The following is a 57,671-nucleotide window of genomic DNA, read 5'->3' as shown; positions in this document are numbered from 1 at the left end:
ATGCATATATCCAACTTCCGCCCCGTAAAACGTGTTGGCGATGTGGTTGATATTTTTGCACGCGTATCGGAGAAGGTGCCTTCTAAGCTCTTGCTCGTGGGCGAAGGGCCAGAGCTTTCCAAGATCCAGTGCCGGATCAGGCAGCTTGGTCTTGAGGATCGCGTTCATTTCCTTGGCAAGCAGGAGGATGTCGCACAGGTCATCTCGATGGCGGATGTGCTGCTGCTTCCTTCGGAGAAGGAAAGCTTCGGCTTAGTTGCGCTTGAGGCGATGGCCTGCGGCGTTCCGACTGTCGGATCGGATGCAGGGGGCATTCCCGAGCTGATTACGCACGGTGAGACAGGATTTTTGTCGCCAATAGGCGATGTAGAGGACATGGCGAAAAACGTTGAGCGGCTCCTTACAAATGAGAAGCTGCACGAGCAGTTTAAACAAGCCTGCATATTCAGAGCTAGAAATGAGTTCTGCAATGACGTAATAACGACGCAATATGAGCAAATTTATTATCGGGTGCTTGGCATCGAGGCAGACTTGCCGATTGCCGTCTGCAGCGATTAAGAGGTAGCTGCTGCCAAGAAAGGTGAGTATGATGCGGCTTTCGTTTCCTGAACCGATTTTATCCGCATTGCCCATCGTTCAGCGGCTTCGAGAACATCATTTCGAAGCCGTCTTTGTGGGCGGCGCAGTGCGGGATTCATTATTAGGCTTGCCAATCAAAGATGTCGATATTGCAACTTCAGCCCGTCCGGAGCAGGTGCTAGAGCTTTTTGAGCGCTGCATACCGACGGGTTTGCAGCATGGCACGATTACGGTCATCCATGAAGACGTCACCTATGAGGTTACGACGTTTAGACAGGAATCCGCTTATGAAGCCCATCGTAAACCGGAGAGCGTGCTCTATATAACGGAACTTGACGGAGATCTGCTTAGGCGGGATTTCACGATGAACGCCATGGCGCTTGCCGAGGACGGCGAGCTATATGATCCATATGGCGGCATGCATGATTTGCTAAATAAGACGATTCGCTCTGTAGGCGACCCTGAAGCGCGCTTTCAAGAGGATGCGCTGCGGATGATGAGAGCTGTCCGTTTCATTGGCGTTTATCAGTTGGTCCCTGCATTTCGCACTTGGAGAGCGATTATCCGTCATCGGGAATTGCTTGAATTTATCGCAATGGAACGTGTACAGGTAGAGCTAGACAAAATGCTTGCCGGCGCAGATCCGCAGAGAGCGCTTCGGTATGTTGCGGCAAGCGAATTGCTGTTTCATTTGAAGGAGCCTTTTCCGGACGAAGCGGCTATGTCGATGAAAGAAGCTTACCAGAGCGGCAAAGCAAGAAATCTCTTTAGCTTGCTGCATGAGGTGGAGTCAATCGATGGACGCTGGGCCGCGATTGCTATTGCGCTTAGGATTTCAAGTGATGCTGCTAAGCAAGCGCTTCAAGTTCTTCGATTTTCCAATTCGCGCAGCAAGTTTATTTTAACGATAATAGAAATCCATAAATGTATGGAAATAAGGTCGAAGCAAGCCGATATAAATGAGCTGCATGCGTTCTGGCTGGATATCATCATCCGATTTGGAAAGCTTGAAGCTGGCGAGTGGCTCATGGTCATGCGTAAGGTTCATGCAGCGCCGGAGATCTTCTCAAGCGACCTTCTAAACCGTTTGAACGGTTGGCTTGAAGATATTCCTGTCACTTCGCTAAAACAGCTTAAAATAAGCGGTAGAGATTTAACGAGCCATATGCAAAAAGATGCGGGACCTTGGGTAAAAGAGTTTCTTGGACGGTTGCTCCAAATGGTAGCATTGGGAGAGTTGGAAAATCAAAAGGAAACGCTTCTTAAGCAAGCATCACAGTGGAAATAAGCAGGAGGACTGGGAACTCAGTCCTTCTTCGCTTTTAGTTTAGGAGGGATTGGAATGAATCATGAGCCCTTGCTTCGCTTGTTTGAGGACAGGCCAGGTGAATACATATCGGGAGAAAGCATGAGCCAAGAGCTCGGCGTTAGCCGGACTGCTATCTGGAAGCAAATCCGCAAGCTGGAAGCAGCAGGCTATCATTTTGAAGCGTCTAGAAGGCTCGGCTACCGGCTGCTTAGCGTTCCGGACAACCTTGCTGTCGAAGAGCTGACAAGCCGCTTGAATACAAGATCTTTTGGCAAGACGATTCATTATTTTGAAACGGTGGAATCTACGCAAAATCTCGCTCGCACAGCAGCAGAAGAAGGCGCTGCGGAAGGAACGTTATTTCTAGCGGAGCAGCAGGTCAGCGGACGCGGCCGGATGGGGCGCAACTGGGTATCGCCTCGCGGCAAGGGCGTTTGGATGAGTATGGTGATGCGACCATCCGTGCCGATTCATTTTGCGCCGCAGCTTACGTTATTGACGGCTGTCGCGTTATGCAGAAGCTTGAAGCGGGTTACTTCTTTGCCTATCGGCATCAAATGGCCAAATGACCTGCTCATCGGAGGGAAAAAAATAAGCGGAATATTGCTTGAATCAGCTGCTGAGGATGAACGTCTGCGTTATGTTATTGCAGGCATCGGCATTAGCGTAAATTTAGAGGAGTCCGACTATCCCGTGGAATTGCTGGAGAAGGCAACTTCCCTTCGCATCAGCGCGGAGCGAAAATGGGTGCGGGAGGATATTATCGCCGAGTTTCTGAAGGAATGGGAACAGCTTTATTTCCTTTACCAAGAGCAAGGGTTTAGTCCGATCATTACGCTCTGGGAAGCGTTGTCGGTATCGCTTGGCAAGACTGCAAGGCTTATGACGCCTCAAGGTGATATTACTGGTATTCCTATCGGGCTTGATGAGAGCGGGGCGATCCGAATTCAGCTTGCGGACGGAACGGTGAAGCCTGTTTTCTCCGCAGAAATGGGCGAACCTCTATAGCGCGTTTCAAGCCGTTTACGGATTGCAGAAAGTTTGGTAAACTAGTGTTATCGGGCGGTATTCTAACGGAAGCTGCACTGATGACGAACAAAAAATATGTAAATGGTTGGGAATGCACACTCTGCTCTGAGCCGTAGGGACCGAGACAGAAGGAAGCACAACAAGCAAACGTTTCCTTTTCAGTTTGGGGACCTTTTTAGCAGCGGCTAAAAGGTTTTTTTGTGTTTATCCTATCATTGAAAAGGGGATGAAGCTGATGAGGAAACGACTGACGATTACGAATATGAAGAAGATGAAGCAGGACCGCAATGCGATTTCCGTATTGACAGCTTATGATTATCCTTCAGCCAAGCTTGCTGAAGAAGCTGGAATTGATGTTATACTGGTCGGCGATTCACTCGGGAATGTCGTGCTGGGTTATGACACGACGATACCCGTAACGATCGACGATATCGTTTATCATACAAGAGCGGTTGCTAGGGGTGCCCAGCATACGTTCATCGTTGCCGATATGCCGTTTATGACCTATGGCATCGGCCGCGAATCCACGCTGCGCAATGCAGCGAAGATTATGCAAGAAGGCGGCGCCCAAGCGGTAAAGCTTGAAGGCGGCGAAGAGATCGCTTCTGAAGTTGCGGCGCTTGTGAAAGCAGGCATACCGGTAATGGGGCATATCGGGCTTACCCCGCAATCGGTTCATCAGCTTGGCGGCTATAAGGTGCAAGGCAAGCTGGATTCGGAAGCTCAGCAGTTGATCAAAGACGCGAAGGCATTGGAGGAAGCAGGCGCTTTCAGTATTGTTATCGAGCTTGTGCCCGAGTCGCTTGCCACGATGATCAGCGATGTTCTTACGATACCGATTATCGGCATCGGCGCAGGCCGCGGCTGTGATGGGCAGGTGCTCGTTTACCATGATATTTTGCAATATTCATCACCTTACTTTGAGAAAAAATTCGTGAAAACCTATGCGGATATCGGAACGACGATTAGAAATGCCATTCAATCTTATGTCGACGAAGTAAAAACGGGCGTTTTCCCTGCAGAGGAGCATGTTTTCTCCGCTCAGCCGGCAGCAGCTATTCCTTCGTTGTACGGCAGTGCGGATTCGAATGCGCCAAAGGATGAACAAGCGGATAAAAGCGAGCCAAAAAAGGAGGTTCCTCTGCCATGATCATCTGCCGGACGAAAGCGGAGTTCAAAGAGCAGTTGTCGAACCTCCGCCAAGCAAATAAAAAAGTTGGACTTGTTCCGACGATGGGTTATTTGCATGAGGGCCATGCCTCGCTGCTGCGCCAAGCGCGCTCAGAATGTGAGGTTGCCGTTCTTAGCATCTTCGTAAATCCGCTGCAATTCGGGCCAAACGAAGATTTGGATCGTTATCCGCGCGATGAGAAGCGGGACTTGGCGCTGGCTGAAGAATGCGGAACCGATATCGTCTTTATTCCTTCCGTTGAGGAAATGTATCCGAGCAAGCCGCTTACGATGGTTATCGTCAATCAGGTTACCGATCGTTTATGCGGCGCATCGAGACCCGGCCATTTTGATGGCGTTGGAACGGTTGTCAGTAAATTGTTTCATCTGGTCGCGCCGGACCGCGCTTATTTCGGCATGAAGGATGCGCAGCAGGTGGCGGTTATTGAGCAAATGGTCCATGATCTTAACTTCCCTGTGCAAATTGTTCCATGCCCAATCGTACGCGAGCCGGATGGGCTTGCACTTAGCTCTAGAAACGTATATCTTAACGCCGAGCAGCGCGGACAGGCCGTCATTTTATCAAAAACGCTCCAGCAAGCCTCTGAATGGGCGGAGGAGCCGGAAATGACCGTTGAGCGCCTTCAAGCGAAGGTTAAAGTCGAGCTGAGCAAAGCAAGCGAAGCGGTGATCGATTATGTAGAATTGCTGCATTACCCATCCTTGCAGGCACCGGAAGCGATAGCTCTAATTCAATCCATTAAACAACCGTTAATATTGGCGCTTGCCGTAAAATTTGGTACTACGCGTCTTATCGATAATCAATTAATACAAGCAGCGGAGGTGAATGAGCATGTTCAGAACGATGATGAAGTCAAAGCTGCACCGGGCAACCGTCACGGAAGCGAACCTGAACTATGTAGGTAGCATTACCATTGACGAGAACTTGATGGATGCGGCAAACATTTGGGAGAACGAAAAGGTTCAAATCGTAAACAACAACAATGGAGCGCGCTTTGAAACCTATGTCATTACAGGCGAGCGAGGCTCAGGCGTCATTTGCTTAAATGGTGCAGCGGCAAGGCAAGTACAGCCAGGCGATCAGGTTATTATTATTTCATACGCAATGATGACGGACGAAGAGGCAAAGCAGCACAAACCAATCGTTACGATCCTAGATGCCAACAATCGCCCGCTGCAAATGTTGAATGAAGAGCTTCACGCGACTATCCTGTAACTTGCGAATCGGATACGTTAATCCCTGCGTTATGTAACGAATGGGACACCGTATGAAAAGCGCCGTTAAAACAAAAAATGAACATAACACTCCTTAATTCTTTGGCGAAGGCGGGATGCGGTATGTTCCAGCATATGTTTTCATCCATGAACGACATGCTTGATCAAATTATTGAACAGTATGAGGGTGCAGGCGCACAGGAAAAGCAGCAATTCGAAGAACAAATGAATGAATTAAAAAAAGTTAGCGATACGTTTATTGCGCAGTGGCTTGAATTCGAGGAGAAGTTTGCTGAGTTCAAGGATCAGCAAGGCGAGTTAGCCACAGCTGCAAAGCCTCAACTGGTCGCACCCGTGCATGGCGAGGCTGCAGCATCTGCAATACCATGCAATTCAGCTGATTTAGAAATACCAGACGAGCTTGCGTCGATTATTTCCAAAGGTCAAGGCTATTATAAGTTATTTATGTTTTCGCAAGCAGCGGTACAATTTCAAACGGCTATTATACAATCGCCGGAATGTAACTTGGCTAGACTGTTTTTGGGCATGACTCATATGCATCTCCAAAATTGGAATGAAGCGCAGCGGCATTTTCAACTGTTGATTGCGTTGACGGACTTTCCCAAATGGCTCGCTATGGGCTATAATGCGCTAGGGTGCATTCAAGCGGTGCGCATGAATTTGGCGCAAGCGGAGCTGTTATTCAAAAAGGCTTACGAGGTCTGCCCAAGCTTCAAGGATCCGCTCAACAATTTGAAGTCATGCCAGGAAACACCCAAGCAATTATCGTTATATTTCGGAAGCACGGAGCTGTGCTGTTTGTGAGAGGATCGGGGAATGAATGAAATTTGCAGTATTGGACTTAGAAACGACGGGACATGGCCATGAGGATGACATTTTGCAAGTTGGTCTGGTCATCGTTTCCGATGAGCTTGAAATCATCGATACGTTTAGCTCCTTTGTTCGGCCTAACATCCCAATACCGGCCTTCATTACACAATTAACCGGCATTGATGAATCGGTCGTTGCGGATGCTCCAAGGCTAAACGAGGTAATCGCGAAGCTTGTCCCCTTATTGGACGACGCGGTACTTGTCGCACACAATGTCGGCTTTGACGCAGGGTTTTTGAACCAAGCGCTGGTACGCTGCGGTTTGCGTTCTTTTGCCGGGCGCAGGCTCGATACCATTGAATTGCTTCGCATATTATATCCTACAATTAATACGTATCAGCTTGGAGCCGTTTCTGAGCTCTTCGGTATACAGCATGATCAGCATCATCGTGCCGACAGCGATGCGCGGGCAACCGCGCAATTGCTGATCGAATCGATTACAAAGCTACGCAAATTGCCGCTGCTCACTTTGCAGCGGCTGTCTGCGCTTGTGGATGATGGCAGCGATTTGAGCTGGTTTATTAAGCATACGCAGCAGCAGATGGAGTATCGAACCGTTTTTGAATCAAATGAATACGACTACTTTAATCAATTCGCGATGAAGGTACGCGAATGGAGCGACGAGCAGCCTGCACGCGCAGGGAGCAGCGACGCTTTGCCGCTGACGGATGTTTCTTTCGACAATTATTTAGCTGAGGTCAGGCAACGTTTTGAACAAAAGTTCGAAAATTATGAAGAGCGTGAAGCGCAGGTAGCGATGTTTCAAGAGGTATACAGTGCGCTTAATCAAAATCAGCATTTGCTTATTGAAGCTGGGACAGGTACGGGGAAGTCATTAGGTTATTTGATTCCGGCTCTATACTATGGCATTCAGAACGGCAAAAAGGTTGTCGTTAGCACGCATACGATTAATTTGCAAGAGCAGCTCAGGCAGCGTGATATCCCGCTGCTCGAAGAGATTTTACCTTTCGAATTTAGAGCTTCTATCTTCAAAGGGAGAGGCAATTACTTGTGCCTTCGCAAATTCGAAGGGAAAGTAAATACGAAGGATTTGGTATCGCCGATTGAGGATACGGTAACTGCCGCGCAGATGGTTGTTTGGTTAGGCGAAACGGAAACAGGAGATCAAGAGGAGCTGAATTTTGGCAACAAAGGCGCTGACTTTTGGTCAACTGTAGCGAGCGATACGGATTCCTGCCTAAACCGGGCATGCCCATGGTTCAAAAGATGCTTCTATCACCGGGCAAAACACGAATCCAATATTGCCGACGTTACGATTACGAACCATTCGATGCTGTTTACGGACGTCCAAGCGGACCATCGTTTGCTTCCAACCTATACTCATCTTATTATTGATGAAGCGCATCATGTCGAAGAGGTGGCAGGAAAACATCTTGGCATGCAAATCAACTATTTCTCTTTGACGCAGGCTGTGCTTCGCTTATTTAAGGACAGCCGGTCAGGCTTATTGCCAGCGCTCCGCCAAAAGCTGATGTATGAGGATGATGCTCATCAAGCTTCATGGCTGGAGACGATTGATACGGTCATTCCTATTTTTCAAGAGATCAAGGAGCATTGGGATAAGCTGTTCGAGATGCTTTACAGCTTCACGACGACTTCTTCAGACGGTCCAACCGAGAACGGGCAAACCGTATGCCGTCTTAAGAAAAACGAGCTTCCTGCAAGCTGGGAGGATGGCGTAACGGTTGAAGGAAACCTGCATACGGAGCTGAACCGCGTTACACGAACCGTTGACAAGATGGTTACGGATATTAAGGACCGCGTCGACGATCCTAGCGTGCAGGCGATCATAACCGATTTGAACGGTGCGGTCCGTGATTTATCACGGCTGAAGGATGAGCTGCGGACGTTTATTAAGCTCGATTTGGCGGATTCGGTATTCTGGATCGAAGCAAGCAGCACTTATCGTTACCGGTCTGTGCACCTGTACGGCGTGCCTGTTGATGTAAGCGCTCAGCTGCAAAAATATTTCTTTGATGTAAAAGAAAGCATCGTGTTAACGTCAGCAACGCTATCCGTCCAGAAATCTTTCCAATACGCGGCTGAGCAGCTAGGTCTTACGGGTTATGAAGAGCAAGGGCGGCTAAAAACCGTTCAGCTTCCTTCGCCTTTTAATTATAGGGAGCAGGCGCTTGTCGTTATCCCGCGTAATTTCCCGGTATTAAGAGGCGCTGCAGTGGATGATTCTTATCTGGAGATGCTTGTAAAATCACTCGGTGACGCGGCGAAGGAAACACAGGGCAGGATGCTCGTCCTTTTCACATCCTACCGCATGTTGAAGCAAGTTTATGAGCCGCTCAAAGAGATGCTAAGCGCTTCCGGCATTCAAGTGCTGGGCCAAGGGATCGACAGCGGCAACCGAACGAAGCTTACGAGAAGATTCCGCCAAACGCCTGAATCTGTATTGCTTGGCACAAGCAGCTTCTGGGAGGGTGTAGACATCCCTGGCGAGGCTTTGATTTGCTTGGCAATCGTCAGACTGCCTTTTCAGCCGCCAAACCATCCATTGGCAGAAGCTAAAGCTGAAATGCTGCAGCGCCAAAAGCAAAATCCGTTTATGAAGCTGTCCATACCCCAAGCGGTAATCCGTTTTAAACAGGGCTTTGGCAGGCTTGTAAGAACGTCGCAAGACAAGGGCATTGTCATCATTTACGATACGAGAGTCATTGACACGTATTATGGAAAACATTTCTTGTATTCTTTGCCAGGTCCAAAAATCGAAACGATGCATACGGACCAAATGATTGTTCGAATGCGCGAATGGTTATCGGATGAGAAGCCAGGAGTACTGCAGGTTAGTCAAGTAGCGTCAAGTGCAGAGGAGGATAAGCGATGAAGCAAACAAAAATATCGGAGGCTGTCGTCAGGAGGCTTCCGATTTATCTCCAAGTATTGAATGAGATGCATAATCGCGAAATTCAGACCGTTTCTTCACAGGATTTGGGCGTGAAGCTTGATCTTAACCCTGCTCAGATCCGAAAGGATCTTGCCTATTTCGGCGATTTTGGGCGCAAGGGTGTCGGTTATGACGTTGTTTATCTAATCGAGAAGATAAGGCAGATTTTGAAGGTTGATCAGACAATCAAAGTTGCACTGGTGGGAGCCGGTAATTTGGGGCATGCCTTATGCAATTACAATAAATATTCAAAGGATAATATGCAGATTACGGCCGTATTCGACGTGCATCCAAGCAAGATCGGAACGAGCATCAACAATTTGATCGTGCTGCCTATGAGCGAGCTGGTCAAAACCGTTGCGGAGCAGAAGATAAGAATAGGCATCATTACGGTACCTGCCTTCGAAGCGCAAAACGTTGCAAATCAGTTCGTCGAAGCGGGTGTGGAGGGCATTCTTAATTTTGCGCCTGCCATCCTGCGGGTACCCGATGAAATTCGGATACACAATGCGGATTTTACGAAGGAATTGCTTAGCTTAGCCTACTATTTGGTTAGAGAAGGAGAGTCAAAGGATGAGTCAGATTTGGATTGAAAATGGTTTGTTTGTTACGATGGATGACGCAAATCCAACGTTTAAAGGACATATGGTCGTTACGAACGACCGAATTACTTACATAGGTACGGCGGCGCCGGAGCAGCTCTCAGAGGACGTTCAAAAAATCGACGGAAGCAAGCTGGCATTTATGCCGGGACTTATTAATACGCATGGTCATGCAGCGATGAGCTTGCTTCGGGGATACTCCGATGATCAAAATCTGCAAGTATGGCTGGAGCAGAAAATGTGGCCGATGGAAGGCAAATATGTCGACCAAGATACACGTGCCGGCAGCGCGCTTGCCATCGTAGAAATGCTGCGCTCAGGCACGACAGCATTCGTGGACATGTACGACCGGATGGATCAAGTGGCTCAAATGGTTGATCAAAGCGGCATTCGCGGCGTTTTGACAAGAGGCGTAATTGGCCTATGCCCGCCGGATGTGCAAGAGTCTAAGCTTGCTGAAGCTATTGCTTTCGCCCGTGATTGGAACGGCAAAGCGGATGGACGCATTACGACGATGATTTCACCGCATGCGCCATATACTTGCCCGCCGGAATATATCGAACGCTTCGTCCAAGCCGCACATGATTATGATCTGCCGCTGCATACGCATATGTCCGAAACCATTGCAGAGGTTGAGCAAAATGTTAAAGATTATGGACTTCGTCCGGTCGAGCATTTGGATCGCCTTGGTTTCTTCTCGCGCCCATCGCTCGTTGCGCATGCGGTTCATTTAAATGATGCCGAAATCGAGCTTCTAGCTGCAAAAGGAGTAGCGGTATCGCATAATCCGGTCAGCAATCTTAAGCTGGCGAGCGGCATCGCGCGCGTACCAGACTTGATTCGCGCAGGTGTTACCGTTTCACTTGGAACAGACAGCGTTGCAAGCAATAACAATTTGGATTTGTTCGAGGAAATTCGTATGGCAGCGCTGCTGCATAAAGGCGTTTCCGGCGATCCTACCGCAATTCCTGCTTACGAGGCATTAAAGCTGGGTACGGTTTATGGCGCTAAGTCCATCTGGCAGCAGGATCAAATCGGCAGCCTTAAGGTAGGAATGAAAGCCGATTTCATCGCTATTGATATTGAACAGCCGCATTTCTATCCGAAAACAGATATGATCTCGCATTTGGTTTATTCCGGATCTGGACGCGATGTTGCGCATGTGTGGATCGACGGTCGCCAAGTTCTCAAAAACGGCGAATGCACGTTGCTGGATGAGGAGAAAATCCGTTACGAGGCGCAAGCGAGCTTCGACCGCTTGCTGCAAGCCTAATGCGAGTACAATCAAGGAAACGTCCGCCGTTTATGACGCTGAAGCGATGGATCATTTTAATCGCCTTATGTCTCGTGCTGCTTATAACTGCTTTCTTCATTTATTTCCGCGAGATACAGAGCCCGCATTGGGCTGCAATAAAGGACGCCAAGGAGCAAGCGACCAAGGCGGCTGACCTTACATCTATCGAAACGGTCTACCATCACATCTGGAGCAAAGAGAGCTGGATCGTAACAGGCGTCAATCAAGCGGATGAAAAGGTATTCGTCTTTATGACCGGAGACAAGCTGCCCGAAATTGTGAAAGCCTCTGATGGCATCTCTGAGCAAGCGCTAAAGAACTCATTTAAAAATGAGAAGCCTGCTGCGCAGATCAAACGGATTCAACCCGGATTGCTGGATGACAAAAAGGTTTGGGAAGTTTATTACGATAACGGCCAAAAGCCTCAGCACTCGCTATATGATTTCTATAGCTTTGATACAGGGACATTGGTCGAAACATATACTTTACCAGCAAAAACGGGGCCATAAGGCTCCGTTTCCTTTTATTGATGGACGATTCCCGCAGGTAAACATGATATACTTTCGTATAGCGGAGTTGATATACGAAATATCAATATACAGCTGCGGGAGGGATTTTGATTATGATAAAACCACGAATAATACCTGTAATCATTACCGCTGCAATTACGGCATCCGTTTTGTTCGGAGGCTGGGCGATTTATAATCAAGTGGCTGTGGCAGCGCCACTAGACAAAGTAGTAAACGAAGTTCACGGGGTCGTATCTTCGGACAAACCAGTCATGAACCGCGACGAAGTAAAGATTAAGTTGGAATTGGCGCCTGACGCCAATATTAGAGATATATACGGCAGCATTGCAACGAATGGCAAAGACGTGTTTGGCAATCGCAGGCTCGATCTTGAAATCAAAGGCAAATCGAATAAACAGCTTGATGATCTTTGGTATTCTTCGATGTTCAAAGTTGCAGAAGCAATGGAGACAAAAACGTATTCGAGCATTCCGGCTGCTATGGATGATGCAGCTAAATCTATGAAGGACACAACGGTAACGACAGAAATGGACGATACCAACGTTTATATTACGATTAAAAATACGGAAGCCGTCAAATATGTGGTGCTTCCACGTACGCCAGCCCAATTGGAGGCATGGTAATATGAGAAAATACGGAGCAGATATCGCGATTGGATTTGTACCTGTTCTTATTGCTTTCTTTATTTTTATTGGTCAAAACGTCGTTCCGATGCTGCTGCTCGGCGTTCTTGGCTTTGCAGTCGTCTTTGCAGCACGCGGCAGAGGCAAGCTAACCGCCGTATCCAGCCAGAAGCGCCGCGCCGAAGACAAATCGACACCATTGACCTTTGAACAAATTGGAGGCCAGGAGCGGGCAAAGCAGGAGCTTGTAGAGGCGCTTGATTTTCTTGTGCATCAAGAGCAAATCGTGAAGCTTGGCATCCGGCCGCTAAAAGGCATTCTGCTTTCGGGTCCTCCCGGAACGGGGAAAACTTTGCTTGCCAAAGCGGCGGCGCAGTATACCGATTCGATCTATTTAGCAGCATCAGGCAGTGAGTTCGTAGAGATGTATGTAGGCGTAGGGGCGGGGCGCGTTCGCGATCTGTTCAAGGAAGCCCGCACGAAGGCGAATAAAGCGAAAAAAAGCAGCGCCGTCATCTTTATCGATGAGATTGAAGTCATCGGCGGCAAAAGAGACGGCGGCCAACAGCGGGAATATGATCAAACGTTAAATCAGCTGTTGACGGAGATGGATGGCATTTACGCAAATGAATCGCCTCGCATATTGTTAATAGCGGCTACCAACCGTAAAGAAATGCTCGACAGCGCGCTGCTGCGCCCAGGCCGCTTTGACCGGCATATTGGGGTCGATCTCCCGGATAAGAAGGGCAGACTGCATATTTTGAACATCCATGCCAATAATAAGCCAATTGATGAGAATGTGGACCTAGATCGCATTGCCAGAGAGTCATTTGGTTTCTCGGGCGCTCAGCTTGAGAGTGTGATGAACGAAGCAGCGATTTATGCCATGCGTGAAAGCAGCGAAAAAATAGGCGAAAACCATCTATCGATGGCTATTGATAAAGTCATGATGGGCGAGAAAACGGATCGTGAAGCTACGAAGGAAGAACGCGAGCGCATCGCGCTGCACGAGCTAGGACATGCCATTATGGCTGAGGTTGTTCGGCCGGGCAGCGTCTCGCAGGTCGCATTATCGCCGCGCGGACAAGCGCTTGGTTATGTTCGTCACAATCCGCAGCAGGATCAGTACCTTTATACGAAGCAGTTTCTAAATGGCCAAATTATGATTGCGCTAGGCGGGGCGGCCGCAGAGGAAATGTTCTACGGCGGCCGCAGCACAGGCTCGCGAGGCGACTTTGAACAGTCGATGAGCATCGTGAAAACGCTGGTCGAATCCGGCTTGACTGACCTTGGCATCATCGATGCCTCGATGATCACCAAGGAAGCTTATGCGAAAATCAACCGCGAGATTTTAGATGAGCTGATGCTGCAGACAAAAGCGACGCTGGAGTCGAAGCGCGATGTATTTACGCAATCGCTGGAGACGCTGCTGCGCGATGAAACATTGAGCGGTGATGAGTTTAGAAGCCTCTTTTCGGCAAGCTCAGCAGCATAAAGCGTTTACAATATTACAATTTGAAGGCGGAGTGTCTGTCCGCCTTCTCTTTTTGATGAAAACCGTTATAATAAGGTTGAACTATATTTGCAGAGAATGCTTCTCAATAGGTTGCACGAGGCAAACTCACCATATTAAAGGAGCTATTACATTGCACATAAAAACAGTTGGCGTGGTTGGGGTAGGAACAATGGGGCAAGGCATTGCAGAGATGCTTGCTTCGAAAGGGTTAGACGTCATTATCATTGAACGCTCAGATGAGCGTCTTGCATATGGTAAACAAATGATCGAGATAAGTCTGGATAAGCAAATCGAGAAGTGGGCGCTCACGAAGTCAGAGAAGAAGCTGATTATGAATAGAATTGAGCCGACAACCAGCTTCGAGAAATTGGCGGAGTGCGAGCTGATTATAGAAACGATTACAGAGGACCTGGACGATAAAAAAGCGGTTTTCGAGCAGATCGACAGCATTTGCAGTCCAACAGCTATTCTTGCCAGCAATACGTCCACGCTAAGCTTGACGGAGCTTGCCAGCGTAACGAAGCACCCTGAACGTGTCATCGGCATGCACTTTATTTATCCGGTATTCAAAATTGATCTGGTTGAGATCGTTCGTGGTTTAAAAACTTCGGAAGAAACATTTGTACGCACGAAACATTTTGTAGAAGAGGTCATTAACAAAAAAGGAATCATGGTATTTGAATCTCCTGGTTTCGTTACGACGCGCCTTATTTGCTTGTTTATTAACGAAGCGCTCCATGTACTGGAGGAAGGCGTAGCTTCAGCCGAGGATATTGACAATGCTATGCGCATCGGCTATTCGTTCCAGCATGGTCCTTTTGAAATGTGCGACCGCTTCGGCCTTGATTCTGTTCTGGCAGCGCTTGACCGGATGTTCCGCGAGTATGGCGAGCTTAAATACCGTCCATCCATCGTGCTGAAAAAAATGGTCCGTGCCGGGCATCTTGGCGTCAAATCAGGCGTCGGCTTCTTCAAATACGATAAGGATGGGGATCGGATCTAATGAAAGTACTAGTCATCAATGCAGGAAGCTCCTCGTTAAAATATCAGCTATACGACATGCGGGATGAATCGGTGCTTGCAAGCGGCCGAGTAGAGCGCATCGGGATGGATTCTTCCATCGTCACACATGAACCGGTCGATAAACCTGAGGTTCGCAACGTAAGCGAAATTTTAGACCATGTTACAGCGGTAAAGCGCGTAGTGGATATGCTGACGCATCCTGAATTTGGCGCTATTAGCCATTTGAACGAAATCGATGCCGTCGGCCACCGCGTCGTTCACGGCGGAGAAGTTTTCAGCAGCTCGGTGCTCGTTACGCAAGACGTGAAGCTTGAAATTCGCAGGCTGTTTGATCTTGCGCCGCTTCATAACCCTGCTCATATGATGGGGATTACGGCGGTAGAGACGAATTTGCCCGATGTTCCGCAAGCTGTCGTATTTGATACGGCGTTCCATCAGACCATGCCAAATACCTCTTATTTATATCCAATCCCAACGGTGTTATACCGCCGTCACAAAATTCGGAGATACGGCTTTCACGGCACTTCGCATTCCTATGTAAGCGCGCAGGCGGCTGACTATTTGAAGAAACCGCTGGAATCGCTCAAAATGATTACTTGCCACATTGGCAACGGTGCAAGCTGCGCGGCTATTTTGGACGGAAAATCGTTTGATACGAGCATGGGCATGACTCCTTTGGAGGGTCTTATGATGGGCACGAGAAGCGGCGATATCGATCCCGCGATTGTACCGTTTGTTATGAATAAAGAAGAATTGACATTAAATGAAGTTAATTCTATGCTTAACAAACATAGCGGCATGCTCGCGATTTCCGGTATTAGCAGCGACATGCGCGAGGTTACCGAGGCGATGCTCGAAGGTGACAAAAACGCGAAGCTTGCTTTCGACATGTATGCTTATCGGGTGAAAAAGTATATCGGCGCGTACGCTGCGGCGATGAACGGCGTAGATACGATCGTATTTACCGCCGGCGTTGGCGAAAATTCAGTTGCTTTGCGCAAAGCGATTTGCGATGGAATCTCATTCCTTGGCATCGAGCTGGATGACAGCCGTAACGGTGAGCGCCGCAAGGATGCACGTGAAATTACGGCGGACAGCTCGCGTGTTAAAGTACTCGTCGTTCCTACGAATGAAGAGCTGTTGATCGCGAGAGATACGTACAACCTAGTTAAGCAAGCAGCTAAAACGTCATAAAAGCTTAGTATAGGGGGCAGCTGGCAGTGAACAACGAGATATGGAAGGCGTATTCGCATGGAATGGCCGCTGCAGTGCAAGAGGGCGGCGTACATGTATCGGCGATGCTCCTTCGCACTTACCGCCAGCTTGATTTGTCGGACTCAGAAGCGATGCTGCTGCTGCAAATCATGGTTTACATGGAAGCGGATTTGAATGATTTTCCGACACCGGAAGAGCTGGCAGAGCGGATGGGGCTGACAGGCCGTGAGGTTGGCCAAATGCTGGGGCGGCTTATGAAGGACGATTTTCTGACGATTGACGAGTATGTGGATATCGGGACTGGCATGCAGTCAGAGCGCTACAACTGGACGGGCTGGCTGCTTAAAGCTGCAGCTCTGACAGCGGAGCAGAAGCGGGAGACGAAAAAGGCTGAACGGCAGCCTGCTAAGCCCAAAGCGGTGTCATCCTCGGATTTGTTCAGCGTATTCGAGCAAGAGTTCGGACGCTTGCTGTCGCCGATCGAATGTGAGACGATTTCCGGCTGGCTTGACCATGACCGTTATACGGATGAAATTATCCGCTTTGCGCTTAAGGAAGCCGTATTCGCAGGCAAGCTGAGCTTGCGCTACATCGACCGGATCCTCATCGAATGGAGCCGCAATCGGGTTACGAATGCAGAAGAAGCGCGCGCTCATGCGCAAAAGTTTCGTGGAGGAAGAGGCTAAGCCATATGGCTTAGCTTTTTTTGTTTCAATCTCACCAATCTTCTCTAATGATTTTGTTTCGATATGCTGAGCCCCTGAATGCTTAAGGTTTGCTTGCGTAAAGCAGTCCTGTAACTGGATCGAGGCGATCAGTAACCGTTAAATAGCCTCTGCCCTCAAGCCAGCTTGCGAGTTCTGAGGCGGAGGATGGCGTCCATTTTGCCGGTAGATAGGTAAGCGTGGCGTTAAGTTGGTTATCATCTGGATGAACCATTAGACCCGTAAGCACAAGCCGTCCGCCATTTACGAGTACCCGGTCCATCTCTTCCAGAGCGAGCAGCTGCTGGGAAGGTGTCAAATGATGCATGGCGAAGCTGCAGCCGATGAAAGAATAGCTTTGGGCAGCTAACGGAAGGGCGAGCAGGTTGCCTTGTTTGGCATCGATTTGCGGCAGCCTTTCTCTTAAGATGGCAAGCATTTCTGCGGATTGCTCAATAAGGGTTAATCGTGCTCCTGTAGAAGCTAATAAAACCGATAAATTTCCGCTGCCTGCACCGAGTTCCAAGCCAAGCTCATCCACACGCGGATCAAGCCATTCGGCGGTTTTTAAGAGAGCTTGGTTATATTGCTCCACTGAAAGTACGCCTTCAAGCGTCACGATTGGAGCTTTATAGCCATAGCTGAGCGCCATTTTATCATAATTCCACTGGTCGGTCCATGACGCCCGCTCGACGCGGTTCTGCTTCATCTCTTCCGCCGCACTTTCAGCTTGAGTTAGCTCTGCGCGGCCGTTTCGCTGCCAAGCCAAGATCGTCTCGTCAAGTGCCTGAAGCGATTTCGTAGCCGTTATCCATTGCTCATATAAAAGCGCTCGCGCACCGTCAACTTTGCGAATAAAAGCATCAGGTGCATGCAGAACGGCCAGTGCATCTTGAATTGCCGATACCGTCATGCCCAGCTCCCGCAAGGAAATGATCCAGCGCAGCCGAATAAGATCCTCATCGGAGTATGAGCGATAATTATTTTCCGCAGCTTTATAAGGACTAATCAGCCCTTTTTCTTCGTAAAATCGCAGCGTGCGCGGTGTTACGCCGAGCTGCTTTGCAGCTTCATGCACCTTCAATTCAATCAACTCCCTCATGCCATTATGAACATTTCCGTTACGTTAAAGTCAATAAGAAATATTATCGCTATTTGTTTGAGAGGGGAGAAGAGAAAGGGATAGCAAGTCATTTACAATTTCCAGATTTTGAAGTATGCTTTTGATTAACATGAATGTCAACGAAAAAGAGGGATACAGCATGTCGCCACGGACAAAAGAACAAAATGAAGAAATTCGCAAACAGCGGACAAAAGAGATTTTGCAAGCAGCTATTCTCGTGTACGCGGAAAAAGGTTATGCGGCTGCCGAGATTGGCGAAATAGCGGAACGGGCCGGTCTGGCGCGCGGACTGGTTTATCATTATTTTAAAAACAAGCAGGCGTTGTTTCGTGAGCTTTATGAGGATCGGATGGACAAAAGCGAACAGTTCACGAAGTCCCATTTTGAAAAAGAAGGGGCACCTCTAGACCTGTTCAGTGAGTACGCCCGCATCGTTTGCACGCAAGTATTGGATGATGCAGCTGTGTCACGCTTTTTTATGCGAATCAGCATTGACGTTCATTATTTGTATACGGCGGAGACGTTTTCTCCATTTGAATGGGTGAAGAGCTTTATAAGTCCTATGACGCATGCGATTGAGAAGGGTATCAGCCAGCAGATGATTTTGCCGGGAGACGCTAGCCTTATGGCTATGCAGTTCTGGGGAGCGGTATCGCAAGGCATGAATTATTTGGACAAAGAGCAGCAGGAGCTTATTTCACGGGGCATTTCAGAGAAAGAGATGAAGCAGCGGCTAACGACTGTCTTAGAGCAAGTAATTGAATCTGCATTAGCAGTAATTCGAGTCGGTTAATTTTTTTTGCCCTTTTAATTGACATTCATGTTAGTCAAAAAACAAGGGAGCGATTGAATGACATTAGTAGCGATTAGAAAACAGACATTTGTTTCACTGGATGATGAAAGATTAGGATGGGCATGCATGGAACCCACATTTTCTCGAATTCGCGGAAAAGAGACCTCGATCAAAACGGCAGCCATCTCACAGCTCACGCAAGGACAGCAGGCGTTATGCATGTTCAGAGTGATGTACGACCATGCAAAAAACTCGAGCAGCGAGTATTACGCTTGGATCTCCTATTTGCTGGATAAGCCGTCGTATTGGAACGGGGTGACGGGCGGATTACGTTTCTTTGGCGATGCGCCTATGCTTGAATTGCTTAAAGACACCGAGAAAGTGCTTAAAGCGAGAAATGACAAGCTGGGTTTGCAATGGAGTGACGCCGCGTTTAACGATTTGGGTCATGATGATGTTCTTCTAAGTACTGTAAATCTTCTCTTTGAACGGTTTCTGTTAATTGCTCCTAATTCGTTGAAGCTAATCAGCACTTATATTCGATCCAATCCGCAGCAATTTGTTGAAATCGAAAACGAATAACCGTTATAAAAAAACAGGTGTCCCAACAGCATTTCTGCTATTGAGACACCTGTTTGCATACAAAATTTATCGATTGCCGCGCTGCAGCAGCTCCAGTCGGTATACATATTCAAAAATAAACTCGAACGCTTCAAGGTGACGCTTTGCTTCGAAAGCATTGGCGCCCCAAGCATAAATGCCGTGCTTGCGCAGTAAAATGCCTGGAATGTTCGGAATGATGCGATCCGTTACCTCGGGAACGATAGAAGGGATGTGAGCGAAGTTGGAGACGATAGGAATATCGATATGCGCTTCCTCATCCCAGATGTTAAAGCCTTTGATAAGCTCAACCCCATCAACCGGCACCGACTTGCGATCCCAGAAGTACTCAGAGATGACGCTGTTGAAGACCGTATGAACGTGGAAAATCGCGCCTGCGCCAGTCAGCTTGTAGATTTCGCAGTGAATAAGGGTTTCTGCCGAAGGCTTTAGGCGAGTGGTCTCGCATGGTTTGCCGTCTTGGTCAACGAACAAATAATCCTCCGGCGTATGAACGGTTTTATCTTTGCCGCTTGCCGTAACCGCGAATTGAAAATCATCGGGCTTGAAATCCCCTACACGAATCGATAGGTTGCCGCTTGTGCCCGGAAACCAGCCGCGCGAAGCGAATAGCTCCTTTACGTCACGCAGCTCGGATAGAGCGCGTTGTTTATCTTCTAATGCGATTTGTTGAAAGCTCATTGCGAAGTCGTCCTTTCAGCATTCATATAATGGATGATATCGTGGAAAGTTTCGTATTCATGATGCGCAAGCCCAAGCTCTTTGCATTTCACAGTTAGATGGGAACGTGAGAACACGACATCTGCAAGCTTTGCGCCTTCAAAATCGGTTACGCTGTCGCCGATAATAATCCGTTCGTATTGATCGGCAGGAAAGCGGCGCATAATGGTCGTTTTGCACATGCCGCAATCGTTGGTACAATGCCCATCGCATGGATTCGGCCACAATATTTCAATGGATTCGCCGCTAAAGTCGCTTCCGTTGCAATAAATGTGATCACTTGGAATACCGAATTGCTCGAGAATCGGATAAACAAAAAAGTCGATGCCGCCGCTCGTTACGTAAAACTCAATCTGCTGCTCTTTGCAATAAGCGAGAAAATCAGTAAACCCGTCCCGAATGCGGGCATTGGAAATACTGAATGCTACAACTTCCTCTTGCATGGAAGCAGGGAGAAGGCGGAACAATTGCCCGACTCCATCCTTAATCGTAAGCTCCTGCGAAATCGTTTGTTCAGCAATCTTCTCCCAGCCCTCTGGGTTAAAATGTTTGATAATAGCGATAATATTGTCATTTACCGTTATCGTTCCGTCAAAATCGCAGAATACGATGCGTTTCTTAGCTGTTATTTTCTCCGTCATTATTCTTTGATCCCCCAAGCGTTTATAGCGGCCTGCAATGCTTCATTGCCAGGCTGCGCAGCAGCATCGCGAAGCGGCACTTGATTTAATGTAGCAGCAATAGCTTGACGGAACGCTTGTCCGCCAGCCGCTGTGCCCATCGGATGGCCGTGGATGCCGCCGCCTGCATTAACGACAACATCCGTACCGAAGTCTTTGAGAATAAGCGGAACGAGTCCGGGATGAATACCGGCAGACGGAACCGGGAAGCTTGTCCGCAAGCCATGCAGCTGCTCAAGCAAAGCATCCTTAACCGCCAAGTTTTCTTCCTTCGGCATGACTACTGAGCCGTACGGGGAAGGAAAAAGAACGAGATCGGCGCCAGCAAGGCGCATAAGCTTGCCAAGAAGCAGCGAAGCGCTGATTCCGTAGTGCGGCGACGGATACATAGCGCCTGCCATGGCTGGATGAGCGGCTATAGGCACATTTATCGATTTGTCGCTGCTTAGCTCGTGAAGCACATCATAGCCATACGCGAGCACGTTAAACAATAATGCGTTTGCGCCTGCGTTTATCGCTTTGCGTGCATTCGCGGCAAGCTGAGAGGTAGGTCCAGTTAAATTCACAGCGTACAGCAGCTTCTGGCCGGTTTCCGCTTCAGCGCGACGAGCGGCGTCCATGCAAGCCTCAACGCGTTTCTCAAGCGGCGTAAGCGGATTTTCAAACAAGATTTCATCGTCTTTGATCAGATCAACGCCGCCAAGCGCTTGTTTATAGAACTGATCCTGCAAGTTAGCAAGGTCATATCCAACAACCGATTTGAAAATGCTCATTAAAAGCGGTCGCTCCGCAACGCCAAGCAGTTCGCGAACGCCGTTTAAGCCAAATTTTGGCCCAGGGAAAGCCGAAGCAAAATGTTCGGATACATCCAGGTCAAGCAGCTTGATTTTGCCATCCATCGAAAGCTTGCCGAACACTGTAACGAGAAGGGCAGGCAGATCGCGGCTAAAGTTTATGTCCGGATATGCAATCTTAATGTCGGCGTAACGTTCGCCAGGCATAGCATTTGCGGGCTCATTGACGGTCACGGACAGCACTTTCCCCAGATGCTTCTCCATGTCTGCTTTTTGCGCTTCAGGAAGCTCCGTCCAGCTGCCAACCGTCAACCCGACTGCTATCGAAAGCGCCTTTTTGTTAAAATCGGCTTTATCGTCATAGGAACGATAGGTTGCGATACATACTCCGTTCATTCCGTAATGCTCCTCTCGATTTCTGCGCCGAGCTCTCCCGCACGTTCGGCAGAGCGCTTGACACCCTTATTGACCGTTTCCAAAAACTGATTCTCGCGCATCAGCTCAATGGCAGCATGCGTTGTGCCGTTAGGCGAAGTTACCTTGCGACGAAGCTCTGCCGGCTCTTCGCCCGTATAACGAATCATTTCCGCAGCGCCGAGCACGGTTTGCACGACAAGCTCTTTGGCCGAAGCCTCGGAAATGCCAAGCTCAATGGCGGATGCAATCATCGATTCCATGAAGAAATACACATAAGCAGGCCCGCTGCCGGATACGCCGGTCACGGCTTGCTGCAAGGACTCATCAACGACGGCATTGATGCCGACGGAGCTGAAGATCGCCTCCGTGATGGTTCGCTGCTGCGGAGTCACGTTATCCGAATAGCTGATGCCCGTAGCGCCAAGGCCTATCGTGCTGGAGGTATTTGGCATTGCCCGGACGACAGCGCCTTTTCCGCCAAGCAGCTTCTCGATCGCGTTAATGGATAGTCCGGCAATAACTGAAATAATAAGCTGCTTCGGTGAAACCAATGGTTGGATGGACGCGATAGCTGCGGCAGCATCCTTAGGCTTCATCGCCAAAAAGATAATGTCGGCTTCACGCAAGTAGGCTTCATTGCTTGAGCCTTGAACGATCGTTTGCACGCCGTAACGCTCATTCAGCTCGTTAAGGCGTTCTTCATTTTGCCGATTAAGCATCGAAATTCGGTTTGGCTCAACGAGCTTCTTGTTAATTAAACCTCGCGCGATCGCTTCGGCCATTGAACCAGCTCCGTAGAAACAGATCTGTAGGCTGGCAATTCCAGCTTGTGTTAGCAGGGTCATTGTTGTTTACCTCCGTAATATCATAATAAATTTGATTTAGCTTGCCTTTGAATCAGCTGCATTAGCCGCGTACTTGACCGGTACCGTAAATCCGGTATTTGGTCGAAGTTAGAGCCGGCAGGCCCATTGGTCCGCGTGCATGGAGCTTTTGCGTGCTTATGCCGATTTCTGCGCCAAAACCGAACTCGAAGCCGTCGGTGAAGCGGGTGGAGGCATTATGATAAACGGCAGCCGCATCAATTTCTTGGATAAACCGCTCAGCATGGTGAGCATTTTCCGTTACGATGCATTCCGAATGTTTCGTTCCAAAACGGCGAATATGCGCAAGCGCGGCGTCAAGATTCGGAACGATACGTATATTCATAATATAGTCATTATATTCTGTGCCATAATCCTCATCCGTAGCAAGCTTAGTGCCAGGAATAAGCGAAACGGTTCTCTCGCAGCCGCGAAGCTCTACGCCGGCTTGAACAAAGCGATCGGAAAGCTTTGCGAGGTGCTGCTCGGCAAACGATTCCTCTACAAGCAAGGTTTCCATTGAATTGCAGACGGAAGGACGCTGCACCTTTGCATTAAATGCAATGTCTACGGCCATGTCGTAATCGGCGGTAGCATCCACAAAAGTATGGCAGATGCCAGCACCGGTTTCGATGACGGGCACGGTAGCGTTTTCGACTACGTTGCGGATTAGTGATGCTCCGCCCCTTGGAATAACAACGTCAAGCAGGCCGTTAAGCTTCAGCATCTCGTTCACCGAGGCGCGGTCCGAGTCTTCTATAAGCTGAATGGCATCTGCAGGCATTGCCGTTGCGGCAAGCGCATTTTTTAGAACCTCTACGATTTTGCGGTTTGATTCGATTGCTGCAGAGCCGCCGCGAAGGACGACGCTATTGCCGGTTTTCAAGCAAAGACCTGCCGCATCTACAGTAACGTTAGGACGCGCTTCGTAGATCATGCCAATGACGCCGAGCGGAACTCTAACTTTCTCTACCTTTAATCCGTTTGGACGGTCAAAATGCTCAAGAAGCTCACCGACAGGATCCGGTAGATCCACGATTTGTCTAAGTCCCTCGGCAATCGCTGCTACACGGTCGCCATTAAGCGCTAGGCGGTCGAGCAGGGAAGGGCTAGTGCCTTGCTCGCGACCGCGCTGCAAATCAAGCTCATTTGCGGAAATAATGGCAGCTTGCTCGGCGAGCAGGGCGTCTGCCATATGTATAAGTGCTGTGTTTTTTTGCTCTGTTGTCAATCGGTTCATAATGGCTGATGCATCTTGCGCCAATGTTGCTTTCTGTCTTACTTCGCTGGCCATAATAGGAAGCCTCCTTATTATTTCAATGTAATCCACTCGTCGCGATGAATAAATTCGATGCGGGAAACGTCAACTCTGCGTTTTACTTCCTCAGTGGTCATGCCGGCAACCGCTTGGATTTGCCATGCGGCGTAATTGACGACGCCTCGACCGAGCGTGTCGCCTTGGCTGTTCGTCACTTCAACGACGTCGCCGGGGAGGAACTCGCCTTGCACTTCTGTTACGCCTGCTGGCAAAAGGCTCTTGCCCCCTTCGAGCAGGGCGTTAACAGCACCTTCGTCGATCGTAACTTTGCCTTGCGGCATCGAATGAAAGCCGAGCCATTGTTTCTTCATAGGCAGGCTGTTCAGCTTCGTATCGAAATAAGTGCCGCGGCCGTTGCCTTCTACCGCAAGCGCCAAATCGCCTTCTTGCTGTACCTTTCCAATAAAAGCATGGACACCGCCCCGCATGGCAATGCGTGCCGCTTCGATCTTGGAGCGCATGCCGCCTGTGCCGACAGAGGAGCCTGCGCCGCCTGCAACCTTCATAATATCCTCGGAGATTTGATCTACGCGCTCAATTTTGACTGCCTGCGGATTTTTGCGCGGATCCTCGGTATACAAGCCATCCATATCGGTGATGATGACAAGCTGAGCAGCCTTCGTCATGGCCGCTACAAGCGCAGATAAGCTGTCGTTATCTCCGAATTTGGGAACCAGCTCGTCGGTCGCTACCGTATCATTTTCGTTGATGATCGGGATAATGCCAAGCCGGAGCAGCTCTTCAATCGTCATCAGAGCATTTTGAATGCGGCGGCGATTGGAGAAGTCCGCACGTGTCAGCAAAATTTGCGCGGCTACGATGCCGTATCCGCTGAATGCTTCCTGATAAGCCTGCATGAGCAGCGCTTGGCCAACTGCTGCCGCAGCTTGCTTCTCGTGTACGATCTTAGGTTTAGTCGCGTAGCCGATTTGGCGAAAGCCGGCTGCAACCGCGCCGGAGGTTACGAGCATCACGCTGCTGCCTCTTTGGTGAAGCACAGCAAGTTCCGATGCAAAATACTGAATGCGTTCGCGATTTAAGCCGCCTTCTTCGGACGTAAGCGAACTGCTGCCAATTTTTACGACAATACGTTCTGTCATCATTAATCCCATCCTATGCTTGTTTCGTGACAACAAAAAAGACTTTCGTCCATAAAGGACGAAAGTCTTAGCTTCCGCGGTACCACCTTTGTTGATGACCTCTACAGGTAGGATCATCCAGCTTAAGCCTATAACAGAAGGCGCTGTCCGGTTCATCACCGGCCGCTCGGAGGTAGGTTCAGCAAGCGGCCTTCGGTAAATTCTTGCAGCCCATGGAATTTACTCTCTGATCGCGACCTTTCTTGCTTAATTGTCCCGTCATCACGTTTCATGTTCAATTCCTACAAGCATATCACGATCCAATGCCGCTGTAAAGAAAGGCAAATGGCGGGATTGCTCTAAAATAAATTCAGCTTTCCGATCCGCTCAACCGCTTCTTCCAAGCGCGCTTCATCAGTCAGCAAGCCAAGACGGACAAAGCCTTCGCCATGCGTACCGAATCCAACGCCCGGTGCAACCACAACGTCAGCCTCTTGCAGAAGCAGGTCGGCAAACGATTCGGAAGTATAACCTTCGGCAACAGGGAGCCAGCAGAAAAAAGATCCGCCGGGACGAGCCGCTTTCCAGCCAATGCGCTCTAGCGCCGTGAATAAAGCGTCGCGGCGGCGTTCATACATCGCTCTCAGCTCGGATACACATTGCTGTGGACCGGTCAGAGCGAGTGCGGCAGCTTCTTGAATGCCGCCAAACAAGCTGCAATAGTAATGATCCTGGATCAAATTAATGAGTTTGACGATTTGCGCATTGCCAATCGCAAATCCAACTCGCCAACCAGCCATGTTATAGGTTTTGGAGAGCGTATAGAACTCCACGCCTACTTCCTTGGCGCCAGGCGTTTGAAGGAAGCTTATCGGTTTATTGCCATCAAAGCCGATTGCGCCGTAAGCAAAATCGCTTGCGACTACAATGCCATGCTTCTCGGCGTACTCCACCGTTTTGGCATAAAATTCAGCATTCGCGACTGCACCTGTAGGATTGTTCGGATAGTTCATGAACATAAGCTTTGCTCGCGCTGCAAGCTCTGGGCTTATGGCATCGTAATCCGGCAAATAGCTGTTTTGCTCCGTTAATGGCATAAAGGCCATCTCGGCTCCCGCAAGCGCAACGCCTGACCAGTAATCAGGATAACCTGGATCTGGGACGAGGCACACATCGCCGGGATTAAGCAGACACTGGCTAATTTCGACAAGGCCTGTTTTTCCGCCAAAAAGTATAGCGACTTCAGTCGTTGGATCAATATCTACGTTGTAATCTTCTTTATATCGCTTCGCAACAGCTTCCTTGAGAAAAGGGTAGCCGCTGAACGGCGGATACTTATGGTAAAGCGGATTAGCAGCAGCTTCCTGCAGCTTTGCAACAATATGGGGAGGGGTCGGCTGATCCGGATTGCCTTGTCCCAAATTGATGACATCGCGTCCCTTAGCCGCTTGGGCATTCGCCTTGGCGACAAGCTTGGCAAAAAATTGCGTCGGAAGTCCGTTCATCCGATCTGCAGGTTGAATAAGGTGTTGACCGATTTGTGTTTCCATTCCCTCACACTCCACATGAAAAATCGCTATCTATTTAGACAATAGCATAAATGTAGCACGAAAGTGGGGAGAAGAGAAGCATTTGGCTTAGATAGCGGGAACGCCGACCTTTTGAATAAACGGCTTGATGTCCGCCTTAAATAAGAACAAATACGGTCTGCGCTTCTCATCAAATACGAGCAGCAGCGGCGGTTTATCCTTGCAGTAAAATAAAAACAGATCATCTGAAGTAACTTTTACATCTCCCGTTTTGATCGTTACAGCTTTCTCAAGCGGCACTCTATACACGTAGCTGCACGTTTCGTCGCTTGTCATTTGGGGAGCAAGCCCCGTTATGGAACCGATCCATGAAGCAGCAAAGGATTGATAAGCTGCGTCGTTCGGGATCGTTTTGATAACTTTGCCGGCAGCAACATCAAATACCTGAACCGGCTTAAGGCCAACCTCAGAGCTTGGAGCGACATGGGCAGGATGGGCGGCAGCGATTTGTGCAAACATGAAAAGCGAGCAGCATGCCAGAAGCATCGCGGCTATTCGTTTTGGAAGCATAACAGACATTCTCCTTCTCTATCGTAAAGTGGTAAAGAGCTCTTAGTTACGGTTCCCATCTTGACACAGAACCATGACAAGGTATCATTAGGGAAAAAAAGCAATATGGGGAGGAATGGCGGATGAGCGATCAATTGCGGCTTGCACTGCTGCAAATGCATATAGAAGCGGGATATCCGGAAGCAAACTTTGCGAAGCTGTCGAGCATGCTTGAGGAAGCGGTAAGCGGGGAAGTTAAGCCGGATGTAATAATGTTCCCTGAGATGTGGAATACGGGTTATGCGTTAACCGAAATTCAAACGATCGCTGACCATGAAGGGGAAAGGACAAAAACCTTTTTATCAGCATTTAGCAAAAAACATAATGTCCACATCATCGGAGGTTCGATTGCGGAGCTGAAGGACGATAAAGTGCTCAATACGATTTATGTTTTCGATCGTGAGGGGAACGTCGTAGCCGACTATTCCAAAATTCATCTTTTCCGGCTTATGGATGAAGAGAAGTATTTGGCTGCTGGGGATAAGCTTGGCAAGCTGGAAATCGAAGGCGCAGGGGCAGGGATGATGATTTGTTACGACATTCGTTTTCCAGAGCTCGCGCGGAAGCTGGCGCTTGGCGGTGCCAAGCTGCTGTTCGTACCGGCAGAATGGCCGCATCCGCGGCTTCATCACTGGCGGACGCTGCTCACCGCGCGAGCAATCGAAAATCAAATGTTCGTCATTGCCTGCAATCGAATGGGCAAAAGCGGAGAAGCCCATTTCTTCGGCCATTCCCTCGTGCTGGACCCATGGGGAGAGACGATTGCGGAAGCAGGAGAAGAGGAAACGATTCTTTATGCGGATATTGATTTGTCATTGGTTGATTCCGTCCGTTCGAAAATACCGGTATTTGAAGATCGCAGACCTACTATATATAACGCCTAATTATTGATAGCTGCTGATCGTCTTGTTTAATGTACGAATAAAGGCGTCAGCAGCCTTCGATAAATAGCGTCCTTTCCGACTAGCGACCACCAGCGTCCTAGTCGGTTTTGGGTTTAGGGGCAAATAAGTGGGGGCAAATTCAGTCCCTTTGATCCGCGTTAGCATTTGTGGGACAAAGGCGATTCCCATTCCGCCGGCAACCAGCGATTGAATGGTTTCGATGTTGCTGCTCTCGAATACGATCCGTGGCGAGAAACCCGATTGCTCGCAAATATCAACCGTAATTTGGCGGAAGCCTTGGCCGCGCTTCAGTCCGATAAAGGGCTCATCCTGCAGCTCCGAAATGCCGATTGGATTCTCGCGGCGGGCAAGCGGATGCGCAGGAGGCACCGCCAAACATATTTCTTCTTCCAAAAAAGGCTCATAAGATAGCGAGCTGTCGATAAGCGGCAGGGACAATAAACTTAAATCGGTGCCTCCGCTGGCAGTGAGCTGCTCCAGCTTAGCCGTCGTATCCTCGACCAAAACAACCTCGATTTGCGGATACTGCGCGCCGAAGACCGGAAGCACCATCGGCAGAATATGCGAGCCTGTAATGGGCAGCGTGCCTACGACTAGACGTCCCCGGCGCATTTGCGCCATATCGTCCATCTCTTGCTTAAGCTGTTCAACCGCATCTAAAATAGCTTGCGATTTGTCGACGAACACCTGGCCGGCCTGAGTCAGCTCGACGGAATTGGTTGTCCGGCGAAAGAGCAGCACGCCGATTTCTTGCTCTAGTTTGGAGAGCTGCTGACTTAGAGAAGGCTGCGCGATATGAAGCTTCTCCGCTGCGCGCGAAAAGTTTTTTTCTAGTGCGATTTGTATGACGTAGTTCAATTGTCTTAATTCCATATCCATTTCCTTTCTATTCGGACCGGGATCAATGAAACTTCCATTATAGTTATTACCTATAGCCGTTATAGATATTATATCTTGGATCAATGAAGAAAGAAATGCTATAGTAGGTTCAGTTAAGAAAAGCAGAAGATTTAATGAAACGATGGGGTGAATATAATGACGAAAAAGACAATGTTTGAGAAGATTTGGGATAATCACGTCATTCATCAAGAAGAAGGAAAGCCAAGCGTTATTTATATCGATTTGCAGCTCGTTCACGAAGTAACGTCGCCGCAAGCGTTTGAAGGCCTGCGCCTATCTGGACGCAAAGTACGCCGCCCGGACCTTACTTTCGCTACGATGGATCATAACGTACCAACGAAGGACCGCTTCAACATTACAGATCCGATCTCGAAGCAGCAGATCGACACGCTTACGCAAAACTGTAAAGATTTTGGCGTAACGTTGTTTGATCTTGACAGCATCGACCAAGGCGTCGTGCACGTTATGGGCCCTGAGCTCGGGCTTACACACCCGGGCAAAACGATCGTTTGCGGCGACAGCCATACTTCTACTCACGGTGCTTTCGGCGCTTTGGCGTTCGGTATCGGTACGAGCGAGGTTGAGCACGTAATGGCTACGCAATGCTTGCAGCAATCGAAAGCGAAAACGCTTGAGGTTCGCTTCAACGGCACTCGCAAGCCAGGCGTAACGGCGAAGGACTTGATTCTTGGCGTTATCGCGCAATACGGCACGGATTTTGCAACAGGCTACGTCATTGAGTTTACTGGCGAGGCTATCACTAGCTTGACGATGGAAGAGCGTATGACCGTTTGCAACATGTCCATCGAAGCGGGCGCTCGCGCAGGCCTGATCGCACCAGACGAAACTACTTTTGAATATCTTCGCGGCCGTCAATATGCGCCTGCAAACTATGACGAAGCGGTTGAAGCTTGGAAACAGCTAACAACTGACGAAGGCGCAGAGTACGACACAGTCGTTCACTTTGACGTTGATGCGTTGATCCCGCAAGTAACTTGGGGTACTAGCCCGGGTATGGGAACTAACATTACAGCTAAAGTTCCTTTCCCTGCTGATCTTCCAACAGAGAATGAGCGCAAAGCTGCTGAAGCTGCTCTTGAGTACATGGATTTGAAACCAGGTACGCCTATGAACGAAATCGCAATCGATTATGTGTTTATCGGTTCATGCACGAACGGCCGTATTGAAGATTTGCGAGCAGCCGCTGAAATCGCTAGAGGCTACAAAGTAAGCGACCGCGTAACGGCAATCGTCGTTCCAGGCTCAGGCCGCGTAAAAATTCAAGCCGAGAAAGAGGGCTTGGACAAAATTTTCTCAGAAGCTGGTTTTGAATGGCGTGACGCTGGATGCTCCATGTGCCTTGCGATGAACCCGGACGTATTGAAACCGGGCGAGCGCTGCGCATCGACTTCCAACCGTAACTTCGAAGGCCGCCAAGGCCGAGGCGGACGTACTCACCTTGTTTCGCCTGCTATGGCAGTTGCTGCAGCGATTAAAGGCCATTTCACAGACGTACGCGATTGGGAAATTAAATCCGAAGTGTTGAACTAATTGAACGCGAGAGAGGGGTACCACCGATATGGAACCGTTTAAACAACTTACAGGCATCGTCGCCCCGGTCGACCGGGTCAATGTCGACACTGATGCAATCATACCTAAACAATTCTTGAAGCGCATTGAGCGCAGCGGCTTTGGCCAATTCCTATTTTTTGAATGGCGCTTTCACGAGAACGGTGATGTGAACGCTGAGTTCGAACCGAACAAACCACGCTACGAGGGCGCTTCTGTCCTTGTATCCCGTGCAAACTTCGGCTGCGGATCATCCCGTGAGCACGCGCCTTGGGCCATTCTTGACTACGGCTACAAAGTAATTATCGCTCCGTCTTATGCGGACATTTTCTACAATAACTGTTTTAAAAACGGCATCCTGCCAATCAAGCTCAGCGAAGAGCAAGTGGAAGAGATCTTCCAGCGCACAGCGAAGCACGAAGGCTACAAGCTTAACGTTGATTTGGAAAACAAGCAGCTCTCCGATGAGCATGGCTTAACGATCGCATTTGACCTTGATGAGCACCGTCGTCAATTTTTGCTGCAAGGGCTTGATGATATCGGCTTGACTCTTCAGCATGAAGACAAAATTACAGCATACGAGCAAAAGCACGCCGCTCGTCTTGGCTAATTTATTGAAGCAAAGAGGACGATTCGACCGTTATGGGGGAATCGTCCTCTTTTTTCCTTTATACGCAACTTTTTCTGACAAGCTGCGTCTAATATTTAGTCTGTAAAAGTCGAATGCACTCATTCGATGCGGGCAATTTCAGTCATCGAGGTGGGAAATGAAGAAATTTGTATCCATGTTGTTGTTAATGTCGGTCTTTTTTGCGATGTTCGCCACTGTTGGACAAGCTGCATCGGCAGCAGAGGTCGTCCCAAAGCTTTTTTTGAATGGTCAGCTGTTAAAAACTGATGTCAATCCGCAAATCATCAACAATTCGACTGTTGTGCCAGTGCGGACGGTATCAGAGGGCTTAGGCTACCAAATCGATTGGGATAATGCGACCAAAACAGCGACGGTCAATCATGGCACTGATGTCATCAAGATTAAATTAAATGACAAAATGGCGATGGTAAATGACCAAGTGGTACAAATGGATACCACAGCAGCAATCATCAAAGGTACGACGTTAGTTCCACTTCGATTTATAGGCGAGCAGTTTGGCCTTAATTTTGAGTGGAAGGCCACCGAGAAGGAAGTACATATGTACGAGCAGTCGAAGGATCCCTCAGTTCCGACTGTGCCAGACCAAACAACGAAAGGCTGGATCACGCAGGTCTATTATGACGGCAACAGCAGCTTGACGGTCAATTATGAAGGCGCCGTCAAAGCGAACAAGCCGTTGCTGCTCGAAAATCCGAAACGTGTCGTATTTGATTTTCCGAATACCGCATATTCTACGGACTTGACCACCCAGCTTCTTAGCGGCCAAATCGAGGTTAATGTAACAGACAGCACTTATTTGCAAAAGATCCGTTATTCCTTGTTTTCAAAAACGCCAGAAACAGCACGTTTGGTTATTGAAATCGCGGATAATACGGGTTATGTGCTGACGGAGGACCTGGGCAAGATCCAGCTGAGCTTTATGGCGCTTGCAGATGTTCCTGCCGATCCAAACGCTCCAGTTGATCCGCCAATTATTATCGACCCTGTAAACCCGCCGGCATCGAATGACGTGTTTGACGTCGTAATCGATCCTGGGCACGGCGGCTCAGACCCTGGCGCAAAAAGCGTCCTGAACAAATGGGAAAAAGAATTTAATCTTAATGTTGGATTGAAAATGAAAACGCTGCTTGAAAAAGAAAAAAAAATAAGGGTTCATTTTACGAGAACGGGCGATACCTATCCATCCTTAGACGATCGCATTAAGTTTGCAGAGAACCTTAAGGCCGATTTGTTTTTGTCCATTCATGCCAATAGCGGAGGAAGTACAGCATCCGGTGCCGAAACCTACTATTACCGGGACAACAGCAAAGCGTTTGCAAATATCATGCACAAGCATTTGATTGCGGGAACAGGCATTAAAGACCGCGGAGTCAAAAAAGAAGCTTATAAAGTGATCAAGCAAACGACGATGCCAGCCGTATTAGTTGAAGCAGGCTTTCTATCAAACACCTCCGATGCAAAAATCCTTTTTGACGACGCAGCACAGAGCCGTATCGCTGCAGAGCTAGTAGCAGGGATTAAGGAATACTTGAAAGTAAAATAGAAAGCAGGTGTTCAGTGTAATGAAAACATTCAAAGCACGCGGGCTGCTTGCTGTCATCATTTTATCTGCTGCGATTGTAGGCTGTGGTGTACAGGAAAAGCCAGAAAACAACCCAGGTAGTACGATTGCTCCAACGGCGTCGCCTTCTCCAGAGCCTACACCGGTATTAAACGAGCGAGACACTACGATTTATTTAACCGATGACGAGCTAACTGAAACAGTCGAGCATACCGTTAAGTTAACGTATGAAACGGATGCTGATTTAGTAAAAGCCGCACTTGCCGAATTGCAGAAAGATGCTGGCGAGAACGTATTGGTTTTATGGAAACCAATTGAAATCAAATCCGTAGAACTAGCAGATGGACTTGTTACGCTCGATATTCATTTGCCGGATGAGGCACGCCTCGGCGCGCCTGGCGAACAGCTGGTGCTGGAAACTCTTCAAAAAACATTGTTCCAATTTGATTTTGTACAAGCCATTCAGCTGTTAGTTGATGGCGAGAAGATCGAAACGCTAATGGGACATCTTGAACTAGAGCATCCCATGAAGAGGGAAACAGCAAGCAATCAATAAGCTTTAAAGGCTCAAAAGCAGATTATTCTGCTGCTTATAGGTATTTCAGAAACGGCTCCGCCCTTGCAAAAGGATAGCGAAGTCGTTTCTGCATGAATCATCATAAACATTCAGGAGGAATATGATCTATGACATTGCAATTTGCAGGTAAAAAGATTTTGGTTGGAGCGCTGGCTTTATCGCTGGTAGCTGGCAGCGGTGTAATTATTCCTTCACAGATTAGTGCTGCGGCTGCACTAACTACTCCTTTTAAAGATGTTAGCAGCGGCCACTGGGCTGAAAAACATATAGCAAAGCTTGCTTTGCAGGGCATTATTGAAGGAAATACAACGACAAGCGGCGCCTTTATGTTCCGTCCTAGTGAAAACGTCAGTCAGCAGGAAGCTGTGCTTATGGCACTGCGCTTTGCAGGACTTGATAAGAAAGCGGATCAAAATGCCATTATCGGGTTCCCGACATCATTTGCTGTAAGCAATTTCTTTAAGGCGTACGTAACTCTAGCATTCCAAGAAGGCCTACTCGATCAAAAAGAAGAGTTCGAGCTCGCTGCGAAGGACACCAAAGTAGCATGGGGCACAAAACCGGCTACTCGCGAATGGGTAACGAAGCTGCTCGTTCGAGCGATCGAACAGGAAGAAGAAGCGGCACGTTTGCAAAACACAGTATCAACGTTTTCGGATGCTTCGCAAATTAGCACGATCTACAATGGTTATGTAAATGCGGCCTTGAAGCTTGATTTGGTAAAAGGGGTTACTACCGTTAAATTTGATCCAAAAGCAAATGTAAACCGTGCGAGTCTTGCCACGATGTTCAGCCGTGCAGAAAAGCTGTATCCGGTAGCTTACGAGGGCCAAGTGAATGGAATCGCATCACGCATTACGGATTCTTCGCTTACGCTGTACAGCGACAAGAAGGAAACAAGCTATACGATCGATGCGGACACGCTATTCTACCATTATGATAAAGAAACGCCGATTACGAAGCAGCAATTGCTAGAGTACGGTGATGTAACGGTCATCGCCAAAGACGGCAAAGCGAAATATGTGGAAGTGAAGGGCGACAAGCAGTACACCAAAACGATTTCAGGCACGCTTGACCGCTTGATTGCGGCTGAGAAAAAAATATATGTTTGGATTGACAATAAGCCGGTAGAGATCTTCTATAATGACTCGGTTGCCGTAGTTGATACGGAAGGCAATCCGCTCTCATTAAGCGCTATTAAACGTGACAGCCAAATCAGCATCGTGCAGGATTCTTTCCGCGAAACGCCGCAGGCAATTAAGATTGTTGCGTCACCACAAGCAACGACTACAAAAGCAAGTGGTACTTTCTATGGGACGGATGGCGAGCTCATCACAATTAAGACAGATAACGCTCTTGTATCCAAGTTTATGGCTGAAACGGTTACCGTAGAGATTGATGGAGTGGTTGGAGCAACGGTTCAAGACCTGATTAAGGAAGCTGATGAAGTAGAGCTTACTTTTGATGATAAGGATCAGGTAACTAAAGTTAAAGTTGCGAAGCGCAGTGTCAAAATGATAGCAGGAGCGCAAGTAGCAAGTTTTATTTACGATAAAAAGCTATTAACGGTCATTGATGCTACCGGTGGCAATGCACAAGCATTATATTTTACAGATAAAACAAAAATTGATTACAATGGCACTGCGATCACATTGGCATCTGCGAGCAGCATGTTGACGCAAAACCGTAAAATCATTATTAGTTATACTGGCAACTCGATAATATCGCTTCAATTCGTAACAAAATATGTAGGTACTTTGGTCACGTTGAATGCTAGCTCAAACTTGATGACAATCAAATTGGATGGCGGAGCAGTCATTTCGGTACCTTACAACACAGCAACTGTGGAAAGTTCAGCTATTAGCAATGCAGGTTACAGTGATTTGAGAGTGGGAGATACACTATCTCTGGAATTAGGCAGCACTCAGGATCGAGTGTCTGTTATTAAGGTGCACACAAATACACAGTATGAGGTTTTATCTATCGATACGGTGTACAAGAGACTTCGTATTAAAAATGCCGCAACACCAGCTTTTGATTTGTCGGTCCTTAGTACTGACTTATTGAATGAAGTAGGGGCTAAGCTTACCGTGGATCAAGTCGCACCCGGGTCTATGATCACTGTAAGTTATATCGGAAAACAAGCTATATCTGCAAGAGTAGTTCCTGTAACTTTCGGTAAGATACAATCGATTACGCCTAATAGCGTGACGATTGTAGATCTTGCTGGTCAAACCTTAGCTTTTAATGGAGATGCAGGCTTCCAAATCATCAAAGGAACGTCACAAGGCAATGCGACAAGTTTGCTTGCTGTAGGCGATTATGTTGAGATTCAAAAGCCTGATGGCGTCAAAACACAAATTACAGCAGCGATAGGCGAGAGCCGCACATTCACAAGCTACAATTCGTCTACAGCACAAATTTGGACGGAAATTACTTCGACTACGGATAATCGGAATTATTTTAATGTAATGAGTAACACCAAATACTTCTTGAATGGAAATGCTGTTGCAATTACTGCCTTTAAAGCAGGCGATAAGATTACTATTTACAGCTTTAGGAACAATGTTGTTGCCATCGTCAAGTAACGAAATCCTTAAAAATGTGGCGATAATAGCGCTAGATATTTATTTTTTGTGAAAAAACTGCCCATATGGGCAGTTTTTTTATAGAATGTGCTTGATTACGGTTGCGAAGCGTGACAAATTTCGCTACACTTTGAACGATAGTGTTTGATTAGGGGAGAGGACGATGACCGCGAAACAAAAAATGCGTCATGTGCTGGACATTATTGCGGACATGTTTCCAGATGCGCACTGCGAGCTTAATCACAGCAATCCGTTCGAACTTACGATAGCCGTGCTGCTGTCGGCGCAATGCACGGATGAAACGGTCAATAAAGTGACGGTGTCTTTATTTGAAAAATATAAGGGTCCCGAGGATTATTTGAGCGTACCGCTGGAGGAGCTTGAGCAGGACATTCGCCGCATCGGCTTGTTTCGCAGCAAAGCTTCCAATATACAAAAGCTATGCCGCATCGTCATAGATAAATATGGCGGGGAAGTGCCCGAAAGCCATGAGGGCTTGACCGAGCTTCCAGGCGTAGGCCGAAAGACGGCTAACGTCGTCATGTCCAATGCTTTTGGCGTTCCAGCTATTGCCGTTGACACGCATGTGGATCGAGTATCGAAGAGGCTGGGATTCGCAAAGGAAGCGGACTCGGTGCTAGAGGTTGAGAAGAAGCTGATGAAGCTCGTACCGCGCGAGGAGTGGACCTTAACACACCACAGGCTGATCTTCTTTGGCCGCTATCATTGCAAAGCGCAAAGCCCGCAGTGCCCGATTTGTCCGCTGCTTGATTTGTGCAAAGAAGGAAAACAACGTATGAAGCCAGGTTTTAAAACAAAAAATAAGAGTATAAAACCTAAAATAGCCAATGAAGGATGATGAAAATGAACTGTATTTCCGTTTACACAAACAATTTTGAGCTTTTTTCCGATATTTACGAGCAGGTGCTTGAGTCTCCGCCAGAGGAGAACGAAGACCTAGTCGTTGAAGGAATTACAGTAAGCGGCTCCGGCGACGTGCCTGAGCAATACATCGAGCGTATGCGCGTAAAACCTGAGGTTGTCGTGATGAGAGACAAAGAGCGCAACATTATGATTTTGCAGCACGGCAATGTATTTGAAATTTGTTTGCCGTCTGAAGAAGAGCAAGCCGTTTAAGGAGAAGCAAATGACAGAAATAACGGTGCATAGCATAGCGGGAGCTATATCCGAGGCAGCAAGCCTTATGGAAGCGGCAGGAGATACATTACATGCCAAGCAAGCACAGGAGCTAAACAGTAAGCTGACCGATGGTCGGCTTACTGTCGCTTTTTGTGGACATTTTTCGGCTGGCAAGTCAACTTTAATCAATCGGTTATGCGGCACGAAGCTGCTGCCGTCAAGCCCGATTCCGACCAGCGCAAACGTCGTATCGATTCGCGGCGGCGATCGTGCGTATGCGGCAGTAGAAACGCTTCGCGGCGGCGTGGCAACAAAAGCGGAAGTTCCAATCGATCAGCTTGATCGCTATTGCGTGGACGGTGAACAGTTTACGTCTGTATCTATCGTTTATCCGAGCGAGGTGCTAGGCGATCATACGGTTTTGCTTGATACCCCAGGTATCGACTCCACCGATGACGCGCATCGGATGGCAACGGAATCGGCGCTGCATCTTGCTGACGTCGTGTTTTATGTAATGGATTATAATCATGTGCAATCCGAAATCAATTTCTCTTTTGCCAAGCAGTTGAAGGACTGGGGCAAGCCCTTATATTTCATTGTGAATCAGATTGATAAACATCGCGATCGCGAGCTCTCCTTCGCCAGCTATCGCCAAAGTGTACAGGATGCGTTTCACGCTTGGCACTTGGAGCCGGCGGCGATCGTTTATTTGTCGTTGCGCGAGCCGGATCATCCGGAGCAGGAATGGGAGTCGCTGCTTGAGCTGCTCGATTCGCTGCAGAAGATTCGCAAGCCGCTATGCGTATACAGCGTAGACGCTTCCTTGCGCCATGTGGCGGCAGGGCATTTGAAATGGAGCGAGCTGCAAAGCGAGCCTGAGCGGGAACGGCTGCTTGCGGAGGCAGGCGGTGAGGAAGCAGCCGCGAAGGTTACGAGCGAGATGGACCGCTTGCAGGCGCTCATTGGCAAATTAGCGGGCGAAAAAGAAGTTTACCGCGGCCAGCTTCGCAAAGAGCTGCAGTCGCTGCTCGATAATGCCAACATAACGCCGGCAGCACTGCGTGATTTGGCACAGACGTTTCTAGAGAGCCGCAAACCCGGCTTTAAGGCGGGGCTGCTATTTGCGGCTGCAAAGACGGCTGCGGAGCAGGAGAGGCGCCTTGCGGCGTTCAGCGAGGAATTGAACAGCTTAATCAGCGCTTCAATTGACTGGCATGTGAAGCATTTGCTCCGCTTTGAGGCGGGGCGGATCGGATTTGACAGCGAGCGGCTGGAAGCAGAGCTCGCAAGAACGCTAGCTTGGCTGCCGGATTCGGAATGGCTGCTGGCGCGGGTTAAAGCTGGAGCCGTCATCGGGAATGAATATACGATGACGTACAGCCGCGACCTAGCCGCGGATGTGAAGTCGGTTTATCGCCAGCGGGCGCTTGAGCTGATCGATGCGCTGGCGGATCATGCGGCGGCGGTAGGCGAAGCATCCGCCGCTGAGGCACAGGCACAGCTGGCGGCGCTGCACGCGCAGGCTGGCGCTATTGGTGCGCTGTCTGCGCTTGCGAAGCGCGCTGATGAGCATGAGTCGCGGCTGGCGGCAGCGATGCCCGAGGCGCCGGCTAGGCCGGCTTTGCCGGCACCGCGCGCAGCTGGTGCGGTTGCGGATGTGTCCGCGGCCAGCGCTGTGGCGGCGGCGCGGGAAGCGCTGGCGAGCGATAGCGCGCGCGGCAGCGCAGCAGCGCCTAAGCGCGAGGCAGCAGGGCAGAGCGCCCTAGCTGGCGGAGCTGCTCTAGCGCAGCAGCATGGCGCTGCTGCGCGATTAACGAGCGCGGCGGAGCTGCTTGCACCGCATGCGGCTCTTGCGGCAGCTGCGCATGCGATGCGCGATAAGGCGAAGCGACTGCAGGACAGCCGCTTCACCATTGCCTTGTTCGGCGCCTTCAGCGCCGGCAAATCATCGCTTGCGAACGCGCTGATCGGCGAACCGGTGCTTCCGGTCTCGCCTAATCCGACGACCGCAGCGATCAACCGGCTCGTGCCTCCTACGGCGGAGCACGGCCATGGCACGGCGCGCATCGTCATGAAGTCGCGCGCCGCAATCGAAGACGACCTGCGCTATTCCTTGGCGCTGCTCGGCGAGAAAGCCGGCTCCGAGCATCTGCCGGATGCCGCTGCGCTGATGCGGGCGATTGACCGCCTAACCCCCGATTCCATCGGGGCTGGCGGCCGCCCGCACTTTAGCTTCCTGCGCGCCGCTCGCGCAGGCTGGGCAGAGCATGAATCGCTGCTTGGCGAGCAGCTCTCGGTTGATCAAGCGGAGTACGAGCGCTACGTTGCTGAGGAATCGCGCTCATGCTTCGTCAGCGAAATCGAGCTTCATTACGACTGCGCCCTGACGGCGCAAGGCATCGTCCTCGTTGACACGCCGGGCGCGGATTCCGTGAATGCCAGACATACGGGCGTTGCCTTTAACTATATCAAGAACGCCGATGCCGTTCTGTTCGTGACGTATTACAATCACGCCTTCTCCCAAGCCGACCGCCAATTTCTAATGCAGCTCGGACGGGTTAAGGATCAATTCGAGCTTGATAAAATGTTTTTCCTTGTGAACGCAGCCGATTTGGCGGCCGATCAAGAGGAGCTTGACGGCGTACTGAAGCATGTGGAAACGAACCTGCTGCAGCATGCGATTCGATCGCCGCGCCTATTTCCTGTGTCTAGCTTGCAAGCTCTTGACGGCAAGCTTGACGGAGACGCTGAGCTGCTCGCCCGATCAGGCATTGAAGCATTCGAGCAATCATTCCTTTCCTTTATTCAGAACGACCTCGGACGCCTTGCTATCGATGCGGCAGAGCAGGATTTGAAGCGTGCGGCAGCAACCGTTGCCGGCTGGCTTCAAAGCGCGGAGGGGGATGCAGCGGCGCGCGAAGCAGAGCTAAATATGCTTAAGCAAGCCGTAAGCGATGCCTCCAGCGAGATCGAAGCCTTGCAGTCAGGCGCTATGCCCGAACAGCTCAAGCAGGAGCTTAGCGAGCTATTGTATTATGTCGTCCAGCGAATTCAGTATCGCTTTGGCGAGTTTTACAATCTCGCGTTCAACCCTGCGTCGCTGCAGGATGATGGACGTGATTTGCGCAAAGCGATATGGACTTCATGGCTTGAGCTGCAAAGGCTCGTCCAGCTTGAGCTGTCACAGGAGATGCTTGCGACTTCGCTTCGGATGGAGCGGGGCGTTCATTCGCTTCTTCAAAAGCTTTACGCTGGCACGGCGCAGCGCCTTGAAGCGGCTATAGCCGCTTACAGCGCGATCCCTTATGCACCGGCCGCTTTGCCAACACCGGAGGAGCCAGCCGCATGGGAAGCAACAACGATCGATTCAAAGCTCCTTTGGAGCCGATTCAAATCGCCGCGTCAATTTTTCGAAGGCGAAGGCAAGACTTTGCTTCGCAAAGAGCTTGAAACACTGCTTGCTCCTTCATTAAATGGATGGATGGCAGAGCAAACGGCGCTATGGACTGCGCTATACGAGCAGATCTGGCAGAACGCTGCTGTTCAAGCAGGCGGCCAGCTGCAAACGGATATGCTTGCATACGAAAGCGGCAAGCGCAGCTCGTTAACTGGAAACGCAAATACGGCTGAGCTGAAGCAGCTGTACGCGCAGCTCATTCATCTCTAATTGTCAATGAATGTCGACTGTTCTATCGCATTAACAGCTGAATGCTTTTGCTGGCGCCAAACGCGCCCGCAAAAGCTTTTTTTATTTTAGTGTGTTTTTGTGCAAAAAGTGAGCAATAGGCACATATTTGTCATGATTTAGGACCATTTGGGAGCATTAACCGTTTCCAATTTCCATATCGCGGCTTTAAGCGGTTTCTATCACATATATGCATATTTATACTGTTTGCTCGCTTATCACGATGCTGATAATATTCATTCATACTTACAAAATAGATACGGGGAGATGGATTTACTTGGACGTTTTAAGGCAGTTGAAAGCATTCTATTGGGCGGAGCGAAAATTTCTGTTCTCCTCCATATTATGCTTAATGTTCGCTACGGCGCTCGGACTTGTCTATCCGAATTTGCTGCGATATCTCATTGATGATGTGATCACGCCAGGAAAATTCGAATTAGTGCCGACACTTGCTTTTACCGTAGTAGGAGTTGTTACGTTTAAAGGCTGCATGCAGTTTTTACACGGATTTTTTGGCGGACGCCTTGGCAACCGCGTGGCGTTCCGTATGAGAAACGCTTTGTACGACAAGCTGCAAACGCTGTCCTTTCAGTATTACGACAAAGCGAAGACAGGCGACCTAATGTCTCGCCTTACAGCGGATCTGGAAGCCATCCGCAACTTTATCGGCTTTGGCTTTGCGCAAATTTTGAACATGGTGCTGATGATCGTGTTCGGCGGAGCGATGATGCTATCGATTCATTGGCAGCTTACGCTTATTACGCTGGTGACAATCCCGCTGCTCGGCTTTGCCGCAATTCGCTTCGAGCGCAACATTCACCCTGCATTCCGTGAAATGCGTCAAGCGATGAGCAACCTAACGACTGCGGTTCAAGAAAACATTACGGGCGTACGTACGGTCAAATCGTTTGCGCGCGAATCGCATGAGGTTTCAAAGTTTTCCGTGCGCAGCGAGGCGTATCAAACGAACCAAGTCGGCGCCGCAAAAATTTGGGCTAAATTTTTCCCGGTTATGGAGCTTGTAGCTAACTTAAGCGCTGTCATCCTGCTCGTCACCGGCGGTATTCTCGTCATTAATGGTTCACTGAAGCTTGGTGAATTCGTCGCATTTTTCAGCTTGATTTGGTACATTATCGGTCCGATGTGGGGTCTTGGCTTCCATATCAACAACTACACGCAATTTAAAGCATCCGGCGAGCGTGTTCTCGGCTTGCTGAACGAGCATGTGCATGTCAAAAATTCCGAGCATGCCGTTGAAGTGAATAGCGAATCGGTGAAGGGACATGTTCGTTTTAATCATGTAACCTTCAGCTATCCGGACAAAACGCCAGCGGTAACCGATCTGGTGATCGATGCGCCGGCAGGCTCAGTGATTGGTTTCCTTGGCGCGACAGGGTCCGGGAAATCAACGATCATTCAATTGCTGATGAGAGCCTACAACGTGAAAAATGGCACGATTACGCTCGATGGCATCGATATCCGCAATCTGGATGTCGCAAGCCTGCGCCGCTTGATAGCGCCGGTATTCCAAGAAACATTTCTGTTCTCGGCTTCGATCCGCGACAACATCGCCTATGGCGTTAAGGATGTTACGCCAGATCAAATCGAGAAAGCTGCTAGGCTTGCCAAAGCTCATGATTTCATTATGGAGCTGCCCCTTGGCTACGATACGATCGTAGGCGAGAGAGGGATGGGCTTATCCGGCGGACAGAAGCAGCGGATCGCGATTGCGCGGGCGCTCATCAAAAATCCGCGCATTCTTATACTGGATGACGCGACCAGCGCCGTTGATATGGAAACCGAGCATGAAATTCAAGCCGGCTTCAAGGAGCTGATGGCAGGCCGGACGACGTTCATTATCGCTCACCGGATCTCCTCGCTCAGACACGCCGATGAAATCATCGTGCTGGACAATGGTCATATCGTTCAACGGGGAACGCATGCGCAATTAATTGCGCAGCATGGTCCATACCGCGACACTTACAACATTCAATATGCTGACTATCCGCTTGATGATTCGTCACTAGTTAAGCAAGCGCATGATCGGAAAGGGAGTACCGTATAATGAGCACGAGTGTCAAAGCTAAAGCGACTAACAAAAACGAACGCTTCATCTATCAAGACGACGAGCTGATTGAAAAACCGTTTAACTGGGGACAATTGCGTCGCTTGTTCATGTACATGAAGCCATACACGAAGCAATTAATGCCCGTTATTTTTATGATGATCCTTGGCACGATTACGCGCCTCGGCGTACCGGCGCTCGTTATTCTTGCCATTGACGAGGCGATCGCGCCTACAAACGGTGCTACAAGCGTTCCTAAGCTGCTTATCTTCGCCGGCATCATGCTGTTGTTATATGTTATCCAATGGGCATCCAATACGTACCGGATCAAATACACGAATATTATCGGGCAAAGCGTCATCTACGACCTTAGAAATCATTTGTTTCAGCATATTCAAAAATTGAGCTTCCGTTTCTACGATAAACGGCCAGCCGGCTCCGTTCTGGTTCGTGTAACGAACGACGTCAATGCGCTGCAGGACCTATTCACGAACGGGGTCGTCAACCTGCTGATGGACTGTGTCCAGCTGTTTGGTATCGTCATCATCCTGCTTGTGTGGAACTTTAAGCTTGGACTCGCGGTCATGATTACGGTGCCGCTTATGTTCCTCGTCTCGACGACGCTGCGCAAAAGAATTCGATTTGCCTGGCAGGATGTAAGGATTAAGCAATCGCGCATCAACTCCCACTTGAACGAAAGTATTCAAGGGATGAAGGTTACGCAGGCTTACGTGCAAGAAAAAGACAATATGAGCTTCTTTGATCATATGAACACGGTCAATGTGAAGTCATGGAACAAAGCATCTGCGCTCAACCAGGCCTTTGGACCTGTAATCGAGGTTACATCGGCAATCGGTACATTTATTTTGTTCTGGTACGGCGCGCATCTCATTCAAACAGAAGCAATCACCGTCGGGCTTCTAGTCGGCTATGCCAACTACATCGGCAACTTTTGGGACCCGATCAACCGTCTAGGCCAAATGTACTCCCAGCTGCTCATTGCAATGGCATCGTCAGAGCGTATCTTCGAATTTATCGATGAAGAGCCGACGGTTGCTGAGCTGACGGAAGCGAAACCGCTGCCTAAAATTAAAGGCGACGTGAAGTTTGACCATATCGTCTTCGAATACGAGAAGGGCAGGCCCGCTCTCAAGGGTGTTACGATTGATGTAAAAGCAGGTCAATCCATTGCGCTCGTCGGCCATACCGGTTCTGGCAAAAGTACGATCATTAACCTGCTATGCCGCTTCTATGACCCTGTAGAAGGCCGCGTGCTGATTGATGGCATCGATATCCGTGATGTGAGCATCGAGAGCTTGCGCTCGCAGGTGGGCATCGTGCTTCAGGATACGTTTATTTTTGCAGGCACGATCCGAGACAATATCCGCTATGGCCGCCTGAATGCGACAGACGCGGAAGTTGTGAAGGCTGCGCAGGCGGTCAATGCCCACGATTTCATTATGGGGCTGCCTGATGGGTATGACACGCAGGTTGAGGAGCGAGGCAATGTGCTTTCCATGGGACAACGCCAGCTATTGTCATTCGCGCGTGCTTTGCTTGCCGATCCGCAAATTTTGATTCTGGATGAAGCAACTGCGAGCATCGATACCGAAACCGAGCTAAAAATCCAAGAAGCGCTTAAAGCGCTCCTTGCAGGACGTACATCCTTTATGATCGCTCACCGCTTGTCGACCATTCGCCATGCCGATGAAATTATCGTGCTGGATCATGGCCAGATCGTTGAGCAAGGCAATCATGAGTCGCTTATCGCAAAGCGCGGCGTTTATAACGGCTTGATCGAAGCGCAGTACCGTTTTCTATAACAGATAAGTCAGACACGGACAGCATTGCATTTTATAAAAATGATTGATTTTTATCGTTAGAACCTCCACAATGGAAGAAAAAACGAACCGATTCGCTTAAGTCTACAGCTATCGCTGTGGTTAACGAATCGATTTGCTTCCAGGAGGTTCTTTTTCTTTATGTATGGATCACCGTTAACATCGAATGCTCGCAAGCTGCTGCTATTAGGCTCAGGTGAACTAGGCAAAGAGGTTGTGCTTGAAGCGCAGCGGCTTGGCGTCGAGACGATTGCTGTAGACCGTTATGCTAACGCCCCGGCTATGCAGGTTGCTCATCGCAGCTATACGACCGATATGCTTGACGGAGCAGAGCTTCGCCGGATTATCGAGAAAGAACGGCCGGACTTTATCGTTCCTGAGATCGAGGCGATTGCTACGGAAACGCTCCTCGAGCTGGAGAAGGAAGGGCACCGCGTTATACCTACCGCTCGCGCCGCTTGGCTGACGATGGACCGTGAAGGCATTCGCCGCCTTGCCGCTGAAACCTTGGAGCTTCCAACGGCGCCGTACCGGTTTGCCGATACGCTGGACGAGCTGCGCCAGGCGGCAGAGGCTCTCGGATTTCCTTGCGTCATCAAACCGATTATGAGTTCTTCAGGGAAAGGGCAAAGCGTCTGCCGCTCCGAAGCGGAGCTTGAAGAATGCTGGAATTATGCGATGGAGGGCGGCCGCGCCAAAAAACAGCGCATTATCGTGGAGGGCTTCATTACGTTTGAGTCCGAAATTACGCTGCTGACGATTCGGTCTGTTTCCGGGACAAGCTATTGCCCGCCGATCGGCCATGTTCAGAAGGACGGCGATTACATTGAATCGTGGCAGCCGCATGAAATGACCGAGCAGCAAATCGCGCAAGCGGAAGCGATTGCTCTGCGCATTACAGATGAGCTTGGAGGCTACGGCATTTATGGCGTGGAGCTGTTCATTACGAAGGACGGCGTGTTGTTCAGCGAAGTGTCGCCTCGTCCGCATGATACGGGCATGGTAACGATGGCTACGCAGGATTTGTCCGAGTTTGCCTTGCATGTAAGAGCGATTCTAGGGTTTCCGATTCCGACGATTCGTCTGCTTTCGCCTGGCGCATCACATACGCTGAAAGCAGACCGGGAGTCAACGGCATTCCGTATTGGCGGAATTGAAGAAGCGCTTTCGGTTCCTAACACTCAGGTGCGTGTATTCGGCAAGCCGGAGACGAAGGTTGGACGCCGGATGGCGGTAGCGCTGAGCACTGCTTCGAATGTCGAGCAAGCGCGTGATTTGGCAAGAACAGCAGCTGAATCGCTTTATATCGATTACGATCAGCAATAAGCAGCAATAGTGACCGTTTCCAAGCGCAAAGGCTTAGAAACGGTCTTTTGCTGGAAAAAGGCTTAAATTTATTTTCCAGTTGATACTTGCAAGGAGCGCGGTTGGAGGCTATTATAATTAACGATCATTTTTTTAGTCAAATATGCCGTTTGCAAGAGCCGCAAATAGCATGAATTCATAATAAGGCAGGTGTCATCTTAATGGGCAAGAAACAAAAAAAAGCGGCTTCGCAACCGCCAAAAGCACAGCCAAAAAAAGAAGCCGACAATGGTCTGACGCTAAAGGATCTTCTCGGCAGCGATGTGCTTAACAAGCTTAAAGCGCAAGCGGATGAAATGAAGCAGGCGGAAGCAACGCGCAAGGAAGAGCTTCGCAAGCAGGAAGAAGAGAAGAAGAAGCAAGAGCAAAAACGTTTGGAAAATGACTTCTCTTATTTGCTGGATCATAGCGATCCGAACTGGTCCAAGCATAAATAGAGGTTATGCCTCTCCAAGCTTAAACAATGCCAAAAGCACCCTAGGGTGCTTTTTTTATGTCTATAGATTTTATAGCGCATTTTCTTTTGGTACATCAGTCGGTTCCAACTTAACAGTAAAGACTCCCGCTAATTTCACTAAAAACGATTATAAGACTCATTTAACTGGAATAACTCCTTGTAATTTGGAGAAATCGGCTTCATTTTCGAGTTTTGTGCTTCATTAGCGTGAGAAATTCCTTTTAAACCAACTTGATTGCAAAATGGATGCGAATTAGCATGAGTTTTTCCAGTTAATAAAATAAAAGTTACAATAACCGGATACAAACTAGCTAGGCTTGACCTGCAGTTAAACCCGACTACTCTAAAAAATCAATTATGATTGCTGCTTTAGCTTTGCTTCAAAATTCAAACAAGGCTTACCTGAGGATTGCAAGACGATGATGCTTGGCAGCATTTTTGTCTTAAAGCCAAAAGCTTTGCAGCCTTTCGGCGCGCCAGGGTCCCAGGTAACGAAATAATGTTTGCACTTCATGCAGTCAATGCGTTCATTCTCGCTCATTTGGCTACCTCAACCATATCGTTTTAAGTTTATTAATCGTTATACATATTACAAAAGGTAGGCGAGAATTGTCAAACTCTAACAATGATCCAATAAGCGAATGCCGCTTTTGCCTCCGCCCCCTTTATTTTTTTCGAAGCGTTATACATAAATCCCATTTATCTGCAAAACATGCTAACAACAACTATTAACGCAGCGCATACTTGCAAAGCTATGTGAGGAGGAAAGATACAACTTGAAAGCTACTTGGCTCTGGCGTTTTTTAGCGGTATCGTCGATATGCGCCACAACGTTGTTGTGCATTGGTTTTGGATGGGCAGTCAAGGACACTCTTTATCCAACTTTGGAATCAGGAGAGGCTGCCATAGAAATAAAACAAGATGCGATGACGCCAGAAGCAGGATCTCTAAAAGAGGCTAAGGAAATTCGGATCGTCGCGCTAGGCGATTCGCTTACCAAGGGAACTGGCGATCATACAGGCGAGGGATATGTAAAGCAAGCAGCCGAGGGTCTCCGCGACCAGTGGAAAAAGCCGGTTAAAATCGTTAACAACCTCGCGATAAACGGGTTGCGCGCGGATCAGCTCGCTGATCGGCTAGAGCATGATCAGGGCTTCGCTTATGCGCTCAAAAGCGCAAATTTAATTTTTTTGTCCATAGGCGGCAATGATCTATTTCAAAATACCCGTGCCAAAAATACCGGCCGCAAGCTGTCCGCTTACAGCATGTGGGGGCTGGCAACGGAGATTCCGGCAGCATTAAATCAATTGGCGAGGGTGGTTACGAGTCTGAACAAAATAAACAGCTCAGCCAAAAAGGTATATATAGGCTTATACAATCCCTTTTACGATATCAAGGAGCTTCGCGGCGGCAGTCTTGGCGTACAGCAGTGGAATGAAGAGGCCTATACGCTTCTGCACAGCTATCCGAATATGATGATGATTCCGACCTTTGACTTGTTTGAAGGGAAAATTGCCGAGCATGTCTCAAACGATCATTTTCATCCCAATCATGAAGGTTATGGCAAGATAGCGGCACGTATTTTGGATTCCTTGGATTAGTTGGGTTTAGAGCGCTTAAGAGTGGACAAAGCTGGTACGAAATGCCCCATCAGGAGGAGATCATGATGAAACCCGTTCTATCCGTCACCCGGCTGCACAAAAAAATTCGCGGTAAAACGATCATCCATGATGTTAGCTTTGAAGTAAACGAAGGGGAAATTTTTGGTTTCTTAGGTCCTAACGGTTCCGGCAAAACGACAACCATCCGCATGCTGGTCGATCTTATCAAACCAACCTCGGGTGAGGTTTATATAGGCGGCTATCATGTGCACAAGGAGCCTGAGAAGGCTTTGCGCCTTGTCGGCTGTATCGTGGAGAATCCAGAGGTATACACGTATTTGACCGGCTTTGAAAATCTGGCTTACTTTGCGAGGATGATGAAAGGGATCGACGAGGCCCGAATTTGGGAGGTCATTCGCATCGTGAGACTGGAGGAGCGCATTCATGAAAAAGTGAGAACCTATTCGCTTGGCATGAGGCAAAGGCTGGGCATCGCCCAAGCGCTGCTCGGAAAGCCCAAGCTGCTTATTTTGGATGAACCAACGAATGGGCTTGATCCAAAAGGCATCAAGGAGCTGCGTGAGTTTGTCCGAATGCTGGCGGATGATGGGATGAGCGTTTTTATATCCAGTCATCTGCTTAGTGAAATACAGCTTATGTGCGATCGGGTAGCTATTATTAACGGCGGCCGCGTGCTTGCTGAGGGCAAGGTGGATGACCTGGTTGAGCAGGCTAGCGGCTATGTGATCTGGCAGCTGGATAAGCCGGAGCTTGGCAAGCGGGTGCTCGAAGGCAATCGGGAAATTGCATTCATAAAGCGTGATTCACAGTTGCTGGATGAAAGCATGCTAGCCGGCATGCCGGATGCCATCATTACGACGATGGATACGGATCAAATTCCTGGCAGTGTTGAGCAGCTTGTTGAGCGGCATATCGGGGTGATGTCCGTGCATCAAGTAGCACCTACGCTGGAGGAGCTATTTTTAACGTTGACGGAGGGGGAGACAAGTGACTAGCTTATTGCCGCTCATCCAAAACGAGATGCTGAAAATATGGAAGAAAAAAAGATTTTTTGTAATCGTACTGATTTTGCTTGCGCTTATTCCGATTTTTACTTACGCTGAGCTGAAGGTTGTGAAAAATAACGAAGCCAAATTTTCAGATTGGCGCAATCAGGTGCTGCAGCAGATTACCGATATGGAAAATACGCTGTCAAGCGACCGTATTCCGGACGAATGGAAGCGGAGCAGGCGCGCAGCCGTGCAGCAGCTGCAGTATTATTTGGACCATGATGTTAATCCAAGCGCTCCTAACGGTGCAACGTTCACAAGAAGCTTTCTGGATAATGCCGTAACTTTATTTATTCCAATGCTCGTCTTGGCGCTAGGAGCAGACATTGTATCGAGCGAACGGACGTCGGGAACGATTAAAATGCTGCTCACCAGGCCGGTTCGACGGTGGAAGGTGTTGCTTAGCAAGCTTATTGTGTTAACCTTATATGTATCGCTTACGGTCGTCATTACCGCTTTATTATGTTATTTGCTCTCCGGCTTGTTTTTTGGTTACTCGGGCTGGACGATGCCCGTATTTACCGGCTTTCAAATGAGAGGATCAGCGATTGATCCATCAAATGCGCATGCAGTGCCCCAGTGGATTTATATATGGATGCAATCGGGATTGGCGTGGTTCTCTGCGATGACGGTTGCTCTGCTGGCTTTTATGGTTTCGGTTCTTATCCGCAGCACGACCGCCAGCATGGTGACGATGATGGCGGCTGTTATTACGGGTACGATTTTATCAGGCATGACATCTTCTTGGACTAGCGCCAAATATTTATTCGCCGTGAATTTGAAGCTGACCGCTTATTTGGACGGTTCGCCGCCTCCGATAGAAGGAATGTCATTGCCGTTTTCCCTTACGGTGCTTGCGGTTTGGGGAATTGTTGCAGTAGTCTTGTCCTTTGGCGTCTTTACGAAACAGGACATCTTGAATTAAAATAGCTTGAAGATACGGAAACGTGATTACAGATTGGGGGACGCTCATGTCAGAGCAAACAGATCTCTTCGCTAATACAGCGGCCGCAGACAGGAACTACGAGGCCGATGATATACAGGTGCTTGAAGGATTAACCGCTGTACGCAAAAGGCCAGGTATGTACATAGGCAGTACTAGCAGTTCAGGCCTGCATCACCTCGTTTGGGAAATCGTCGATAATGCGGTCGATGAGCATTTGGCCAAATTTTGTTCGGCGATTGAAGTAACGCTGCATAAGAATGGCGCAGTAACCGTTCATGATAATGGACGCGGAATTCCAACCGGCATGCATAAGACCGGTATACCGACGCCGCAGGTCGTGTTTACGATTTTGCACGCGGGCGGAAAGTTTGGCGGCGGGGGATACAAGAAATCCGGCGGCTTGCACGGCGTTGGCGCATCGGTTACGAATGCCTTGTCGGAATGGCTCGAGGTTGAAATCTTCCGTGACGGCAAAATCCATCGTCAGCGTTTTGAATATTGGGTGGATGAGGCTGGCCGGGAGCATGTCGGGGAGCCGGTTCGTGGTCTAGAGGTGATCGGATCGACGAATCGCACGGGCACGAAGGTTACTTTTAAACCCGATGGCCGCGTGTTTCAGAACGGTACGACGCTAAGCTACGATACGCTTGCGGAGCGCTTGCAGGAAATCGCGTTCTTGAACTCCGGACTTAAGGTCTCGATTAAAGACGACCGCAGCGGCAAGCAGGACGTGTTTCACTACGAAGGCGGAGCGCGTCAATTCGTTCAGTTTCTGAACGAGGACAAAACGGTTCTGCATGACGTGATTCATTTTGCGAGCGAGCGGGATGAAATTGAAGTAGAGGTTGCTCTGCAGTATAACGATGGGTATACCGAGACGATCGCTTCATTCGTCAACTCCATTCCAACGCGCGGCGGCGGTACTCATGAAACCGGTTTTAAAACGGCATACACGCGCGTCATGAACGATTACGCCCGCAAAGCAGCTATGCTCAAGGAAAAGGACAAAAACCTTGAGGGCAATGATTTGCGCGAAGGCATGATGGTCGTTATTAATATTAAAATGTCTGAGGTCGAATTCGTCGGCCAAACTAAGGATCAGCTCGGAAGCTCCTCCGCTCGGAGCGCAGTTGATGCGATCGTTACCGAGAAAATGCAGGTTTTTCTGGAAGAGAACCCGCAAATTGCGCAAATGCTGCTTAAGAAATCGCTGCAAGCATCGAAAGCGCGCGAAGCCGCACGCAAAGCACGCGAGGAGATTCGCAGCGGCAAGAAGAAGAGCGAGAGCTCGAACCTCAACGGCAAGCTGACTCCGGCGCAGTCCAAGGACTATACGCGCACAGAGCTATTTATTGTGGAAGGCGATTCAGCGGGCGGTTCTGCGAAGCAGGGGCGCGATTCGAAATATCAGGCACTGCTGCCGCTTAAGGGCAAGCCGATGAATCCGGAGAAAGCCAAGCTTATTGATATTTTGAAAAACGACGAGTACAAAGCGATCATTTCGGCTATCGGCGCGGGCGTAGGCTCGGAGTTTGCTGCCGAGGAATGCAACTATAATAAAATTATTATTATGACGGATGCGGATACAGACGGTGCCCATATTCAAGTGCTGCTCCTTACTTTTTTCTATCGTTATATGAAGCCGTTAATCGATTTGGGACGCGTATATATCGCACAGCCGCCATTGTACAAAATTACTCGTAAATCAGGAAAGCTGGAAACGATTCGTTACGCTTGGACGGACGAGCAATTGCAAAACTATTTGAAGGAATACGGAAAAAACTACGAGCTTCAGCGCTATAAAGGACTTGGCGAGATGAATCCCGACCAGCTGTGGGAGACGACAATGGACCCGGAGAAACGGACTCTATTGCAAGTTCAAATCGAGGATGCAGCCAAAGCGGAGCGCAGGGTATCTACGCTTATGGGTGATAAGGTTGATCCGCGCAAGCGCTGGATCGTTGAGAATGTCGACTTTATGGAGTATGAGGAATAGGGGGAATTCTGCATGAGTATGCTGGAACAGTTTTTACCGGCGTTTTTGGAGGAGGTTGTAGGAGACCGCTTCGGACGCTATTCAAAGTATATTATTCAGGATCGTGCCATTCCTGACGTTCGCGATGGCTTAAAGCCGGTGCAGCGGCGTATTCTATATGCGATGTACGATTCAGGCAATACGCCGGATAAGCAATACCGGAAATCGGCTAAAACGGTCGGCGACGTTATGGGTAACTACCACCCGCACGGTGATTCATCCATCTACGAGGGTATGGTACGGATGGCGCAGCCATGGAAGATGGGGCATCCGCTCGTAGACGGTCACGGCAACTGGGGCTCGCAGGATGATGATCCGGCAGCGGCTATGCGTTATACGGAAGCGCGCTTATCGCCGATCGCGATGGAGCTGCTGCGTGATATTGAGAAAAGAACGGTTCAATTCAAAGATAATTTCGATAATACGACGAAGGAGCCGGTTGTGCTGCCGTCGCGGTACCCTAACCTGCTCGTTAACGGGACCAGCGGCATCTCTGCCGGCTTTGCCACGGAAATACCGCCCCATAACCTGCGAGAGGTTATAGACGCTTGTATCGCGCTTATGGGAAGCCCTGAGCTTACGCTTGAGGAGCTTATGACCTATGTGAAGGGCCCGGATTTTCCTACCGGCGGCATAATCATGGGCGAAGAAGGTATCCGGGACGCTTACGCGACCGGAAAAGGCCGTATTTATATACGTGCCAAAACCGCGATCGAGGAAATGCGCGGAGGCAAGCAGCAGCTCGTCATTACTGATATTCCGTACCAGGTCGTAAAATCCAGACTCGTTACCGCGATGGAAAACATTCGTCTGGAGAAGAAGGTCGAAGGGATCGCAGAGGTTCGCGACGAAAGCGGGCGCAATGGCCTTCGCATCGTAGTTGAATTTAAGAAGGATGCGGACGCGCAGGGCATTTTGGCTTATTTGTTCAAGAAAACAGATCTACAGGTAGCCTACAGCTTCAATATGGTCGCAATCGTGAACAAAACGCCGATGCAGCTTGGCTTGAAACAAATCTTATCCGCCTATATCGAGCATCAGAAGGAAGTCGTAACTTTCCGCACGAAGTACGATCTCGAGAAGGCTGAGGATCGGGCGCATGTCGTCGAAGGTCTAGTAAAGGCTCTCAATATTTTGGACGAGGTTATTGCAACGATCAAAGCCTCGAAAAACCGCGGCGACGCACAGGATAACCTGATTGCGAAGTTCGGCTTCACCGCACGCCAAGCGGATGCGATTCTTACGTTGCAGCTGTACCGATTAACGAACCTTGAAATTACGACGCTTGAGAAAGAGCTGAAGGAAGCGATGAAGAAGATCGCTTACTTGAAATCGATCTTGGCGAGCGACAAGAAGCTGATTGGCGTAATTAAGGACGAGCTTCTTGAAATCCAAACGAAATACGGCATTGACCGGCGTTCCGATCTTCGCGGAGAAATCGAGGAGCTGAAGGTTAACCTTGAAGTGCTTGTTACAGCTGAGGATGTTCTCGTTACGCTTAGCCAAGACGGCTATGTAAAACGGACAAGCATGTTATCCTTCACCAGATCAGGCGGAGAGCGGCAAAATACAGGAGTGAAGGAAGGCGACTTCGTAAGAGAGCTGCTTGAGGTCAATACGATTGACAATTTGCTGCTATTTACGAAGAAAGGGCAATATTATTTATTGCCTGTCCATCAAATTCCGGAATTCAAATGGAAGGAAACAGGTACCGCAATCGTAAACGTCGTTCCGATGCCGAAGGACGATTCGATCGTGACTGTCATTCCAATTAAGGATATAGCAGCCTCCAGCGCTTCGTTGTTCTTCGTTACCAAAAAAGGACAGGTGAAGCGGACGGAGCTTAAGGAATACGCAACAACGAGATCAACTGCCGTTGCAGCCTGCAAGGTTTCTGAGGGCGACGAGGTTATCCGCGTCGTGTTGAGCGACAGCACGAAGCAATTGATGCTGGTCACGAAGCAAGGCATGAGCATTCGTTTTGCAGAGTCCGAGATTAATCCGATGGGAAGAGTGGCGACTGGCGTCAGGGGCATACAGCTCAAGGATGGCGATGAGATCATTGCCGCGGAACGTGTTGCAGAGGACGAGGGCGAAGTGCTCGTCATTACGGATATCGGCTATGCCAAACGATCGCTTCTACTGGATTATCCGATCCAGGGAAGAGGCGGCAAGGGTGTCCAAACGTTTGAGTTCAAGGAAGGCAAGCGCGTCCGTCCGAACGGCGCATCGCTGGTTGGTGCTTATTATTGCAGGGAGGCCAAAGAAATCGTGGCCATTACGACTTCAGGTGCGAAGCTGGTTGCAGCCTCTGAGAAAGCGCCAATTGAAGAGCGTAAAGCGATAGGTAAGCTCGTGTTCCCCGTCGAGAAAAATGATGTGATCACGAATACGCTTGCACGCTCTCTATTAGATTCTAGTCAAAAGGGCGATTAGGCGGGTCAAAACGTTCGATCACTTCCAATATAGCTTCAAGCATGACCCACAATGGAACCAGCTCATCCGGGCGGTCCAGCCATTGTGGGTCTTTTATGATGCCATAACTTTTAATTTTTTGAATAATGATCGCTTTTCTTTCTTCCACTGGGTTCACGCTCCTTACTATTTAAGCAAAAATAGACATAGCTCTGGGCCTTCGCCACATTGTATGTCTAACGCTGTCACAATGTTCGTTATTGTATCGATTAATATCGCAAATTATTAATTGGGTTAATCTTTAATTCGACATTAAAGACTGCTATAATGAATAGCAAATAGATGTAAATTGACAGGGAGCGGGTGTAAGCTATGGTATCTGGAGAATTTACTCGATTATGGACGAAGCTTTCGCGGGAATGGAAAAACAATTTAGAGCAGTCGCTTGCTCCTTTGACGGAAGGCCAGCTGAACGTGCTAGATTTATTGCTGCAGCATCAACCTATGAAACCATCGGATTTGCTTCAATATTTAGCGACCACGCCTGCTGCAATAACGACGCTGCTTGACCGAATGGAGAAAAATGGGCTTATTGAACGCACAAGGGATGATAATGATCGAAGAATCGTGTGGGTGTCTGTATCGGAGAAGGGCAAAGCGGAAGCGGAGCGCGGTACAACGATTCGGACCGAAATGATCGAACAATCGTTGGACCGCATTTCCTCTCATAATCAACAGCTGCTTGTTTATTTGCTTGGCAAAGTAGCCAATTTGTAAGTTTCTGCGAGCTACTCTGTTTTTTTCATGGAATCGAGCCGATTGCGCAGCATATCGTAATTTTTTTGGAGCATATCGTAGTCGGCTTGTGTTAGCAAGGTGTCGCTTGCAGCGGTGATCGTTTCTTCAATAGGCAAAATACGATAGCGGAATGCATGATCCGGCTTATAGCGATGCACCCATGTCGGAATCGATTCGATCTCGGTGAGGTCAATGGTACCGTCCGTCATATTTTTACGAACATTCACTTTGAATATAACTCCGTAATCCTTCGTTTCGCCCCGCTGATTGGAAATAAAATTACCCATAGAATAAATAATAAGTCCTTTTCTTACATGGCCATTTTCTTCGGTTGCTTCAACGACCTCATACGGCTGTACGACATGGGGATGAGAGCCTGCAACGATATCTGCCCCAGCTGCGATAAGCGCTCTGGCCAGACGCTTCTGCTCGTCATTTGGCGCTGTCTGGTACTCGGTACCGAAATGAAGGGATACCGTAATAAAATCGGCGCCAGCTTCACGAAGCTCTGCAATATCGGCTTTTATTTTTTGCTCATCGATTAACGAGATCAGATAAGGTTTGCCTTCAGGAACAGGAATGCCGTTCGTTCCATACGTATATGCAAGCAGTCCCATCACAATGCCGTTTTTCTCTGATAAGACAAGCTTGTCGGCTTCCTCTTGCGATGCGGCAGTTCCTTTGGACGGGAGGCCAAGTTTCTTTAAATTTTCAAGCGTACGCAGTATGCCCGATTCGCCTTGATCCAGAGAATGATTGTTTGCGTTCGTAATGAGGTTAAAGCCTGCGTTCTTTAGTGCTTCTCCAAGCTCAACAGGCGCGTTGAATTGCGGGTACCCTTTGTAGCCGAACTCTACGCCGGCAATCGGTGTCTCGAGATTGGCAATAACCCAGTCCCCTTGTTCCAAAATAGGCTTAACCGCTTTGAAAAAAGGATTGAAGTTATAGCGGTTCGTCTTTTTGTCATAAGCTCCGGGAAGTTGCGGCGTATGCATCATGACATCGCCTACTGCCATCCATACCGCATCTGCAAATTCAGGCTCTGGTGGTTCGGTTGGCGGCGGAGAAGGGGATGGAGATGGCGTCACAATAGCTATTTCATTAGGTGTGGTCACAGTGGTCGCTGCCGGAATAGCAGGTGGAGAAGCCCTATCGATAACGTAGGGCATCAAAAAAATAATCAACAAACCAATTAAGCTTAGCACTAATAAAACGGATTGGATTTTTCGGTGTCTTTTGCGGCGCGTCTTGTGCATGTCCGTCCGGTTACGCATCGCTTAACATTTTGGACGCAGCTTCAAGCTGCTCGGCAGACCACCAGGTCCATACATCCGAACCGCTCGGTATAGAGCGGAAGCTGATCCATTCCTTCGTAACGGGATGAGGAGCTGAAACCGAGGTTGACCATAGTGCGATGTCGCTCATGCCGGCAGTTGGCTTTGCGCCGTACTTTAGATCGCCTATGAGCGGACAGCCGATGTGCGCCATTTGGGCTCGTATTTGATGAGGCCTGCCTGTATGGAGCTTAACGGCAATTAATGAATACCGCCCGCTAACAGCTGCAACCTCGTAATCTAAAATGGCTTCCTTCGCATCATTCGTCGGCTTATTAAAAACGGTGACCTGATTTTGCTTATTATCCTTGCGGATATAATGCGTCAGCCTTGCATGCGGCTTGCTTGGAACGCCTTGCACCACGCAGACGTAAGTTTTGCCAAAATGGCGGCTGCGAACGGATTCAGACAATCTGGAGGCTGCTTTCGAGGTTTTGGCAAAAACCATCACGCCGCCAACCATTCGGTCAAGACGATGAACGAGGCCGAGAAATACGTTTCCCGGCTTGTTGTGTCGCTCTTTTAAATCCTGTTTAAGCAGCGTCAGCATGTCTGCATCGCCTGTGTCATCCTCTTGTGAGAGAATGCCAGGCGGCTTGACGACCGCCAGCACATGATTATCTTCAAATAAAACGGTGATGGCCATTACTTAGACTCCCAACGTCCCAATATTCCGCAAGGCAGGTTTAGGCCGGACTTCGTAATCGGCAAACCGATCTCGCCGCAATTAATTTCGCCGCCGTATTTGTCATTCATCGTCATGTGCAGCAGATTATGCAGCACAGAAGGCGATAAGCCTGTCGTATAAGAGTTAATCAATAGAAACAGCGGATTGTCGGATAAGATAGACGTACAAGATTGCAGAAACGGAAACAGATTTTCTTCAAGCTTCCACATCTCGCCGTTTGGACCGCGTCCATAGGAAGGAGGGTCCATAATGATCGCATCGTATTGCTTGCCTCGGCGCTGCTCACGCTGCACAA

Annotated in this window: 51 protein-coding genes (2 of these 51 only partly in view); 37 read left to right on the top strand and 14 right to left on the bottom strand. The window is 49.0% G+C overall.

All coding sequences use genetic code 11. The features are described from left to right. From bshA to ADU23_RS25650, 16 genes are all read left to right on the top strand, one after another. Positions 1–558 carry the final stretch of an N-acetyl-alpha-D-glucosaminyl L-malate synthase BshA gene (bshA, locus tag ADU23_RS25725; RefSeq protein ID WP_053376367.1) on the top strand. The gene continues 606 nt to the left of window position 1, outside the view, so 558 of the gene's 1,164 nt are visible here — the last part of the coding sequence; its start codon lies beyond the left edge, outside the window; the stop codon is at positions 556–558. Positions 559–586: 28 nt separating this feature from the next. Continuing rightward, on the top strand, positions 587–1,867 hold the full coding sequence (locus ADU23_RS25720; RefSeq protein WP_053376366.1) for a CCA tRNA nucleotidyltransferase: 1,281 nt from the start codon (positions 587–589) through the stop codon (positions 1,865–1,867). A 54-nt stretch (positions 1,868–1,921) separates the two neighbouring features. After that, entirely contained in the window at positions 1,922–2,896 is a 975-nt protein-coding gene (locus tag ADU23_RS25715; protein ID WP_053376365.1) for a biotin--[acetyl-CoA-carboxylase] ligase, read from the top strand. 256 nt (positions 2,897–3,152) lie between these two features. After that, positions 3,153–4,067 (top strand): 3-methyl-2-oxobutanoate hydroxymethyltransferase, encoded by a 915-nt coding sequence (gene panB / locus ADU23_RS25710; protein ID WP_053376364.1) that lies wholly within the window; start codon positions 3,153–3,155, stop codon positions 4,065–4,067. After that, entirely contained in the window at positions 4,064–5,014 is a 951-nt protein-coding gene (panC, locus tag ADU23_RS25705) for a pantoate--beta-alanine ligase (protein ID WP_063846104.1), read from the top strand. The genes panB and panC overlap by 4 nt, the downstream gene beginning before the upstream one ends. Then, entirely contained in the window at positions 4,941–5,324 is a 384-nt protein-coding gene (gene panD, locus ADU23_RS25700) for an aspartate 1-decarboxylase (protein ID WP_053376363.1), read from the top strand. Before panC ends, panD begins: the two co-directional genes overlap by 74 nt. A gap of 122 nt (positions 5,325–5,446) precedes the next feature. Further along, complete coding sequence (locus ADU23_RS25695) at positions 5,447–6,148, top strand: tetratricopeptide repeat protein (RefSeq protein ID WP_053376362.1); 702 nt, start codon at positions 5,447–5,449, stop codon at positions 6,146–6,148. A gap of 16 nt (positions 6,149–6,164) precedes the next feature. Next, positions 6,165–9,071 (top strand): ATP-dependent DNA helicase DinG, encoded by a 2,907-nt coding sequence (dinG, locus tag ADU23_RS25690; RefSeq protein WP_053376361.1) that lies wholly within the window; start codon positions 6,165–6,167, stop codon positions 9,069–9,071. Further along, on the top strand, positions 9,068–9,724 hold the full coding sequence (locus tag ADU23_RS25685) for a redox-sensing transcriptional repressor Rex (protein ID WP_053376360.1): 657 nt from the start codon (positions 9,068–9,070) through the stop codon (positions 9,722–9,724). Before dinG ends, ADU23_RS25685 begins: the two co-directional genes overlap by 4 nt. Continuing rightward, positions 9,705–11,006, top strand: a complete 1,302-nt coding sequence (locus tag ADU23_RS25680) for an amidohydrolase (RefSeq protein ID WP_053376359.1) — start codon at positions 9,705–9,707, stop codon at positions 11,004–11,006. Before ADU23_RS25685 ends, ADU23_RS25680 begins: the two co-directional genes overlap by 20 nt. A 32-nt stretch (positions 11,007–11,038) precedes the next feature. Beyond that, complete coding sequence (locus tag ADU23_RS25675; RefSeq protein WP_053376358.1) at positions 11,039–11,536, top strand: cell wall elongation regulator TseB-like domain-containing protein; 498 nt, start codon at positions 11,039–11,041, stop codon at positions 11,534–11,536. 113 nt (positions 11,537–11,649) lie between these two features. Further along, positions 11,650–12,180 carry a hypothetical protein gene (locus ADU23_RS25670; RefSeq protein ID WP_053376357.1) on the top strand — a complete coding sequence of 177 codons (531 nt, stop codon included), beginning with the start codon at positions 11,650–11,652 and terminating at the stop codon, positions 12,178–12,180. 1 nt (position 12,181) lies between these two features. Beyond that, positions 12,182–13,675, top strand: a complete 1,494-nt coding sequence (locus tag ADU23_RS25665) for an AAA family ATPase (protein ID WP_053376356.1) — start codon at positions 12,182–12,184, stop codon at positions 13,673–13,675. Positions 13,676–13,826: 151 nt separating this feature from the next. Then, on the top strand, positions 13,827–14,699 hold the full coding sequence (locus ADU23_RS25660; protein WP_082311202.1) for a 3-hydroxyacyl-CoA dehydrogenase family protein: 873 nt from the start codon (positions 13,827–13,829) through the stop codon (positions 14,697–14,699). After that, positions 14,699–15,913 (top strand): acetate/propionate family kinase, encoded by a 1,215-nt coding sequence (locus ADU23_RS25655; RefSeq protein ID WP_053376355.1) that lies wholly within the window; start codon positions 14,699–14,701, stop codon positions 15,911–15,913. The genes ADU23_RS25660 and ADU23_RS25655 overlap by 1 nt, the downstream gene beginning before the upstream one ends. A gap of 26 nt (positions 15,914–15,939) precedes the next feature. After that, the gene (locus tag ADU23_RS25650) at positions 15,940–16,620 is read left to right on the top strand and encodes a DnaD domain-containing protein (RefSeq protein WP_063846103.1); all 681 of its coding nucleotides are present in this window, start codon (positions 15,940–15,942) and stop codon (positions 16,618–16,620) included. A gap of 82 nt (positions 16,621–16,702) precedes the next feature. Here the strand turns inward: ADU23_RS25650 and ADU23_RS25645 are convergent, their stop codons facing one another. Next, a complete protein-coding gene (locus ADU23_RS25645) occupies positions 16,703–17,716 on the bottom strand; it encodes a MerR family transcriptional regulator (RefSeq protein ID WP_231637642.1) in 1,014 nt (337 codons plus the stop codon). A gap of 184 nt (positions 17,717–17,900) precedes the next feature. On the opposite strand from ADU23_RS25645, the gene ADU23_RS25640 reads away from it, so the two are divergent. Next, positions 17,901–18,554 (top strand): TetR/AcrR family transcriptional regulator, encoded by a 654-nt coding sequence (locus ADU23_RS25640; protein WP_053376353.1) that lies wholly within the window; start codon positions 17,901–17,903, stop codon positions 18,552–18,554. A gap of 126 nt (positions 18,555–18,680) precedes the next feature. Further along, positions 18,681–19,136, top strand: coding sequence for a hypothetical protein (locus ADU23_RS25635; protein ID WP_053376352.1), 456 nt, complete (start codon positions 18,681–18,683; stop codon positions 19,134–19,136). Positions 19,137–19,202: 66 nt separating this feature from the next. On the opposite strand, the gene mtnB is transcribed toward ADU23_RS25635, so the two are convergent. From mtnB to ADU23_RS25595, 8 genes are all read right to left on the bottom strand, one after another. Continuing rightward, entirely contained in the window at positions 19,203–19,856 is a 654-nt protein-coding gene (gene mtnB, locus ADU23_RS25630; protein ID WP_053376351.1) for a methylthioribulose 1-phosphate dehydratase, read from the bottom strand. Continuing rightward, positions 19,853–20,536, bottom strand: coding sequence for a 2-hydroxy-3-keto-5-methylthiopentenyl-1-phosphate phosphatase (locus ADU23_RS25625; RefSeq protein ID WP_053376350.1), 684 nt, complete (start codon positions 20,534–20,536; stop codon positions 19,853–19,855). Before ADU23_RS25625 ends, mtnB begins: the two co-directional genes overlap by 4 nt. Next, positions 20,536–21,765 carry a 2,3-diketo-5-methylthiopentyl-1-phosphate enolase gene (locus ADU23_RS25620; protein ID WP_053376349.1) on the bottom strand — a complete coding sequence of 410 codons (1,230 nt, stop codon included), beginning with the start codon at positions 21,763–21,765 and terminating at the stop codon, positions 20,536–20,538. The genes ADU23_RS25625 and ADU23_RS25620 overlap by 1 nt, the downstream gene beginning before the upstream one ends. Then, positions 21,762–22,631: a pyrroline-5-carboxylate reductase gene (proC, locus tag ADU23_RS25615; protein WP_053376348.1), complete on the bottom strand. Its 870-nt coding sequence runs from the start codon at positions 22,629–22,631 to the stop codon at positions 21,762–21,764. The genes ADU23_RS25620 and proC overlap by 4 nt, the downstream gene beginning before the upstream one ends. A gap of 61 nt (positions 22,632–22,692) precedes the next feature. Beyond that, the gene (locus tag ADU23_RS25610) at positions 22,693–23,943 is read right to left on the bottom strand and encodes a glutamate-5-semialdehyde dehydrogenase (protein ID WP_053376347.1); all 1,251 of its coding nucleotides are present in this window, start codon (positions 23,941–23,943) and stop codon (positions 22,693–22,695) included. Between the two features lie 17 nt (positions 23,944–23,960). After that, positions 23,961–25,067, bottom strand: coding sequence for a glutamate 5-kinase (gene proB, locus ADU23_RS25605; protein WP_053376346.1), 1,107 nt, complete (start codon positions 25,065–25,067; stop codon positions 23,961–23,963). A gap of 338 nt (positions 25,068–25,405) precedes the next feature. After that, positions 25,406–26,596, bottom strand: a complete 1,191-nt coding sequence (locus tag ADU23_RS25600; protein ID WP_053376345.1) for a pyridoxal phosphate-dependent aminotransferase — start codon at positions 26,594–26,596, stop codon at positions 25,406–25,408. Between the two features lie 87 nt (positions 26,597–26,683). After that, the gene (locus ADU23_RS25595; RefSeq protein ID WP_053376344.1) at positions 26,684–27,145 is read right to left on the bottom strand and encodes a hypothetical protein; all 462 of its coding nucleotides are present in this window, start codon (positions 27,143–27,145) and stop codon (positions 26,684–26,686) included. Positions 27,146–27,267: 122 nt separating this feature from the next. Here ADU23_RS25595 and ADU23_RS25590 point away from each other — a divergent pair, with 122 nt between their 5' ends. Beyond that, complete coding sequence (locus tag ADU23_RS25590; RefSeq protein WP_053376343.1) at positions 27,268–28,068, top strand: carbon-nitrogen family hydrolase; 801 nt, start codon at positions 27,268–27,270, stop codon at positions 28,066–28,068. Here the strand turns inward: ADU23_RS25590 and ADU23_RS25585 are convergent, their stop codons facing one another. After that, positions 28,069–28,962 (bottom strand): LysR family transcriptional regulator, encoded by an 894-nt coding sequence (locus ADU23_RS25585; protein ID WP_053376342.1) that lies wholly within the window; start codon positions 28,960–28,962, stop codon positions 28,069–28,071. It abuts the gene before it with no gap. Positions 28,963–29,124: 162 nt separating this feature from the next. Here ADU23_RS25585 and leuC point away from each other — a divergent pair, with 162 nt between their 5' ends. From leuC to gyrA, 17 genes are all read left to right on the top strand, one after another. Next, positions 29,125–30,540 (top strand): 3-isopropylmalate dehydratase large subunit, encoded by a 1,416-nt coding sequence (gene leuC / locus ADU23_RS25580; protein ID WP_053376341.1) that lies wholly within the window; start codon positions 29,125–29,127, stop codon positions 30,538–30,540. 28 nt (positions 30,541–30,568) lie between these two features. Continuing rightward, the gene (gene leuD / locus ADU23_RS25575; RefSeq protein ID WP_053376340.1) at positions 30,569–31,168 is read left to right on the top strand and encodes a 3-isopropylmalate dehydratase small subunit; all 600 of its coding nucleotides are present in this window, start codon (positions 30,569–30,571) and stop codon (positions 31,166–31,168) included. A gap of 157 nt (positions 31,169–31,325) precedes the next feature. Next, positions 31,326–32,753, top strand: a complete 1,428-nt coding sequence (locus ADU23_RS25570) for an N-acetylmuramoyl-L-alanine amidase (RefSeq protein WP_053376339.1) — start codon at positions 31,326–31,328, stop codon at positions 32,751–32,753. A gap of 19 nt (positions 32,754–32,772) precedes the next feature. After that, positions 32,773–33,327 (top strand): GerMN domain-containing protein, encoded by a 555-nt coding sequence (locus ADU23_RS25565; protein ID WP_053376338.1) that lies wholly within the window; start codon positions 32,773–32,775, stop codon positions 33,325–33,327. A 128-nt stretch (positions 33,328–33,455) separates the two neighbouring features. Then, positions 33,456–35,936, top strand: coding sequence for an S-layer homology domain-containing protein (locus ADU23_RS25560; protein ID WP_053376337.1), 2,481 nt, complete (start codon positions 33,456–33,458; stop codon positions 35,934–35,936). Positions 35,937–36,099: 163 nt separating this feature from the next. Further along, entirely contained in the window at positions 36,100–36,795 is a 696-nt protein-coding gene (gene nth, locus ADU23_RS25555) for an endonuclease III (RefSeq protein ID WP_053376336.1), read from the top strand. Positions 36,796–36,800: 5 nt separating this feature from the next. After that, entirely contained in the window at positions 36,801–37,073 is a 273-nt protein-coding gene (locus ADU23_RS25550) for a hypothetical protein (RefSeq protein ID WP_053376335.1), read from the top strand. 10 nt (positions 37,074–37,083) lie between these two features. Then, positions 37,084–40,743: a dynamin family protein gene (locus tag ADU23_RS25545; protein WP_053376334.1), complete on the top strand. Its 3,660-nt coding sequence runs from the start codon at positions 37,084–37,086 to the stop codon at positions 40,741–40,743. Positions 40,744–41,038: 295 nt separating this feature from the next. After that, positions 41,039–42,826, top strand: coding sequence for an ABC transporter ATP-binding protein (locus tag ADU23_RS25540; RefSeq protein WP_053376333.1), 1,788 nt, complete (start codon positions 41,039–41,041; stop codon positions 42,824–42,826). After that, positions 42,826–44,649 (top strand): ABC transporter ATP-binding protein, encoded by a 1,824-nt coding sequence (locus tag ADU23_RS25535; RefSeq protein ID WP_053376332.1) that lies wholly within the window; start codon positions 42,826–42,828, stop codon positions 44,647–44,649. The genes ADU23_RS25540 and ADU23_RS25535 overlap by 1 nt, the downstream gene beginning before the upstream one ends. A gap of 159 nt (positions 44,650–44,808) precedes the next feature. Beyond that, positions 44,809–45,993, top strand: coding sequence for a formate-dependent phosphoribosylglycinamide formyltransferase (purT, locus tag ADU23_RS25530; RefSeq protein ID WP_053376331.1), 1,185 nt, complete (start codon positions 44,809–44,811; stop codon positions 45,991–45,993). A gap of 200 nt (positions 45,994–46,193) precedes the next feature. Then, entirely contained in the window at positions 46,194–46,469 is a 276-nt protein-coding gene (locus ADU23_RS25525) for a YqkE family protein (protein WP_053376330.1), read from the top strand. A 796-nt stretch (positions 46,470–47,265) separates the two neighbouring features. Next, positions 47,266–48,090, top strand: coding sequence for a GDSL-type esterase/lipase family protein (locus ADU23_RS25515; protein WP_063846102.1), 825 nt, complete (start codon positions 47,266–47,268; stop codon positions 48,088–48,090). A gap of 62 nt (positions 48,091–48,152) precedes the next feature. Continuing rightward, on the top strand, positions 48,153–49,106 hold the full coding sequence (locus tag ADU23_RS25510) for an ABC transporter ATP-binding protein (protein ID WP_157265959.1): 954 nt from the start codon (positions 48,153–48,155) through the stop codon (positions 49,104–49,106). Then, on the top strand, positions 49,099–50,085 hold the full coding sequence (locus ADU23_RS25505) for an ABC transporter permease (protein ID WP_053376326.1): 987 nt from the start codon (positions 49,099–49,101) through the stop codon (positions 50,083–50,085). Before ADU23_RS25510 ends, ADU23_RS25505 begins: the two co-directional genes overlap by 8 nt. 46 nt (positions 50,086–50,131) lie before the next feature. After that, positions 50,132–52,102, top strand: coding sequence for a DNA topoisomerase IV subunit B (gene parE / locus ADU23_RS25500; RefSeq protein WP_053376325.1), 1,971 nt, complete (start codon positions 50,132–50,134; stop codon positions 52,100–52,102). A gap of 12 nt (positions 52,103–52,114) precedes the next feature. Beyond that, positions 52,115–54,577, top strand: a complete 2,463-nt coding sequence (gene gyrA, locus ADU23_RS25495; RefSeq protein ID WP_053376324.1) for a DNA gyrase subunit A — start codon at positions 52,115–52,117, stop codon at positions 54,575–54,577. On the opposite strand, the gene ADU23_RS33330 is transcribed toward gyrA, so the two are convergent. Continuing rightward, positions 54,558–54,725 (bottom strand): hypothetical protein, encoded by a 168-nt coding sequence (locus tag ADU23_RS33330; RefSeq protein ID WP_176707673.1) that lies wholly within the window; start codon positions 54,723–54,725, stop codon positions 54,558–54,560. The two genes, gyrA and ADU23_RS33330, sit on opposite strands and share 20 nt — an antisense overlap. A 203-nt stretch (positions 54,726–54,928) precedes the next feature. Here ADU23_RS33330 and ADU23_RS25490 point away from each other — a divergent pair, with 203 nt between their 5' ends. Beyond that, complete coding sequence (locus ADU23_RS25490) at positions 54,929–55,333, top strand: MarR family winged helix-turn-helix transcriptional regulator (RefSeq protein WP_053376323.1); 405 nt, start codon at positions 54,929–54,931, stop codon at positions 55,331–55,333. An 11-nt stretch (positions 55,334–55,344) separates the two neighbouring features. Here ADU23_RS25490 and ADU23_RS25485 read toward each other — a convergent pair whose 3' ends face one another. The 3 genes from ADU23_RS25485 to ADU23_RS25475 form a co-directional block, all read right to left on the bottom strand. Further along, on the bottom strand, positions 55,345–56,469 hold the full coding sequence (locus ADU23_RS25485) for a CapA family protein (RefSeq protein WP_231637528.1): 1,125 nt from the start codon (positions 56,467–56,469) through the stop codon (positions 55,345–55,347). Between the two features lie 151 nt (positions 56,470–56,620). Continuing rightward, positions 56,621–57,334: an RluA family pseudouridine synthase gene (locus ADU23_RS25480; protein ID WP_053376322.1), complete on the bottom strand. Its 714-nt coding sequence runs from the start codon at positions 57,332–57,334 to the stop codon at positions 56,621–56,623. Continuing rightward, a protein-coding gene (locus tag ADU23_RS25475) for a class I SAM-dependent methyltransferase (RefSeq protein WP_053376321.1) crosses the window boundary here: on the bottom strand, positions 57,334–57,671 show its end. The gene runs 529 nt beyond the window's last position; the window shows 338 of its 867 coding nt (coding positions 530–867); the start codon falls outside the window, past its right edge; it ends in the stop codon at positions 57,334–57,336. Before ADU23_RS25475 ends, ADU23_RS25480 begins: the two co-directional genes overlap by 1 nt.

This window comes from Paenibacillus sp. FJAT-27812 (assembly GCF_001273905.1).
GTDB lineage: Bacteria > Bacillota > Bacilli > Paenibacillales > Paenibacillaceae > Pristimantibacillus.
This window is presented reverse-complemented; position numbering and strand designations above follow the sequence as displayed.

Excerpts from the sequence above, each read along its gene's own strand:
- ADU23_RS25720 (WP_053376366.1), top strand. The coding sequence starts at position 587 with ATGATGCGGCTTTCGTTTCCTGAACCGATTTTATCCGCATTGCCCATC.
- ADU23_RS25715 (WP_053376365.1), top strand. The coding sequence starts at position 1,922 with ATGAATCATGAGCCCTTGCTTCGCTTGTTTGAGGACAGGCCAGGTGAA.
- panB (WP_053376364.1), top strand. The coding sequence starts at position 3,153 with ATGAGGAAACGACTGACGATTACGAATATGAAGAAGATGAAGCAGGAC.
- panC (WP_063846104.1), top strand. The coding sequence starts at position 4,064 with ATGATCATCTGCCGGACGAAAGCGGAGTTCAAAGAGCAGTTGTCGAAC.
- panD (WP_053376363.1), top strand. The coding sequence starts at position 4,941 with ATGTTCAGAACGATGATGAAGTCAAAGCTGCACCGGGCAACCGTCACG.
- ADU23_RS25695 (WP_053376362.1), top strand. The coding sequence starts at position 5,447 with ATGTTCCAGCATATGTTTTCATCCATGAACGACATGCTTGATCAAATT.
- dinG (WP_053376361.1), top strand. The coding sequence starts at position 6,165 with ATGAAATTTGCAGTATTGGACTTAGAAACGACGGGACATGGCCATGAG.
- ADU23_RS25685 (WP_053376360.1), top strand. The coding sequence starts at position 9,068 with ATGAAGCAAACAAAAATATCGGAGGCTGTCGTCAGGAGGCTTCCGATT.
- ADU23_RS25680 (WP_053376359.1), top strand. The coding sequence starts at position 9,705 with ATGAGTCAGATTTGGATTGAAAATGGTTTGTTTGTTACGATGGATGAC.
- ADU23_RS25675 (WP_053376358.1), top strand. The coding sequence starts at position 11,039 with ATGACGCTGAAGCGATGGATCATTTTAATCGCCTTATGTCTCGTGCTG.
- ADU23_RS25670 (WP_053376357.1), top strand. The coding sequence starts at position 11,650 with ATGATAAAACCACGAATAATACCTGTAATCATTACCGCTGCAATTACG.
- ADU23_RS25665 (WP_053376356.1), top strand. The coding sequence starts at position 12,182 with ATGAGAAAATACGGAGCAGATATCGCGATTGGATTTGTACCTGTTCTT.
- ADU23_RS25655 (WP_053376355.1), top strand. The coding sequence starts at position 14,699 with ATGAAAGTACTAGTCATCAATGCAGGAAGCTCCTCGTTAAAATATCAG.
- ADU23_RS25640 (WP_053376353.1), top strand. The coding sequence starts at position 17,901 with ATGTCGCCACGGACAAAAGAACAAAATGAAGAAATTCGCAAACAGCGG.
- ADU23_RS25635 (WP_053376352.1), top strand. The coding sequence starts at position 18,681 with ATGGAACCCACATTTTCTCGAATTCGCGGAAAAGAGACCTCGATCAAA.
- mtnB (WP_053376351.1), bottom strand. The coding sequence starts at position 19,856 with ATGAGCTTTCAACAAATCGCATTAGAAGATAAACAACGCGCTCTATCC.
- ADU23_RS25625 (WP_053376350.1), bottom strand. The coding sequence starts at position 20,536 with ATGACGGAGAAAATAACAGCTAAGAAACGCATCGTATTCTGCGATTTT.
- ADU23_RS25620 (WP_053376349.1), bottom strand. The coding sequence starts at position 21,765 with ATGAACGGAGTATGTATCGCAACCTATCGTTCCTATGACGATAAAGCC.
- proC (WP_053376348.1), bottom strand. The coding sequence starts at position 22,631 with ATGACCCTGCTAACACAAGCTGGAATTGCCAGCCTACAGATCTGTTTC.
- ADU23_RS25610 (WP_053376347.1), bottom strand. The coding sequence starts at position 23,943 with ATGGCCAGCGAAGTAAGACAGAAAGCAACATTGGCGCAAGATGCATCA.
- proB (WP_053376346.1), bottom strand. The coding sequence starts at position 25,067 with ATGACAGAACGTATTGTCGTAAAAATTGGCAGCAGTTCGCTTACGTCC.
- ADU23_RS25600 (WP_053376345.1), bottom strand. The coding sequence starts at position 26,596 with ATGGAAACACAAATCGGTCAACACCTTATTCAACCTGCAGATCGGATG.
- ADU23_RS25595 (WP_053376344.1), bottom strand. The coding sequence starts at position 27,145 with ATGCTTCCAAAACGAATAGCCGCGATGCTTCTGGCATGCTGCTCGCTT.
- ADU23_RS25590 (WP_053376343.1), top strand. The coding sequence starts at position 27,268 with ATGAGCGATCAATTGCGGCTTGCACTGCTGCAAATGCATATAGAAGCG.
- ADU23_RS25585 (WP_053376342.1), bottom strand. The coding sequence starts at position 28,962 with ATGGAATTAAGACAATTGAACTACGTCATACAAATCGCACTAGAAAAA.
- leuC (WP_053376341.1), top strand. The coding sequence starts at position 29,125 with ATGACGAAAAAGACAATGTTTGAGAAGATTTGGGATAATCACGTCATT.
- leuD (WP_053376340.1), top strand. The coding sequence starts at position 30,569 with ATGGAACCGTTTAAACAACTTACAGGCATCGTCGCCCCGGTCGACCGG.
- ADU23_RS25570 (WP_053376339.1), top strand. The coding sequence starts at position 31,326 with ATGAAGAAATTTGTATCCATGTTGTTGTTAATGTCGGTCTTTTTTGCG.
- ADU23_RS25565 (WP_053376338.1), top strand. The coding sequence starts at position 32,773 with ATGAAAACATTCAAAGCACGCGGGCTGCTTGCTGTCATCATTTTATCT.
- ADU23_RS25560 (WP_053376337.1), top strand. The coding sequence starts at position 33,456 with ATGACATTGCAATTTGCAGGTAAAAAGATTTTGGTTGGAGCGCTGGCT.
- nth (WP_053376336.1), top strand. The coding sequence starts at position 36,100 with ATGACCGCGAAACAAAAAATGCGTCATGTGCTGGACATTATTGCGGAC.
- ADU23_RS25550 (WP_053376335.1), top strand. The coding sequence starts at position 36,801 with ATGAACTGTATTTCCGTTTACACAAACAATTTTGAGCTTTTTTCCGAT.
- ADU23_RS25545 (WP_053376334.1), top strand. The coding sequence starts at position 37,084 with ATGACAGAAATAACGGTGCATAGCATAGCGGGAGCTATATCCGAGGCA.
- ADU23_RS25535 (WP_053376332.1), top strand. The coding sequence starts at position 42,826 with ATGAGCACGAGTGTCAAAGCTAAAGCGACTAACAAAAACGAACGCTTC.
- purT (WP_053376331.1), top strand. The coding sequence starts at position 44,809 with ATGTATGGATCACCGTTAACATCGAATGCTCGCAAGCTGCTGCTATTA.
- ADU23_RS25525 (WP_053376330.1), top strand. The coding sequence starts at position 46,194 with ATGGGCAAGAAACAAAAAAAAGCGGCTTCGCAACCGCCAAAAGCACAG.
- ADU23_RS25510 (WP_157265959.1), top strand. The coding sequence starts at position 48,153 with ATGATGAAACCCGTTCTATCCGTCACCCGGCTGCACAAAAAAATTCGC.
- parE (WP_053376325.1), top strand. The coding sequence starts at position 50,132 with ATGTCAGAGCAAACAGATCTCTTCGCTAATACAGCGGCCGCAGACAGG.
- gyrA (WP_053376324.1), top strand. The coding sequence starts at position 52,115 with ATGAGTATGCTGGAACAGTTTTTACCGGCGTTTTTGGAGGAGGTTGTA.
- ADU23_RS25490 (WP_053376323.1), top strand. The coding sequence starts at position 54,929 with ATGGTATCTGGAGAATTTACTCGATTATGGACGAAGCTTTCGCGGGAA.
- ADU23_RS25480 (WP_053376322.1), bottom strand. The coding sequence starts at position 57,334 with ATGGCCATCACCGTTTTATTTGAAGATAATCATGTGCTGGCGGTCGTC.